Source organism: Streptococcus infantis, assembly GCF_047465525.1.
Taxonomy (GTDB): Bacteria; Bacillota; Bacilli; order Lactobacillales; family Streptococcaceae; genus Streptococcus; species Streptococcus infantis_R.
The window spans coordinates 1-44,009 of record NZ_JASGZS010000018.1; the positions used below are offsets into that span (position 1 = coordinate 1).

The 44,009-nt window shown below is 39.7% G+C and carries 41 protein-coding genes and 1 tRNA gene; 37 read left to right on the forward strand and 5 right to left on the reverse strand.

Annotation, left to right across the window (positions count from 1 at the left end):
• From QM374_RS07335 to QM374_RS07370, 8 genes are all read left to right on the forward strand, one after another.
• On the forward strand, nt 1-227 hold a 227-nt coding region (locus QM374_RS07335; RefSeq protein ID WP_414311324.1), incomplete at its 5' end, for a transposase.
• Nucleotides 228-589: 362 nt separating this feature from the next.
• A complete protein-coding gene (locus tag QM374_RS07340; RefSeq protein WP_414311325.1) occupies nt 590-1,990 on the forward strand; it encodes a bifunctional Cof-type HAD-IIB family hydrolase/peptidylprolyl isomerase in 1,401 nt (466 codons plus the stop codon).
• 1 nt (nt 1,991) lies between these two features.
• Nucleotides 1,992-2,354, forward strand: coding sequence for a S1 RNA-binding domain-containing protein (locus QM374_RS07345; protein ID WP_000689622.1), 363 nt, complete (start codon nt 1,992-1,994; stop codon nt 2,352-2,354).
• Nucleotides 2,355-2,403: 49 nt separating this feature from the next.
• Entirely contained in the window at nt 2,404-3,150 is a 747-nt protein-coding gene (locus QM374_RS07350) for a tRNA1(Val) (adenine(37)-N6)-methyltransferase (protein WP_049528547.1), read from the forward strand.
• Nucleotides 3,140-3,424 (forward strand): GIY-YIG nuclease family protein, encoded by a 285-nt coding sequence (locus QM374_RS07355; RefSeq protein WP_414289725.1) that lies wholly within the window; start codon nt 3,140-3,142, stop codon nt 3,422-3,424. Before QM374_RS07350 ends, QM374_RS07355 begins: the two co-directional genes overlap by 11 nt.
• 84 nt (nt 3,425-3,508) lie before the next feature.
• Complete coding sequence (locus QM374_RS07360; RefSeq protein ID WP_000036039.1) at nt 3,509-4,444, forward strand: manganese-dependent inorganic pyrophosphatase; 936 nt, start codon at nt 3,509-3,511, stop codon at nt 4,442-4,444.
• Between the two features lie 63 nt (nt 4,445-4,507).
• Nucleotides 4,508-5,020: a YiiX/YebB-like N1pC/P60 family cysteine hydrolase gene (locus QM374_RS07365; RefSeq protein WP_414311326.1), complete on the forward strand. Its 513-nt coding sequence runs from the start codon at nt 4,508-4,510 to the stop codon at nt 5,018-5,020.
• Nucleotides 5,004-5,660, forward strand: a complete 657-nt coding sequence (locus tag QM374_RS07370) for a DUF1803 domain-containing protein (RefSeq protein WP_414311327.1) — start codon at nt 5,004-5,006, stop codon at nt 5,658-5,660. Before QM374_RS07365 ends, QM374_RS07370 begins: the two co-directional genes overlap by 17 nt.
• Nucleotides 5,661-5,687: 27 nt before the next feature.
• Here QM374_RS07370 and QM374_RS07375 read toward each other — a convergent pair whose 3' ends face one another.
• Nucleotides 5,688-7,133 carry a UDP-N-acetylmuramoyl-L-alanyl-D-glutamate--L-lysine ligase gene (locus tag QM374_RS07375; protein WP_414311328.1) on the reverse strand — a complete coding sequence of 482 codons (1,446 nt, stop codon included), beginning with the start codon at nt 7,131-7,133 and terminating at the stop codon, nt 5,688-5,690.
• A 103-nt stretch (nt 7,134-7,236) separates the two neighbouring features.
• On the opposite strand from QM374_RS07375, the gene QM374_RS07380 reads away from it, so the two are divergent.
• The 19 genes from QM374_RS07380 to QM374_RS07470 all read left to right on the forward strand — a co-directional run bounded on the left by QM374_RS07380 (nt 7,237) and on the right by QM374_RS07470 (nt 28,786).
• Nucleotides 7,237-8,859 carry a putative polysaccharide biosynthesis protein gene (locus QM374_RS07380; RefSeq protein ID WP_414311329.1) on the forward strand — a complete coding sequence of 541 codons (1,623 nt, stop codon included), beginning with the start codon at nt 7,237-7,239 and terminating at the stop codon, nt 8,857-8,859.
• 191 nt (nt 8,860-9,050) lie between these two features.
• Nucleotides 9,051-11,009 carry a peptide ABC transporter substrate-binding protein gene (locus QM374_RS07385; protein WP_414311330.1) on the forward strand — a complete coding sequence of 653 codons (1,959 nt, stop codon included), beginning with the start codon at nt 9,051-9,053 and terminating at the stop codon, nt 11,007-11,009.
• Nucleotides 11,010-11,154: 145 nt separating this feature from the next.
• Nucleotides 11,155-12,249, forward strand: coding sequence for a cystathionine gamma-synthase (locus QM374_RS07390; RefSeq protein WP_049503375.1), 1,095 nt, complete (start codon nt 11,155-11,157; stop codon nt 12,247-12,249).
• 4 nt (nt 12,250-12,253) lie between these two features.
• Complete coding sequence (locus QM374_RS07395) at nt 12,254-13,420, forward strand: MalY/PatB family protein (RefSeq protein ID WP_414311331.1); 1,167 nt, start codon at nt 12,254-12,256, stop codon at nt 13,418-13,420.
• Nucleotides 13,421-13,512: 92 nt separating this feature from the next.
• The gene (locus QM374_RS07400) at nt 13,513-16,599 is read left to right on the forward strand and encodes a DEAD/DEAH box helicase (RefSeq protein WP_414311332.1); all 3,087 of its coding nucleotides are present in this window, start codon (nt 13,513-13,515) and stop codon (nt 16,597-16,599) included.
• A 58-nt stretch (nt 16,600-16,657) separates the two neighbouring features.
• Nucleotides 16,658-17,254 carry a cystathionine gamma-synthase gene (locus QM374_RS07405; protein ID WP_414311333.1) on the forward strand — a complete coding sequence of 199 codons (597 nt, stop codon included), beginning with the start codon at nt 16,658-16,660 and terminating at the stop codon, nt 17,252-17,254.
• 11 nt (nt 17,255-17,265) lie between these two features.
• A complete protein-coding gene (gene murC, locus QM374_RS07410) occupies nt 17,266-18,600 on the forward strand; it encodes a UDP-N-acetylmuramate--L-alanine ligase (protein WP_414311334.1) in 1,335 nt (444 codons plus the stop codon).
• 8 nt (nt 18,601-18,608) lie between these two features.
• Nucleotides 18,609-19,124 carry a GNAT family N-acetyltransferase gene (locus tag QM374_RS07415; RefSeq protein WP_414311335.1) on the forward strand — a complete coding sequence of 172 codons (516 nt, stop codon included), beginning with the start codon at nt 18,609-18,611 and terminating at the stop codon, nt 19,122-19,124.
• Complete coding sequence (locus tag QM374_RS07420) at nt 19,121-19,615, forward strand: GNAT family N-acetyltransferase (RefSeq protein WP_414311336.1); 495 nt, start codon at nt 19,121-19,123, stop codon at nt 19,613-19,615. Before QM374_RS07415 ends, QM374_RS07420 begins: the two co-directional genes overlap by 4 nt.
• A 75-nt stretch (nt 19,616-19,690) precedes the next feature.
• Nucleotides 19,691-21,508, forward strand: coding sequence for an endolytic transglycosylase MltG (mltG, locus tag QM374_RS07425; RefSeq protein ID WP_414311355.1), 1,818 nt, complete (start codon nt 19,691-19,693; stop codon nt 21,506-21,508).
• A gap of 353 nt (nt 21,509-21,861) precedes the next feature.
• Nucleotides 21,862-22,344: a transcription elongation factor GreA gene (gene greA, locus QM374_RS07430; RefSeq protein ID WP_000818756.1), complete on the forward strand. Its 483-nt coding sequence runs from the start codon at nt 21,862-21,864 to the stop codon at nt 22,342-22,344.
• 82 nt (nt 22,345-22,426) lie between these two features.
• Nucleotides 22,427-23,800 (forward strand): amino acid permease, encoded by a 1,374-nt coding sequence (locus QM374_RS07435; protein WP_414311337.1) that lies wholly within the window; start codon nt 22,427-22,429, stop codon nt 23,798-23,800.
• Between the two features lie 100 nt (nt 23,801-23,900).
• Nucleotides 23,901-24,311 (forward strand): GNAT family N-acetyltransferase, encoded by a 411-nt coding sequence (locus QM374_RS07440; protein WP_414311338.1) that lies wholly within the window; start codon nt 23,901-23,903, stop codon nt 24,309-24,311.
• A 52-nt stretch (nt 24,312-24,363) separates the two neighbouring features.
• Nucleotides 24,364-24,960, forward strand: coding sequence for an HAD family hydrolase (locus tag QM374_RS07445; RefSeq protein ID WP_414311339.1), 597 nt, complete (start codon nt 24,364-24,366; stop codon nt 24,958-24,960).
• Nucleotides 24,961-25,109: 149 nt separating this feature from the next.
• Entirely contained in the window at nt 25,110-25,319 is a 210-nt protein-coding gene (locus QM374_RS07450) for a helix-turn-helix transcriptional regulator (protein WP_001107501.1), read from the forward strand.
• Nucleotides 25,309-25,797: a DUF6773 family protein gene (locus QM374_RS07455; protein ID WP_414311340.1), complete on the forward strand. Its 489-nt coding sequence runs from the start codon at nt 25,309-25,311 to the stop codon at nt 25,795-25,797. Before QM374_RS07450 ends, QM374_RS07455 begins: the two co-directional genes overlap by 11 nt.
• A 107-nt stretch (nt 25,798-25,904) precedes the next feature.
• Nucleotides 25,905-27,365, forward strand: coding sequence for a nicotinate phosphoribosyltransferase (locus tag QM374_RS07460; RefSeq protein WP_414311341.1), 1,461 nt, complete (start codon nt 25,905-25,907; stop codon nt 27,363-27,365).
• A complete protein-coding gene (gene nadE / locus QM374_RS07465; protein ID WP_414311342.1) occupies nt 27,362-28,186 on the forward strand; it encodes an ammonia-dependent NAD(+) synthetase in 825 nt (274 codons plus the stop codon). The genes QM374_RS07460 and nadE overlap by 4 nt, the downstream gene beginning before the upstream one ends.
• A 57-nt stretch (nt 28,187-28,243) precedes the next feature.
• Nucleotides 28,244-28,786 carry a GNAT family N-acetyltransferase gene (locus QM374_RS07470; RefSeq protein ID WP_414311343.1) on the forward strand — a complete coding sequence of 181 codons (543 nt, stop codon included), beginning with the start codon at nt 28,244-28,246 and terminating at the stop codon, nt 28,784-28,786.
• 46 nt (nt 28,787-28,832) lie between these two features.
• Here the strand turns inward: QM374_RS07470 and QM374_RS07475 are convergent, their stop codons facing one another.
• The 4 genes from QM374_RS07475 to QM374_RS07490 form a co-directional block, all read right to left on the reverse strand.
• Nucleotides 28,833-29,915 (reverse strand): M24 family metallopeptidase, encoded by a 1,083-nt coding sequence (locus QM374_RS07475; protein WP_414311344.1) that lies wholly within the window; start codon nt 29,913-29,915, stop codon nt 28,833-28,835.
• Nucleotides 29,916-30,030: 115 nt separating this feature from the next.
• The gene (gatD, locus tag QM374_RS07480) at nt 30,031-30,813 is read right to left on the reverse strand and encodes a lipid II isoglutaminyl synthase subunit GatD (RefSeq protein WP_414311345.1); all 783 of its coding nucleotides are present in this window, start codon (nt 30,811-30,813) and stop codon (nt 30,031-30,033) included.
• Nucleotides 30,813-32,156 (reverse strand): lipid II isoglutaminyl synthase subunit MurT, encoded by a 1,344-nt coding sequence (gene murT, locus QM374_RS07485; RefSeq protein ID WP_414311346.1) that lies wholly within the window; start codon nt 32,154-32,156, stop codon nt 30,813-30,815. The genes gatD and murT overlap by 1 nt, the downstream gene beginning before the upstream one ends.
• Nucleotides 32,157-32,241: 85 nt before the next feature.
• Entirely contained in the window at nt 32,242-33,558 is a 1,317-nt protein-coding gene (locus tag QM374_RS07490) for an FAD-containing oxidoreductase (RefSeq protein WP_414311347.1), read from the reverse strand.
• Nucleotides 33,559-33,899: 341 nt separating this feature from the next.
• Here QM374_RS07490 and QM374_RS07495 point away from each other — a divergent pair, with 341 nt between their 5' ends.
• The 10 genes from QM374_RS07495 to QM374_RS07540 all read left to right on the forward strand — a co-directional run bounded on the left by QM374_RS07495 (nt 33,900) and on the right by QM374_RS07540 (nt 43,832).
• Nucleotides 33,900-35,474 (forward strand): DEAD/DEAH box helicase, encoded by a 1,575-nt coding sequence (locus QM374_RS07495; protein WP_414311348.1) that lies wholly within the window; start codon nt 33,900-33,902, stop codon nt 35,472-35,474.
• A gap of 256 nt (nt 35,475-35,730) precedes the next feature.
• Complete coding sequence (gene codY, locus QM374_RS07500) at nt 35,731-36,519, forward strand: GTP-sensing pleiotropic transcriptional regulator CodY (RefSeq protein ID WP_000940738.1); 789 nt, start codon at nt 35,731-35,733, stop codon at nt 36,517-36,519.
• On the forward strand, nt 36,519-37,094 hold the full coding sequence (locus QM374_RS07505; protein ID WP_414311349.1) for a cysteine hydrolase family protein: 576 nt from the start codon (nt 36,519-36,521) through the stop codon (nt 37,092-37,094). Before codY ends, QM374_RS07505 begins: the two co-directional genes overlap by 1 nt.
• 81 nt (nt 37,095-37,175) lie before the next feature.
• Nucleotides 37,176-37,261 (forward strand) — tRNA-Leu (locus QM374_RS07510).
• 133 nt (nt 37,262-37,394) lie between these two features.
• A complete protein-coding gene (locus QM374_RS07515; RefSeq protein WP_414311350.1) occupies nt 37,395-38,672 on the forward strand; it encodes an ABC transporter permease in 1,278 nt (425 codons plus the stop codon).
• Nucleotides 38,673-38,685: 13 nt separating this feature from the next.
• Nucleotides 38,686-39,333, forward strand: a complete 648-nt coding sequence (gene vex2 / locus QM374_RS07520; RefSeq protein ID WP_414311351.1) for an ABC transporter ATP-binding subunit Vex2 — start codon at nt 38,686-38,688, stop codon at nt 39,331-39,333.
• A 47-nt stretch (nt 39,334-39,380) separates the two neighbouring features.
• A complete protein-coding gene (vex3, locus tag QM374_RS07525) occupies nt 39,381-40,760 on the forward strand; it encodes an ABC transporter permease subunit Vex3 (RefSeq protein ID WP_414311352.1) in 1,380 nt (459 codons plus the stop codon).
• 70 nt (nt 40,761-40,830) lie between these two features.
• The gene (gene vncR / locus QM374_RS07530) at nt 40,831-41,487 is read left to right on the forward strand and encodes a response regulator transcription factor VncR (RefSeq protein WP_414311353.1); all 657 of its coding nucleotides are present in this window, start codon (nt 40,831-40,833) and stop codon (nt 41,485-41,487) included.
• Complete coding sequence (vncS, locus tag QM374_RS07535; RefSeq protein WP_414311354.1) at nt 41,484-42,806, forward strand: sensor histidine kinase VncS; 1,323 nt, start codon at nt 41,484-41,486, stop codon at nt 42,804-42,806. The genes vncR and vncS overlap by 4 nt, the downstream gene beginning before the upstream one ends.
• A gap of 144 nt (nt 42,807-42,950) precedes the next feature.
• Nucleotides 42,951-43,832, forward strand: coding sequence for a class II fructose-bisphosphate aldolase (locus tag QM374_RS07540; RefSeq protein WP_001019005.1), 882 nt, complete (start codon nt 42,951-42,953; stop codon nt 43,830-43,832).
• Nucleotides 43,833-44,009 lie beyond the last annotated feature (177 nt).

Consider the following 44,009-nt stretch of genomic DNA (forward strand, 5'->3'; position numbering starts at 1 on the left):
TTAAGAGTAACGACCATCTTTTCCAGAAGAAATTTCAGGAAACACCTTATTTTAAAGAAATGGCCAGACATCGCTATAAAATCGAAGCGAAGAATGCCGAACTAAAACAGAGACATGGCTTTGATGTTGCAAGGGCATCGGGTCTTTTCAACATGGAGTTACAGGCAGCCACAAGCATCTTTGTGGTCAATATGAAACGAATTATGACCCTAATAAACACAAAATAACCGAGGAATTCGCTCAAATTGATGAGTGGTTCCTCGGTTTTCATTTTATTAAAAGTAAGAGAGTTACTTTTTCAGTGGGCTCAAGACCCCGACGGGTCTTTTTTTCACGAGCATGGAAAAGGGAGAGCGAGTTGGGATCTGGGTGGACTTCTTTTTCACGAACTTGACAACGAGAGAGGGAGAAAGACCCTGTCGTATCTTTTATAAGTCCAACGTATCTCTTTTTCTGATTTCAATATTTTTTTCGTAGAAATTGTTTCGTACTTCTCCTAGGAATTGGGATTATAGTTAGCTTTTTTGACAATAGGGTATTTGACTAGTTTATGGTATAATGGAAAGAGTGAATTGAAGGAGGAAAGGTGATGGATGCGAAATTAAGATATAAGGCAAAAAAGATAAAGGTTATTTTTTTTGATATTGATGATACGTTGAGAAACTCAAAGACTGGTTTTATCCCCACCTCAATTTCAACTGTTTTTAAACAATTGCGTGAAAAAGGTATTTTGACTGGGATTGCGACTGGTCGTGGGATTTTCGGTGTCGTGCCAGAGATTCGCGAACTTAAACCTGACTTTTTTGTTACTCTGAATGGTGCCTATATTGAGGATAAAAAAGGCAATGTGATTGATAATAACAAAATTTCTAAAGATAAGGTTGAAAGCTATATTGCTTGGAGCAAGGAAGTTGGGATTGACTATGGTTTAGTTGGTAGTCATACTGCTAAACTCTCTACTAGAACTGAGTTGATTAGTGAGGCCATCGATCCAATTTATCCTGACTTGGATGTTGATCCTGATTTTTATGAAAAAGAAGACATCTATCAGATGTGGACTTTTGAGGATCAGGGAGATGACCTGACTTTGCCTGAAAGTTTAGCATCGACTTTGCGTATGGTACGCTGGCATGAACATTCGTCAGATGTAGTACCAATTTCAGGTTCAAAAGCAGCTGGTGTAGCAAAAGTTGTAGAACATTTAGGTCTTAAACCTGAGAACGTCATGGTCTTTGGAGACGGTCTTAACGATTTAGAGCTCTTTGATTATGCAGGTATTAGTGTTGCTATGGGGATTTCTCATGATAAAATCAAAGAAAAAGCAGATTATATTACAAAAACATTAGAAGAAGATGGCATTTTTGATGCCTTAGAAGGATTTGGTATGGTAGAAAAAGAATTACAGTTTCCACAAGTAGACATTGAAGCAGTAGAAGGTCCGATTGCGACTATTAAAACAAATCATGGAGATATGCGTATTAAGCTTTTCCCTGAACATGCACCAAAAACAGTAGCCAACTTTATCGCTCTGTCAAAAGCTGGTTACTATGACGGGATCATTTTCCACCGTATTATCAAAGACTTTATGATTCAAGGTGGAGACCCAACTGGTACTGGTATGGGTGGCGAATCAATCTATGGTGAGTCATTTGAGGACGAGTTTTCAGAAGAACTTTACAATATCCGCGGAGCCCTTTCTATGGCTAATGCTGGACCAAATACAAACGGTAGCCAGTTCTTTATCGTGCAAAATCAACACTTGCCATACTCTAAGAAAGAAATTGCTCGTGGTGGTTGGCCAGAACCAATTGCGGAAATTTATGCGGAACAAGGTGGAACTCCTCACCTTGATCGTCGTCACACAGTTTTTGGACAGCTTGCAGATGAAACTTCTTATGAAGTTCTGGATGCAATTGCAGGTGTAGAAACAGGTGCAATGGACAAGCCAGTTGAAGATGTCGTCATCGAAACGATTGAAATCGAGGACTAAGATGAAAATAGGTGATAAGCTAACAGGGCGAATTACAGGGATTCAGTCTTATGGAGCCTTTGTAGAGCTAGAGACTGGTATCACAGGTTTGATTCATATTTCTGAAATTCGTACAGGATTTATTGAGAATATCTATGATGTACTGAAAATCGGTGAAGAAGTTCAAGTCCAAGTTGTCGATTTGGACGAATATACAGGGAAAGCAAGCCTTTCTATTCGGACTTTGGAAGAAGAGAAACATCAGTTACCGAGACGGAGACGTTTTTCAAGTGACCGTGTCAAATACGGCTTTGCTCCTTTGGCTCGTATGATGCCTATCTGGACCAAGGAAGCTATTTCTAATCTAAATAAGAAAAAGTCTTAATTGATTTTTTCTCTCTTGAAATGTTAATATAGTTTGTTATAATAGAAGTATGGTAGAAGAATTATTAAAATCAGGAGAGAGAATCAATCAGCTCTTTTCTACAGATATCAAGATTATTCAAAATAGAGAGGTTTTCAGCTATTCGGTGGATAGTGTACTTTTGTCACGCTTTCCTCGTTTTCCTAAAAATGGCTTGATAGTGGATTTTTGTGCTGGGAATGGAGCTGTTGGACTTTTTGCCAGTAGCAGGACTAAGGCGAAAATTCTGTCTGTTGAAATCCAGGAACGCCTAGCAGATATGGCAGAACGGTCAGTCCGATTAAATGGCTTAGAAGAACAGATGCAAGTCATTTGTGATGATTTGAAGAATATGCCTACTTATATTCAGGGGAGCAAGGTTGATTTGATTTTGTGCAATCCTCCCTATTTTAAGGTGGACCCAAATTCTAATCTGAACGAGAGTGAGCATTACTTGTTGGCTCGGCACGAAATTACGACCAATCTCAAGGAAATCTGCCGTAGTGCCCAAAGTATTCTCAAATCCAATGGGCGTTTAGCCATGGTCCATCGTCCTGATCGATTGTTAGATATTTTAGACACGCTTCAACAACACAATTTAGCTCCAAAGCGTCTGCAATTTGTCTACCCTAAACGGGAGAAGGAAGCCAATATGCTTTTGATCGAGGCTATTAAGGACGGCTCCACTAGTGGTTTTAAGGTTCTGCCACCACTCATTGTTCATAATGATGATGGTTCCTATACTCCAGAAATTCAAGAAATCTATTATGGATCATAAAGCTTATATGTATGTAGTTGAGTGTCGGGATGGTTCCTACTATACTGGTTATACAACGGATGTCAAGAAACGTGTGGCTGTCCACAATAGTGGGAAAGGTGCCAAGTACACACGAGCTCGGTTGCCAGTAAAACTCATCTATGTTCAAGGTTTCGATAGTAAGGAAGAAGCCATGTCTGCTGAAGCCCTTCTCAAACGTAAGAAGAGAGTGCAAAAGGAAAGATTTTTATCTGAAAACCAAGAAAAAAATTTACTCAGTCATTTAGAAGAGTAGTGGGGAGTTCTTTGACTCCTCTTACTTTTGTCAAAAATTAAAAAAAATGCTACAATAAAGAGAATAAAGAAACGAGGTATTATCATGTCTAAGATTCTAGTATTTGGTCACCAAAATCCAGATTCAGATGCTATCGGTTCATCTGTAGCCTTTGCTTATCTTGCAAAAGAAGCTTATGGTTTGGATACAGAAGCGGTGGCTCTTGGAACTCCAAATGAAGAAACAGCTTTCGTATTGAACTATTTTGGTGTTGAAGCACCACGCGTTATCACTTCAGCTAAGGCAGAAGGTGCAGAACAAGTTATCTTGACTGACCACAATGAATTCCAACAATCAGTTTCAGATATCGCTGAAGTAGAAGTATACGGTGTGGTGGATCACCACCGTGTAGCTAACTTTGAAACTGCAAGTCCACTTTACATGCGCTTGGAGCCAGTTGGGTCAGCATCTTCTATCGTATACCGTATGTTCAAAGAACACGGTGTAGCTGTTCCAAAAGAAATTGCAGGTTTGATGCTTTCAGGTTTGATTTCAGATACCCTTCTTTTGAAATCTCCAACAACTCACCCATCTGATAAGGTGATTGCGCCTGAATTGGCTGAATTGGCTGGAGTTAACTTGGAAGAATACGGTCTTGCAATGCTCAAAGCAGGTACCAACTTGGCAAGCAAATCAGCAGAAGAATTGATCGACATTGATGCCAAGACTTTTGAACTCAACGGAAATAACGTCCGTGTTGCTCAAGTTAACACAGTTGATATCGCTGAAGTCTTGGAACGCCAAGCTGAAATCGAAGCAGCTATCCAAGCTGCAAATACAGCTAACGGTTACTCTGACTTCGTTTTGATGATTACAGACATCGTCAACTCAAACTCAGAAATTTTGGCTCTTGGTGCTAATATGGATAAGGTAGAAGCAGCTTTCAACTTCAAACTTGAAAACAACCACGCTTTCCTTCCAGGTGCTGTTTCACGTAAGAAACAAGTAGTACCACAATTGACAGAAAGCTTTAATGCTTAATGATTGATGGGGAAAACCATTATTAAAAAGGAGTTTCGACTCCTTTTTTGCTAGGAGGAGACCATGTTAGAATCTGGTGATTTGATTTTTGTGAAGGACCTTTCAGATATGGGGCAGGCCATCCAGGAATCTACTGGTAACTATAGCCATGTGGCCATCTTTTTGGACGGACAGGTCTATCATGCAACTACGGAAGGAGGTGTCATTGCCCAGTCCCCTGAAGATTTCTTTGAAGATGAGAAAGTCTATGACCTTTATCGCTATGCGGAGATTCATTGCCCAGAGGTTAAAAAGCAGGCAGAGAGCCTTTTGGGTTCACCCTACAATGATTCCTTTTACCCGGATGGAGATGGTTATTACTGTTCCCAGTTCATTGCTGAACTACTTCCTATTTTTGAGACCATTCCCATGAAATTTGGGAATGATACACAGGAAATTAGTGATTTCTGGAGTGAATATTATAGAGAACTAGGGCTTCCTGTACCTCTGAATCAGCCTGGCACTAACCCTAGTCAATTAGCAGCATCACCACTTTTAGTTTGTAAAGAAAGGAATCTTCATGATTCAGATTTTTAATCCATCTCGCTTGACGCGTCAACCATTCTTTAGAGATTTGGGAAACTATCTTGATCAGCATGATGATGTTATCCTCCGTGAAATCAAGGCTCAGTTTCCAGAGGTTCCAGTTGACAAGCATTTGGAGGAATATATTAAAGCGGGTTTGATTTTGAGAGAAAATAAACGCTATTATCTCAATCTCCCATTTCTAGAATCTACAGAATCTCTTGAACTAGACCAAGAAGTCTTTGTGAGAGATGATAGTCCCATCTATCTAGAAATCCTGGAGAAAAGATTTCAGACTGAATTACGTAACCAAACCAATGCAGCTATCCTAGAAGAGTATACGGATTTTGCTAGGGAAAAGATGACCTTGTCTAATTATTTTTATAAGGTTAAGCACCAGTATCCTTTGACAGAAAAACAGCAGGCTCTTTATGCTGTTTTGGGTGATGTCAACCCTGAGTATGCTCTCAAGTATATGACAACCTTTTTGCTTAAATTTCTCAAAAAAGACCAGCTCATGCAGAAGCGTCGAGATATCTTTGTTGATAGTTTAGTCTTATTAGGTTACATCCTTCAAAATGAAGATGGGAAATATGAGTTAGCTGTCGAATTTGATAAAGAAAGATTCATCTTTATAAAAAATAAAGGCTAGGGATTTTCCTAGCCTTCTTTAAATATACTATAGATAACGTTCTGCAACAGCAGCATCTCCAGGATAGTCTTCTTTCTGCCCTTGGATGATTTGGTAGCAGTCGGCTCCTTTACCAGCGATAATCACAGCGTCCAGTTCTTGACTTGTAACAGACATGGCGGCCTTGATGGCTTGCTCACGGTCGACAATCTTTTCAACAGGATGATGGATATAGCTACTGATTTCATCTGCAATGGCCATCGGATCTTCATAGTTTGGATCATCAGCTGTTAGAAAGACTTGAATTTCAGGATGTTGATCGAGGAGAAGTCCAAAGTCCTTACGACGGCTTTCTCCCTTGTTTCCAGTTGAACCAAGTACTAAAGCAATCTTTCCAGTTTGATGAGTTTCCACGACAGAGATTAGTTTTTTAAGACTGTCACCATTGTGGGCGTAGTCAATGAAAACTTTAGCACCATTTTTCTGAGTGAGAACCTCCATGCGTCCAGGAACGCGAGTAGTCGCAATCCCTTTTTTGATGTCTTCAAGACTAGCACCTAGACGAAGACAAGCAAGTCCAGCAGCGACAGCATTCTCTTGATTGAAGTGTCCAATTAGCTGGATATCATAATCTCCAGCTAATTTGCCAGTAGCTGAGAAGCTAAAGGCTTTAGAGTTCTCGATTCGGTTACTTGACTGGCTACCATAGAAGTCATGTTTTTGATTTTCTACTTGTTCTTTTAAGACAGAGAAGTGGTCCATATCGCTATTGATGACAACTGCGCGACTATTTTTCATCAAGAGACGCTTGTGATAGAAGTAGTCTTCAAAGGTTGGATGCTCAATAGGACCAATATGGTCAGGACTGATATTGAGGAAAACTCCTACATCGAAAGTGAGACCGTAGACTCGCTTAACCAAGTAGGCTTGACTAGATACTTCCATGATAAGATGGGTTCTTCCATTATCAACTGCCTGCGCCATCATCTCAAAGAGATCAATACTCTCAGGAGTTGTTAGAGCAGATTTAAAGAAAGTCTTACCGTCCAAAGTAGTGTTCATGGTTGACAACATAGCTGGACGATGTTCTTGATTTAAGATGTTGTAAGCAAAGTAAGCCGCTGTTGTTTTTCCTTTAGTGCCAGTGAAGGCAAGGATTTTAAGTTTTTCCTGAGGGTTGCCATAAAATTCCATGGCAATCAAACTCATAGCCTTTTTGATATTGTTAACAACAATAACAGGAATACCAACTTCATAGTCCTGCTCAGCTACGTACCAACCAAGCCCTTGTGCGATAGCTGAAAACAGATATTCTTTTTTAAAGGCAGCTCCTTTTGCAAAAAATAGAGTATTTTCTTTGGTTGTTCGGCTATCGTAACTGATGCTGTCAAAAACAACATCGCTGTAGTTGTAGTGGTAATGTCCTTGGTCGATGATCTCACGGAAGAGACCATCTTTCTTTAAAATATCTAATACGGTTTCAATCTTTATCATACTTTCTATTGTAAACCGAAAGTCTGAATTTTACAAGTAACAAGGAAAAGTTTATAATGGAAGATAAGGAACATTTCCGTTATTAAAATTGAATGAGGAAGTTATGTCTAACGAAAATAATCATCAGCAGGCCCAGATGTTACGAGGGACTGCCTGGCTAACGGCTAGTAACTTTATCAGTCGCCTGCTCGGGGCCATTTACATCATCCCTTGGTATATTTGGATGGGGACTTATGCCGCTAAGGCAAATGGACTTTTCACCATGGGCTATAATATCTACGCTTGGTTCTTGTTGATTTCGACAGCGGGTATCCCGGTGGCAGTCGCAAAGCAAGTTGCCAAGTATAACACCATGCAAGAAGAAGAGCATAGTTTTGCCCTGATTCGGAGTTTCCTGGGCTTTATGACTGGACTCGGTCTTGTCTTTGCTTTGGTTTTATATCTCTTTGCGCCTTGGTTGGCTGATCTATCTGGTGTCGGTAAGGACTTGATTCCAATTATGCAGAGTCTGGCTTGGGCGGTCTTGATTTTCCCGTCTATGAGTGTTATCCGTGGATTTTTCCAAGGAATGAATAATCTCAAGCCTTATGCCATGAGCCAAATCGCCGAGCAGGTTATCCGTGTTATTTGGATGCTCTTAGCAACCTTTATCATCATGAAACTTGGTTCGGGAGACTATCTAGCAGCAGTCACCCAGTCTACCTTTGCGGCCTTTGTGGGAATGGTAGCTAGCTTTGCTGTCTTACTTTATTTCCTTTCTAAAGAAGGGATGCTTCAAAAAGTTTTTGAAACGCGAGATAAGATTGATAGCAAACACCTGTTAATTGATACGATTAAGGAAGCTATTCCTTTTATCATAACAGGGTCAGCTATTCAGCTCTTCCAAATCTTGGACCAAATGACCTTTATCAATAGCATGAAGTGGTTTACCAACTACAGTAATGAAGACTTGGTTGTCATATTTTCTTACTTCTCTGCCAATCCTAATAAAATCACCATGATTTTGATTTCGGTAGGAGTTTCGATTGGTAGCGTTGGGCTACCTCTCTTGACAGAGAACTATGTAAAGGGAGATTTACCAGCAGCTTCTCGTCTCGTTCAAGATAGTATCACCATGCTTTTTCTATTCCTCTTACCTGCAACGGTTGGAGTAGTCATGGTAGGAGAACCTCTCTATACAGTCTTTTACGGTAAGCCAGATAGTTTGGCTATGGGCTTGTTTGTCTTTGCAGTCTTACAGTCAACAATTTTAGGTTTGTACATGGTCTTGTCACCTATGCTTCAAGCAATGTTCCGAAATCGCAAGGCAATCCTTTACTTTTTCTATGGTTCCATTGCCAAGCTCGTCTTACAAATACCATCAATAGCGATTTTCCATAGCTATGGTCCTCTCATTTCAACGACCATCGGTCTTATCGTTCCAATTGTTTTAATGTATCGCGAGATCTGTCAGATTACAGGAGTTCATCGAAAAATTATCCTTAAACGAACCATCCTAGTGACTATTTTAACTCTTGTCATGTTTATCCTGGTAGGCTTCTTACAATGGATTCTTGGATTTGTTTTCCATCCAACTGGACGTTTCTGGAGCTTCATCTATGTCGCCCTAATCGGAACAATCGGTGGTGGTCTCTACGGAGTCATGTGTCTCTATACTCGTCTCTTGGATAAGGTTATTGGACAGGCAAAAGCGGACCAGTTGCGAGAACGCTTGAAAATATCATAATAGTTTATAAATAAAATGAACAATTTGAACTTTCAACTCTAAAAAAGTTTAAATTGTTCATTTTTTATTTAAAAAAGAGAGAAAAAAATAAAAATTGTAGAAAAAAAGATTAATTTATGTCTATAATCGCTTGACTAAAAAAAACAATAGCTGTATAATGATACAAATATTTAAATTTGGAGGTTCTGGAAATGAAAAAGGCTAAGGCAAAATATCTGACGCTGGCAGGCCTTGCCCTAAGTGCCGGTCTACTATTGGCGGCTTGTAGCAACTCAGCTAGTTCAACTAAAACATACAACTATGTCTATTCTAGCGATCCGTCTAGTTTGAACTATCTTGCAGAAAACCGTGCAACAACTAATGACATCGTTACCAATTTGGTAGATGGGTTGATGGAAAATGACCAATACGGTAACTACGTTCCATCCTTAGCAGAGGATTGGAGTGTTTCTCAGGACGGTTTGACATACACTTATAAACTTCGTAAAGATGCTAAGTGGTATACCTCTGAAGGTGAAGAATATGCTCCAGTAACTGCCCAAGATTTTGTAACTGGTTTGAAATATGCTGCAGATAAAAAATCCGAGGCTTTGTATCTGGTTCAAGATTCTGTAGCAGGTTTGGATGACTATATCAACGGGAAAACAACTGACTTTTCAACTGTCGGTGTTAAGGCGATTGACGACCAAACAGTTCAGTACACTTTGACACGACCAGAATCTTATTGGAATTCTAAAACAACATCAACCATTCTCTTCCCTGTCAATGCAGACTTCCTGAAATCAAAAGGGGATGATTTTGGTAAGGTGGATCCTTCTAGTATTTTGTACAATGGACCTTTCTTGATGAAATCCTTTGTTTCAAAATCTGTCATCGAATTCAAGAAAAATCCCAACTACTGGGATGAAAAAAATGTCTTTGTGGATGATGTGAAATTGGCCTATTATGATGGTAGTGACCAAGATGCACTAGCTCGTAACTTTGTAGAAGGAGTCTACAGCTACGCACGTCTCTATCCAAATAGCTCAAGCTTTGAAGGAATTAAAGAGAAGAACAAAGATAACATCATTTATAGTATGCAAACCGCAACTTCTTATTACTTGAACTTCAACTTGGACAGAAAATCTTATAACTTCACATCTAAATCCTCAGATATCGAAAAGAAATCAACTCAAGAAGCAGTTCTGAATAAAAACTTCCGTCAAGCCTTCAACTATGCTTATAACCGTACAGCCTATGGAGCTCAATCTCAAGGGGAAGACGGAGCAACGAAGATTATTCGTAACCTAGTTGTACCTCCAACATTTGTAAGTATCAACGGAAAAGACTTTGGCGATGTTGTTTCAGAAAAGATGGTCAACTATGGCCAAGAATGGCAAGGAATCAACTTTGCAGATGCACAAGACCCATACTACAATCCTGACAAGGCTAAGGCTAAGTTTGCAGAAGCTAAGAAAGAATTGGAAGCTAAGGGTGTGCAGTTCCCAATCCACTTGGATGTATCAGTTGACCAATCAGCTAAAAAAGGTGTACTTGAAGCAAGTTCTTTGAAACAATCCATCGAATCTGTCTTAGGGGCTGAGAATGTGGTTATCGATATCCAACAATTATCAACAGATGACTACGATAATTCTAGCTACCTAGCTCAAACCGCAGCTCAAAAGGATTTTGATATTTATAATGGTGGTTGGAGTGCTGACTACTTGGATCCATCAAGTTATCTTGATATCCTAAATGTTAATAATGGGGGTATGTTGCAAAACATTGGTCTAGAACCAGGTGAGGTAAATGACAAGGCTAAGGCAGTTGGACTCGATACTTACACTCAAATGCTAGAAGAAGCGAACAAGGAGCAAGAACCAGCAAAACGTTATGAAAAATATGCTGAAGTTCAAGCTTGGCTCGTTGATAGCGCCCTTGCAATTCCAAACGTTTCTCTTGGTGGAACACCGACCTTGAGAAAGACAGTTCCATTCTCATCGCCATTCTCACAAGCAGGAAATAAGGGTGTCGAATCATACAAATATCTCAAGTTGCAAGATAAGACTGTAACGGCTGATGAGTATGAAAAAGCTAAAGAAAAATGGCTAAAAGAAAAAGAAGAATCTAACAAAAAAGCCCAAGAAGAATTAGCAAAACACGTTAAATAATCAGTCAGTGCAACAGGAAAAACGATAGTTTCTCAGGAAGCTATCGTTTTTGTATAGTTTGAAACTATAACTAGCTCTTGAAAACAAGAAAACGAAGGATCCCAAATAAGTGGTACAATAGTTACTATAGATTTGGAGGTATTGTATGAGTAAATCATTTCACATCAACACAATTTTAGCACAAGCAGGGATCAAGTCTGATGAGGCAACAGGTGCTTTGGTTACACCAATTCACTTTTCAACGACTTATCAGCACCCAGAATTTGGTCAATCAACTGGATTTGACTATACCCGCACTAAAAACCCAACTCGTAGCAAGGCAGAGGAAGTCTTAGCAGCTATTGAATCAGCCCACTATGCTCTAGCAACTAGTTCAGGTATGTCTGCGATTGTGTTGGCCTTTAGTGTCTTCCCAGTAGGAAGCAAGGTTTTGGCTGTCCGTGATCTTTACGGTGGTTCTTTCCGCTGGTTCAATCAAGTGGAACAAGAAGGACGTTTCCACTTTACTTATGCAAACACAGAAGAAGAGCTGATTGCCGAGCTAGAAAAGGATGTGGATGTACTTTATATCGAAACACCAACCAACCCTTTGATGTTGGAATTTGATATTGAAAAATTGTCAACATTAGCTCATGCTAAAGGTGCTAAAGTTGTCGTGGACAATACCTTCTACAGTCCAATCTATCAACGTCCAATTGAAGACGGGGCAGATATCGTCCTTCATTCAGCGACAAAATACCTTGCAGGACATAATGATGTTCTAGCTGGTGTAGTTGTGACAGATAGTGCTGATTTATACGAAAAACTCTTTTACAATCTCAACACGACAGGGGCTGTTTTGTCACCATTTGATAGTTATCAATTGATTCGTGGTCTTAAAACCTTGTCACTTCGTATGGAGCGCTCAACAGCTAATGCTCAAGAAATCGTAGCCTTTTTGGAACAATCACCTGCAGTCAAAGAAGTCTTGTATACAGGACGCGGGGGAATGATTTCCTTTAAAGTAGCAGATGAGAAGCGTATCCCTCATATCTTAAATACCTTGAAAGTGTTCTCTTTTGCTGAAAGCCTGGGTGGTGTAGAAAGTCTGATTACCTACCCAACTACTCAAACCCATGCAGACATTCCTGCAGAGGTTCGTCATTCTTATGGTCTAACAGACGATCTCTTGCGCTTGTCTATTGGTATTGAGGATGCAAGGGACTTGATTGAAGATTTAAGACAGGCATTGGAAGGATAAGACTATGGGAAAATATGATTTTACGACCTTGCCCAATCGTTTTGGACATCATACCTATAAATGGAGAGAAGCAGAGACTGACCGAGAAGTATTGCCAGCCTGGATTGCTGATATGGACTTTGAAGTGTTACCTGAGATTCGTCAGACTGTCCATGACTATGCTGAGCAATTAGTCTATGGCTATACCTATGCTAGTGATGGGTTGATTGAAGCTGTTCAAAATTGGGAGGAAAAACAGCACGGTTATCGCTTTGATAAGGATGCTCTAGTCTTTATCGAAGGAGTAGTACCTGCCATTTCAACAGCTATTCAAGCCTTCACCAAGGAAGGCCAAGCAGTCCTCATTAACGCGCCGGTTTATCCTCCTTTTGCTCGCAGCATTAAGCTCAATAATCGTAGACTAATCACCAACTCTCTAGTAGAAAAAGACGGACTTTTTGAGATTGATTTTGATCAATTGGAGAAAGACTTTGTTGAAGAGGATGTAAAACTTTACGTTCTTTGCAATCCTCATAATCCTGGTGGACGTGTTTGGGAAAAAGAGGTTTTGGAGAAGATTGGACAACTTTGTCAAAAACATGGGGTCTTGTTGGTGTCTGATGAGATCCACCAAGACTTAGCCTTGTTTGGAAACAAGCACCAGTCATTCAACACGGTAGATGAAGATTTTAAAGAATTTTCACTGATTTTAAGCAGTGCTACCAAGACCTTCAACATTGCTGGAACAAAGAATTCCTATGCTATCATCGAGAATCCTAAGTTGAGACTTGCTTTCCAAAAGCGCCAGCTGGCTAATAATCAACATGAAATCTCAGGGTTGGGATATTTGGCAACAGAAGCAGCCTATCGCTCTGGTGAAGATTGGTTAACAGAACTCAAAGAACTGATTGAGAAACACATCAATTATGTAGTTGATTTGTTTGGGAAAGAAACTAAAATTAAGGTTATGAAACCTCAAGGGACCTATCTCATTTGGCTTGATTTTTCAGCCTACGATATTAGTGATGAAGAATTAAGAAGCCTTTTAAGAGACGAAGCCAAGGTTATCCTGAACAGAGGCTTGGACTTTGGTGAAGAAGGAGCCCTTCACGCTCGCTTAAATGTAGCCATGCCGACATCTGTCTTGGAAGAAGTTTGCCAGCGAATCATTGCTACTTTCGCTAAATTTTAAGAAGCTAGCCTTTTAGGAGAAAAGTACTCCTAGAAGGCTATTTTCGTAAGAAGAAATGTGGTATAATTAAGAGATAAAGTAAAGGGGAAAATATGGCTAAATTGATTCCAGGGAAGCTTCGAATGGAGGGAGCTCAACTCTACGAAACTAGTCAGATTGAAATTATCAAAGAGAAAGACCATCGCCTCTATGCGCGTGTAGCAGATGAAGAAATTCGCTATAGCCTGGATGATGATTTGGTTTTTTGTACTTGTGATTTTTTCCAAAAAAGAGGGTTTTGTGTGCATTTGGCAGCACTAGAGCATTACCTGAAAAATGATCCGATTGGTCAGGAACTCTTGGGAAATCTGGAAAATGTGCACGAACAGAAAGAAGAAGTTGAAACTCAGGTTACTTTTGGAGGAAAGTTTTTAGAATCCATTCAAATTCCTAGCCTTTCTGAAATCTATCAGTTGTCTGCTCAGGGGCAGATTGAAGCAGGGACTAATCGCATTATTTGGACTTTGAGAGTCAGTCTTATCCAGACGCAGAAATTTTATGTAATCCGAGATATCCCCCTTTTTCTGAAGGTGTTAGAAACTAGTAAACCCTATATGATTGGAAAGTTATATGAAACTTCCTTGAATATTCGTCAGTTTGATGAAAGTAGCCAATTTGTTCTGAATTTCCTTCAGGGAATTGTAGAAGATGAGGTTGAAAATGCCCTCTTTTTCCAAAATCAAGGTCGTCATCTCTATTTCCCGCTGTCTTTTTTTGAGCAGGGTGTTAGTCTGCTGATGGGATTAGATGAATTCCAATTTGACCATCAGATTTCAAGCTACTCTCATCTTGTATTTCAAGATTTTGATGGTCAAGCAGGCTTATTTACCTTTCAAATTGAAGAAAAATCCAACTATTATGAGATGGAAATTTTTCAACAGGTAGGACTTAATTCGTTTTATAAGGGACAAGTCTTGTTTACTAAAGGTACATTTTATCTTCTGTCTAAAGAACAAGCTAGACTTATAGAAAAATTAAAAAAAGTCCCTATTGATAAAAGTGGTAGAAAGATTTTACAATTTGATACTAGTGATCGAGATCTTTTAGCTTCGACCTTGTCGCAGTTTAAAGACATAGGAGAGGTAAAAGCTCCTGATACGCTTCAAATTCAGACTTTCCGTCCTTCGTTCTACATGGAAGGAGAAGAGGACGGTTCTATCCGTTTGGATATGCAGTTTCAGTATGAAACTTGCTTAGTAACGAATCGCAATGAACTAGAGAGTCTTCCTTTTGCTAGTGATATTCAACTGGAGAAGCAAATCTTTCAGTTGGCTCTATCTGCTGGATTTGAAGCAGATTTTCGTTCATGGCGTCAAAGTTTGAAAGCTGATGCAGTTCATGCCTTCTTTCAGGAAGTTTTGCCATCCTTTGAAGCGCTTGGAGAATTAAGGATTTCTGAGAGCTTGCAAGACCTTTATCAGGTTCAGAAGCCTCAAGTTCACATCTCATCCAAGGGAAGCCTATTAGAAATTCAATTTGATTTTCAAAATATAGATCAAGAAGAAATCGATCGAGCGATGAAAGCTCTAGTTGAGAAGCAGGATTATTATATCAGCTCTTCGAATCAGGTTTACTATTTCGATGATCAGACCAAGCGTATCCGTCAGGATTTAGAAGAATTAGGGATAGAGGACCTACAAGATGGAGCTTTTCGAGCTCGTAAATCCCTAGCTTATACCCTATCTCATCTATTTAAGAATCAGGATCAAATTTCTTTCACCGAAGAATTTCGCAATCTGGCCCATGATTTGACGCATCCAGAAGATTTTCCGATGAAAGAGCTGAATATCCAAGCAGAACTTAGAGACTATCAGAAAAAGGGAATTCAGTGGCTTCAAATGCTTTACCATTATGGCTTTGGTGGGATTTTAGCAGATGATATGGGACTTGGGAAGACCTTGCAAACTATCGCCTTTTTAAGTAGTCAGGTTCAAGCAGATACTAGTGTCCTAATTCTTGCTCCGTCTGGCTTAATCTATAACTGGGCTGATGAATTTCAAAAGTTTGCTCCAGATTTGGATGTCGTGGTCGTGCATGGCTTAAAATCTCATCGAGAGTCAATTTTGGCAGAAAATCATCAGATTTATGTGACAAGCTATGCTACTTTCCGTCAAGATAGTGAAATTTATCGAGACCTATCTTTTGATTTTCTTTTTCTAGATGAAGCTCAAGTCATGAAAAATGCACAAACGAAGATTGCTCAAAGTTTGCGACGATTTGTGGTTCCATCTGTCTTTGCACTATCAGGAACACCGATTGAAAACCATCTGGGAGAACTATGGTCGATTTTTCAGATTGTCTTACCAGGTCTCTTACCTGCTAAGAAGGAGTTTATGAAACTATCAACTGAGAGAGTGGCTCAATTTATCAAACCCTTTGTCATGAGACGTAAGAAAGAAGAGGTTTTGACAGAGTTGCCTGACTTGATTGAAGTTGTCTATAAGAATGAACTGGAGGATCAACAAAAAGCTATTTATCTTGCTCAACTGCAACAGATGCAGGAACGTTTGGAACAGGTAAGCGATTCGGAATTTCAACGAAATCGCGTCGAAATTTTGACTGGACTCATGCGTCTGCGTCAGATTTGTGATACGCCTGCGCTCTTTATGGAGGACTACCAAGGAGAGAGCGGGAAACTGGATAGTTTACGAGATTTGCTGGTTCAGATTGCTGAAGGTGGGCATCGTGTACTTATTTTCTCACAATTTAGAGGTATGCTGGATCAGATTGAGCAAGAGCTGCCTGACTTAGGCTTGAATTCCTTTAAAATTACAGGTTCAACACCTTCACAAGAACGTCAGGAAATGACCAAGGCCTTTAACCAAGGAGAGCGCGATGTATTTTTAATTTCTCTAAAGGCTGGCGGGGTCGGTCTCAATCTCACTGGTGCCGATACAGTCATTTTAGTAGACTTATGGTGGAATCCTGCAGTTGAATCGCAGGCTATCGGTCGCGCACATCGTATGGGGCAAGAGCAAGCTGTTGAAGTTTATCGTCTTGTGACTCGAGGTACAATTGAAGAAAAGATTCAAGAATTACAAGAGAAAAAGAAAAATCTTGTTTCTGAAATCTTGGATGGAACAGAGTCTCGTGGCAGTCTGAGTCTAGCTGAAATACGAGAAATTTTAGGGATTTCATGAGCCTATACTTGAAAAATCAAGACATTACGCTATAATGGAGTATTGAAAGGAAATAAATATGACACAAAAACGATTTCCAATAGTGGCAGATGATGAAGTCATGTTGACAGAAATGCCAGTTATGAATCTCTACGATGAGTCTGATTTCATCAGTAATATAAAAGGTGATTACCAAGACAAAAACTACTTGGAATGGTCTCCAATCACTGAAGACAAAAAGCAAGAGGAAGTCAAACCTCTTGTAAAACCGGTTGAGAAAAAAGAAAAATCCTATGCTGAATTAGCGCGTGAAGAAGCGCGCGCGGATTTGAAAAAGAAGCGCTCGGCTCGATATTTGACTCAGGATGTAAGTCATACGAGACGTCAACCGAAGACAAGCCATGTGCGTCCAGCAAATCAACCGACAGCACCTTTTCAAAAGGAAAATCCAGGAGAATTTGCGAAATATAGTCAGAAGTTAGGTCAATCTCACTATGTTTTAGCAGAAACCGTTTCTCAAGTGGAACATCCAATTTCAGATGGTGAAACAAGTCATTCCAAGAAAAACAATTATGACTTTTTAAAGAAAAGCCAAATTTATAACAAAAAAAGTAAACAAAAAGAACAAGAACGTCAAGTGGCCCAAGAGCTCAACTTGACTAGAATGAGCGAATAGAGGGGAAGAAAATGGCAAAAACCTATCATTTTATCGGAATCAAAGGATCAGGTATGAGTGCCTTGGCTTTGATGTTGCATCAAATGGGGCATAAAGTTCAAGGTTCTGACGTTGAAAAGTACTACTTTACACAACGTGGACTAGAGCAAGCAGGGATTACAATTTTACCGTTTGATGAAAAAAATCTTCAAGGAGATTTAGAAATTATCGCGGGTAATGCCTTCCGTCCGGATAACAATGTTGAAATTGCTTATGCGGACCAAAATGGTATCAGCTATAAACGTTATCATGAGTTTCTTGGTAGCTTTATGCGTGACTTTATTAGCATGGGAGTTGCTGGTGCACACGGTAAGACGTCAACGACTGGGATGCTTTCTCACGTCTTGTCACATATTACTGACACTAGCTACTTGATCGGAGATGGTACAGGTCGTGGTTCTGAAAATGCCAAGTATTTTGTCTTTGAATCAGACGAGTATGAGCGCCATTTCATGCCATATCACCCAGAATACTCTATCATTACTAACATCGATTTTGACCACCCTGACTATTTCACAAGCTTGGAAGATGTCTTCAACGCCTTCAATGATTATGCCAAACAAATTACCAAAGGCTTGTTCGTTTACGGTGAAGATGCTGAGTTGCGTAAGATTACGGCTAATGCTCCGATTTACTACTATGGTTTTGAAGCAGAAGGTAATGACTTCGTAGCAAGTGACTTGCTTCGTTCTACAACAGGTTCAACCTTTACCGTTCACTTCCGTGGTCAAGAGTTGGGCCAATTCCATATTCCAACTTTCGGTCGCCACAACATCATGAATGCCACAGCAGTGATTGGTTTGCTTTATACTGCTGGCTTTGATTTGAATTTAGTGCGTGAACACTTGAAGACTTTTGGAGGAGTGAAACGTCGCTTTACAGAAAAGGTTGTTAATGATACGGTTATCATCGATGACTTTGCTCACCATCCAACTGAGATCATTGCGACGCTAGATGCTGCACGTCAAAAATACCCAAGCAAGGAAATCGTGGCTATTTTCCAACCACATACCTTTACTCGGACCATTGCCTTGTTGGATGATTTTGCCCAAGCCTTGAATCAGGCTGATGCAGTTTACCTCGCACAAATCTACGGTTCAGCTCGTGAGGTGGACCATGGTGATGTCAAGGTAGAAGACCTTGCCAATAAAATCAACAAGAAACATCAAGTTATCACTGTTGAAAATGTTTCTCCACTCCTTGATCATGACAATGCTGTCTATGTTTTCATGGGAGCTGGCGATATCCAAACTTATGAATACTCATTCGAACGTCTCTTATCTAATTTGACAAGTAATGTTCAGTAAGGAAGAACATGGAATTTCCAATTAAAATCAGGGAAGCACAGCAATCAGATATAAATCAGATTTGCTTGATACAAGAAAGTATTTCAAATTCCCTAGAAATATTGAATAGAGAAATAATAGAAGAACGTATCCGCAACCATGCGGGTACGTTTCTCTTAGCTAGCCTGGATGATCAAGGGATTGCTTATATCATTGCGGCGATACTTCCTATTCCCTCTTTAAGAAAATGGATGCTTGAGATCGGAGATGAGGAATTCATTAGTGAGAACTCAATCATCCTTGAAGATTTAGCTGTTCATCCAGATTACCAAGGGCAAGGCTTTGGAACCTTGTTGCTAGCAGCTTTGAAGGAAGTTACCCGTCAGCAAAATAGACCAGGTATTTATCTGCTTTGTGAGGATGAGTTGCTGGCCTACTTTGAAATGAATGGATTTGTGGAACAAGGGATCGTAGATGGAGAAAGGAGCAGTGAAGTTGCCTTTCTCATGCGTTGGCAGAATCCCTATTATCAGGAGGAAATATGATTATTAGACAAGCTAGATTGACAGATTTAGATCGTATCTTTGAAATTGAACTAGAAAATTTTTCAATTGAAGAAGCCATTCCTCGTCCTGTTTTTGAAGCTCATCTGAAGGAAATTAAGACCAGTTTTTTAGTGGCTGAAAAAGAGGGAGAAATACTAGGCTATATTGAGGGACCAGTAGTCCCTCATCGACATTTACAAGACCAGTCCTTTACAGAAGACATTAAAGATTATAGCCATCAAAAAGGTGGCTATATCTCTGTGACTTGTCTATCCATTGCTAAGAAAGCTCAGGTATTAGGTGTCGGACGAAAATTATTGACAGCTTTAAAAGATCTCGCTCTTGAGCATGAGCGTGAGGGAATCAATCTAACCTGCCATGACTATCTTATTGGATATTATGAAAAACATGGTTTTGTGAATGAAGGAAAATCCAAGTCGACTTTTGCTGGTGAAGAATGGTATGATATGGTCTGGGAAAACACGAATTAGGCATCAGAAAGGCATCTATGGTTGCTTTTCTTTAGTTTTTGAGATATAATATTATGGATTATCAACAAGGAGGTAATACCTTTGAGCGAAAATTCTCGAGAAGAAGAAAAGTTAAGTTTTAAAGAACAAATTTTACGAGACTTAGAAAGATTGAAAAGAGAAGAAGAGGTTAACGCTACCGAGAGTGGTAAGGATGAGCTTTTCTCTGATTTCAGTAATCTTTCAAAGACAGATGAATTAGTGAAAGAGCCGTCTGTAGAAGATTTGATGGAAGATTCAGTTTCACTAGTGGATGAACTATTTGCTAATGCTCCAACAGTTCCACCACGTCCATCTTTATCATCAGAAGAACCTGTTGAACCAGCTGTAGTTCCAGAAAAAGTTACACCTGCAGAACCAGCTGTGGCTCCAGAAAAAGTTACACCTGCAGAACCAGCTGTAGTTCCAGCAGAAGTTACACCTGCAGAATCTACAGTAGCTACAGAACCAGTAGTACCTACTGTAGATCCAGTTGAATCTCATGTACCTGCTCAGCCGGTTCAAGAAGAGAAAGAGTTCAATGCAAATTCGACAAGGATTCCAGTTTCTTATCGTACGAATCAGGCCAAACCAAGTCCTACTCGAAAGAATATTAAACCTCAACCGAAACCAACAGTTCTTGCCAAAGAAACTCCAAGTCAAGAACCAGTTGCTCCAGTTGAAACTAGAACGGAGCTTCCTAGAAGAAGTCGTAAAGAATCAGTGAAACCAATCAAGAAAAAGAAAAAATCACGCTTGAAAGGATTTTTCGTAACAGTATTTGTTTTATTGATTTTACTAGGTGTGGGTGGATTCTTTGGTTACCGTTATGTCGAATCTGCACTCCAACCGGTTGATGCTAATTCAAAACAGTATGTTACGGTTCAGATTCCAGAAGGGGCCAATCTTCAGCAAATTGGTGATACCTTAGAAAAATCTGAATTGGTAAAACACGGTTTTATCTTTAGCCTTTATGCTAAGTATAAAGACTACAATGATTTGAAATCTGGTTACTATAATTTGCAAAAGAGCATGAGTACAGATGATATCATCAAAGAATTGCAAAAGGGTGGAACGCCTCAACCTCAAGAAGTTGCACTTGCAAATCTTACAATCCCTGAAGGATATACCCTTGATCAAATCGCACAAACAGTTGGTCAGCTTCAAGGAGACTTTAAAGAACCTTTGACTGCTGATGCCTTCTTGGCAAAAGTGCAAGATGAAACCTTCATCTCTCAATTAGTTGCTAAGTACCCAACCCTTCTCGGAAGTCTACCAACTAAAGAAAGTGGTGTTCGTTATCGTTTAGAAGGGTACCTATTCCCAGCAACTTATGCTATCAAAGAAAGCACAACTATTGAAAGCTTGATTGATGAAATGGTGGCAACTATGGACAAAAACTTGTCAGCACATTACACTGCAATCAAAGAAAAGAACTTGACAGTGAATGAACTCCTTACCATCGCATCACTTGTGGAAAAAGAAGGATTGAAAACTGACGATCGCAAACTGATCGCTGGAGTCTTCTATAATCGTTTGAACCTTGGTATGCCACTTCAAAGTAACATTGCTATTCTCTATGCAGAAGGTAAGCTAGGACAAAATATTAGCTTGGCAGATGATGCAGCAATTGATACAACAATCAATTCACCGTATAATGATTATATGAACCTTGGCTTAATGCCTGGCCCAGTAGACAGTCCAAGTCTGGATGCAATTGAAGCAAGTATCAATCAAACTAAGAGCGACTATCTCTACTTTGTAGCCAACGTACAAGATGGTAAGGTTTACTTTGCAACGACACGAGAAGAACATGATCGAAACGTTGCAGAGCATGTCAACAGTAAACTGACACAATCAAGCAGTTCAAACTAACTCTTAGAACAAGATTTGCTATTAAATCCGTGAGTGTAGAAGAGAAACTCTCTTTTTACGGGAATAGCAAGTCACACCAGTCTTTCCGCTATGATTAGAAACGCCTGAAATTCACAAGTTTTAGGCGTTCGGAAATTACGAAAGTAAAAACTTACCTCTTATTTGAACCTGAGTCTAGAAGTGATAGAATCATTAGGTTTAGGCACAGATTTTAAAAGGTCGATACTGACTAAAATCATTCAAGGAAAGCTTTAAAAAGACTTTGTCTTCATTGTAAAATTATGTGGTTTACCACATAATTTTGCTTTACTACCTAAAGAAATTTAAATTTAATCAAAAGAAAGTTGAGAAAAATGGCAGAAAAAACATATCCAATGACCCTTGAAGAAAAGGAAAAACTCGAAAAAGAATTAGAAGAGTTGAAACTAGTTCGTCGTCCAGAAGTTGTAGAACGCATCAAGATTGCGCGTTCATACGGTGACTTGTCAGAAAATAGTGAGTATGAAGCAGCTAAGGACGAGCAAGCCTTCGTTGAAGGACAAATCTCTAGCTTGGAAACAAAAATCCGTTATGCTGAGATTGTCAATAGCGATGCGGTTGCTCAAGATGAAGTTGCTATCGGGAAAACAGTAACTATCCAAGAAATTGGTGAAGACGACGAAGAAGTATATATCATCGTGGGATCAGCGGGTGCAGATGCCTTTGCAGGTAAAGTATCAAATGAAAGCCCAATTGGGCAAGCCTTGATTGGTAAGAAAACAGGTGATACTGCTACGATTGAAACACCTGTAGGAAGCTATGATGTTAAAATCTTAAAAGTAGAAAAAACAGTTTAATAGGAATGAAAAGAAGGAGTAGATATAGGGAAAGCGCTTCCTATCACTCCTTTTCTTAATTCTAAAAACTAGAGGAGACTATATGAATTCAGAAAATAAGCACAAAAAGAAAAATAAAATGGAACGTGGGTTAACCAATCGCCATGTTCAGGTTATGGCGATTGCAGGAACAATTGGAACAGGACTGTTTCTAGGAGCTGGACGTTCTATTAGTTTGACAGGTCCGTCAATCGTCTTGGTCTATATGATTACGGGTGGTTTTATGTATCTTATGATGCGTGCTATCGGGGAAATGTTGTACCAAGATCCGGAGCAACATACCTTTATCAACTTTATTACCCGTTATCTAGGTCAGGGTTGGGGTTACTTCTCAGTCTGGTCTTACTGGCTCTCAGTAGTCTTTATCGGTATGGCTGAGATTACAGCTATTGCTCACTATGTTCAGTTTTGGTTTCCATCCTGGCCATCTTGGTTGATTCAGGTTGTATTTCTGACAATACTCGGCTTGGTGAACTTGATTGCCGTTAAAATCTTTGGTGAAGTAGAATTTTGGTTTGCTATGATCAAAATTGTGGCTATTCTTGCCATGATTGCGACAGGGGTCTTTCTTGTCTTGACTGGCTTTGAAACGCCTTATGGTTCAGCAAGTCTTGCTAATATCAGTGATCAATTCTCACTTTTCCCAAATGGTGCTATGAACTTTGTCATGGCCTTCCAGATGGTTTTCTTTGCTTACTTGATGATTGAATTTATTGGTGTTACCACATCTGAAACTAAGGATCCAAGAAAAGTCTTGCCTAAGGCTGTTAAGGAAATTCCCTTGCGAATTATCTTTTTCTACGGTGGAGCTCTCTTAGCCATCATGTCTATTATTCCTTGGCGTGAGCTTTCTGCAGCAGATTCACCATTTGTAACGGTATTTGAACTTGTTGGTCTTAAGTGGGCAGCGGCCTTGATTAACTTTGTAGTTTTGACTTCAGCTGCATCAGCCTTGAATTCAACCCTTTACTCAACAGGTCGTCATTTGTACCAAATTGCCCATGATTCACCAAATCATTTCTTGAAAGCTATTAAGGCAGACACACTCTCACGCCACAACGTTCCTCAGAATGCTATCATTGCTTCTGCCGTATTGATTGGTTTTGCAGCCTTCATCAATGTCCTTCCAGGAGTATCAGATGCCTTTGCTTTGATTACAGCTTCTTCATCAGGTGTTTACATCGCCATCTACATCTTGATCATGGTAGCCCATCTCAAATATCGTAAGTCTAAGGACTTTATGGCAGATGGTTATCTCATGCCTCAATATCGTTTGCTAAATCCTCTGACTATGCTCTTCTTTATCTTTGTATTTGGAACACTCTTCTTACAAGAATCAACTGTAATGGGAGCTAGAGGTTCAGCTATCTGGATTGTTGCATTTGGTATTTATAGCCAATGGAAATTTAGAAAATAAGGTATACTCTCATCAACTCAGGTTGGTGAGTTTTTTTAAATTTGACAGTTTTTCAAAATAGGAATATAATCAAGGCATAAGTGTCTTGGAGGAGGTTTTGATGCACATTAGATTGGAGAATACAGAGTCTCAGAAAGCGCAAGAAATAGGCGATTTGATTCGCTCTTATAATCGTTCTAAAAGGGAAGCAGCTGAAAGTGAGCCACTTAATCTGTATATCGAAGATGAACAAGGTGAACTCATGGCTGGTTTAGTAGCAGAGACCTTTGGAAATTGGTTAGAAATTGAGTATTTATTTGTGAAAGAGGAGTTTCGAGGACAAGGAATCGGCTCCCAACTATTGCAGCAAGCAGAGAGTGAAGCTAAAAAGAGAAACTGTCGCTTTGCTTTTGTAAATACTTATCAATTTCAAGCGCCAGCCTTTTATCAGAAGTATGGCTACAAGGAAGTTTTTACATTGAAGGATTATCCATACACTGGAAAAAGACATTATTATCAAAAAGATTTATAAACAGACATTGGACACTTAAAGAGATTGTTCACATAATGATGGAGGTAGGTTGATGGATATCATACTGGATATGGGTAATGTTCTACTGGAATGGAACAAGGATAAGATTTTACGAGGTGTGGTAAAAACAGAGAAGGATTATCTAATTTTAGACAAGGCTATTTTCCAGTCGGGGCTCTGGGAACGATTGGACTTGGGGACCTTGACTCGAGAAGAATTGGTTGATAAGGTTCTTTCCCTATTAGGAGATTGCTATCAGAAAAAGGTTGAAGAAGTCATTTGGAACTGGCCTGCCTATATCGATATTTACACGGAAGTCTTTCCGCTTCTTGCACGTTTAAAGGAAAAAGGCCATCGTATTTTTGTCCTATCTAATACCTCACCAGTTTTTTATGAATTATTGAAAAATCAACTAGCACCTCTTGAAAAGATTTTAGATGGGTTCGTTCTTTCCTGTGATATCAAGGCTATCAAACCTGATCAAAAAATGTTTGAAGAAATTCTCCGTAAATATCAGCTGGACCCAGCAAATTGTGTCTTTCTTGATGATATAGCAGACAACACTAAGATAGCTGAAAGCCTAGGCATCAAAGCCTATCAAGTCAAACAGAGAAGTGACGTTGTAGATATTTTGAAAAAATTTGAATAAGCAGAAAACTCTCTATCATTTAGCTGATAGAGAGTTTTTTGTTAAAAAAATCGCGCAAAATGACAGATATATATTGCATAATGTAAAATATATGATATAATGAACTTAGAAAGAAGCGCAACTTTTTAAAATTATAAAGGAGGTAAGAAGTGGCTAAGAATTTAAAATTAAAACTTGCTCGAGTAGAGCTTGATATGACACAAGGTGACTTGGCAGAAGCTGTAGGTGTGACTAGACAGACTATCGGCTTGATAGAAGCTGGGAAATATAATCCTAGTCTCTCCCTTTGCCAGTCCATTTGCAGATGCTTAGGCAAAACTTTAGACCAATTATTTTGGGAGGAAGAAGATGAAAAATAAATTTTATTATTATCAATTATTAGATGAAAGAGAAGAGCAACAACTTCATAAAGCTGGTGCAGAGAGTTTTCATATTTCTATCGGATTATTGTTTCTAGTTTGTTTCATATCAGTGTTAGCACCAAGCATTTTTAATCCTAGCATGCTTCTCGCTATTATTATAATAGGGAATTTTTACTTTATCAATCGTGCTCGAAGTCTAGGTGTGACCTACTATAGTCGTTTTCATTTTACAATTTTAGGTTGCCTATTATTAACTCTAGTGATTACAGCTACCTTGATGCTACAGAACTACCAGTTCAATATCGAAATTTATCAGCACAACTCTCTACATATTAAGTATATTTATGCATGGGTCATTACATATCTCCTTTATTTTTCTTGGGTCTTTATTGGAAACTTAGGTTTGAAAAGTTATGGTGCATGGGCTCAGAAAAAATTTGAGCAAGACATGGATGAACTGGAGAGTGGAGAATAGCTTGTTACTCTTTTCTCAATCCAGCTAAAATGTGATATAATAGTACTAATTTATGAGAAAAGAAGAAACATTTTCATCTTTTTACAAATAGGGAAGAAGGACAGTATATGTACCCAGATGATAGTTTAACTTTGCACACAGATTTGTATCAGATTAACATGATGCAGGTTTACTTCGACCAAGGCATTCATAACAAGAAAGCGGTTTTTGAAGTTTATTTCCGCCAACAACCTTTCAAAAACGGTTATGCTGTTTTTGCAGGTTTGGAACGAATTGTGAAATACCTTGAAAATTTGCGTTTTTCGGATAGCGATATTGCTTATTTGGAGTCACTTGGTTATCATGGTGCCTTCTTGAAATATCTCCGTAATCTCAAGTTGGAATTGACTGTACGTTCTGCTCAAGAAGGGGATTTGGTCTTTGCTAATGAACCAATCGTTCAAGTGGAAGGTCCTTTGGCTCAGTGTCAATTGGTTGAAACAGCTCTCTTGAACATCGTCAACTTTCAAACCTTGATTGCGACCAAGGCAGCTCGTATTCGTTCGGTCATCGATGATGAACCGTTGATGGAGTTTGGTACACGTCGTGCGCAAGAAATGGATGCAGCTATCTGGGGAACTCGTGCTGCTGTCATTGGTGGTGCCAATGGAACTAGTAATGTACGTGCTGGTAAGCTCTTCGGTATTCCTGTTCTAGGGACTCATGCTCACGCCTTGGTACAAGTCTATGGCAATGATTATCAGGCTTTCAAGGCTTATGCCTCAACTCACAAAAACTGTGTATTCCTAGTGGATACCTATGATACTCTTCGTATCGGTGTTCCAGCAGCGATTCAGGTTGCGCGTGAACTTGGTGACAAGATTAATTTCCTTGGTGTCCGTATTGACTCTGGAGATATCGCCTATATTTCTAAAAAAGTTCGTCAACAACTGGACGAGGCAGGATTTACTGATGCTAAGATTTATGCATCAAATGACCTTGATGAGAATACCATCCTTAACCTCAAGATGCAAAAAGCTAAGATAGACGTCTGGGGTGTAGGAACTAAGCTCATTACAGCCTATGACCAACCAGCACTTGGAGCAGTTTACAAGGTTGTTGCCATCGAAGATGAGAATGGTCATATGCGCAATACCATTAAACTTTCAAACAATGCAGAGAAGGTTTCAACACCAGGTAAGAAACAAGTTTGGCGCATCACCAGTCGTGAAAAAGGCAAGTCAGAAGGTGATTACATTACTTATGATGGTGTAGATGTTGCTAGCATGACTGAAATCAAAATGTTCCATCCAACCTATACTTACATCAAGAAAACCGTCCGTAATTTTGATGCTGTTCCTCTCTTGGTAGACATTTTCAAGGAAGGTAAACTGGTTTATGACTTGCCAAGTCTGCCTGAAATTCAAACCTATGCTCGTAAGGAATTTGATAAGCTTTGGGATGAATACAAACGTGTACTAAATCCACAACATTACCCTGTCGACTTGGCTCGTGATGTATGGCAAGACAAGATGGACTTGATTGATAAAATGCGTAAGGAAGCTCTGGGTGAAGGAGAAGAAGAATGAGTTTGCAAGAGGACATTATCCAGCAACTAGGTGTAAAACCAGTGATTGATGCCCAGGAAGAAATCCGTCGTTCGATTGACTTTTTGAAAAGATACTTGAAAAAACATCCTTTTTTAAAAACATTTGTCTTAGGAATTTCTGGAGGTCAAGACTCGACCTTAGCAGGACGCTTGGCACAATTAGCCATGGAAGAAATGCGAGCAGAAACAGGTGATGATAGTTATAAATTTATCGCTGTTCGCCTCCCTTATGGAGTGCAAGCTGACGAGGATGATGCTCAAAAAGCCCTAGCATTTATTCAGCCAGATGTGAGTTTGGTCGTTAATATCAAGGAGTCTGCTGATGCTATGACAGTAGCAGTAGAAGCAACAGGCAGTCCTGTTTCCGATTTTAACAAAGGAAATATCAAGGCTCGTAGTCGTATGATTGCCCAATATGCTCTTGCAGGTGCTCATAGCGGAGCTGTTATCGGGACAGACCATGCTGCGGAAAATATCACAGGTTTCTTTACTAAATTTGGTGACGGTGGTGCAGATATTCTCCCACTTTATCGCCTCAATAAACGCCAAGGAAAACAACTTTTGAAGGAGCTTGGAGCTGATCCAGCCCTCTATGAAAAAGTTCCAACGGCAGATTTGGAAGAAGAAAAACCAGGTATTGCAGACGAAGTAGCCTTGGGAGTCACTTACAATGAAATTGATGATTACCTCGAAGGCAAACAAGTAAGCCCAGAAGCCCAAACAACCATTGAAAAATGGTGGTACAAAGGCCAACACAAACGCCACCTACCAATCACAGTGTTTGATACGTTTTGGGAGTAAAAAAGTCCGGGGGACTTTTTTAGCCCGAGCCTGAAAATAAAAAAGCGAGGTTGAATTATGAAATCCATAGGTACAAAGACATTACATACTGAACGGTTGCTATTGCGACGCTTTTGTGAAACTGATGCTCAAGCCATGTTTGATAATTGGGCTTCACGCTCAGAAAATCTGACCTATGTGACTTGGGATCCACATCTGAATGTTGAACAGACTCAAAATTCTATTGGCAATTGGGTAAAATCCTATGACGATCCAGATTATTACAAATGGGCTATTTGTCTCAAAGAAAATCTAGACCACGTCATTGGAGATATTAGTCTTGTCAGTGTGGATGAAGAAAACTCTAGCTGTGAGATCGGATATATCTTAGGGATGGACTACTGGGGACGAGGACTCATGACAGAAGCTTTAAAAGCTGTCTTATCATACTGTTTAGATGAGATTGGATTTGAAGAGGTTGATGCTTGCTATGTAAGTCTAAACCCAGCATCTGGTCGTGTTATGGAAAAGGTGGGTATGACTTTTTGGAAGACGATCCCAAATGCAGTTGAACGAAAAGGTTATAGAGCTGATAAAATTTATTATCAAATCAAAAAATAAGATGGAAAAGAATAACTTTTCCATCTTATTTTTTATAATTTACTTTTTAATCAAAATAAAGCAAATCTTTGCTGGTGCTTGTAAAGAGGTCGAAACCATCCTTCGTTACAACACCGCAGTCTTCGATGCGGACACCGACTTTACCAGGGATATAGATACCAGGTTCAACTGAGAAGCACATACCTTCTTCGATAATCATGTCGTTTCCTTCCATGATTGAAGGGAATTCGTGGACATCCATACCGATACCATGACCGAGACGGTGGTTGAAGTACTCACCATAACCTGCTTTTTCGATAACTTCACGGGCAGCACGGTCTATTTCATGCGCAGTGACACCAGGTTTGATAAAGTCAAGGGCAGCTTGTTGAGCTTCAAGAGTCAAGTTATAAATATCTTTCTTGAATTGGTCAGGTTTACCGACAGCAACTGTACGAGTCATATCTGATGCATAACCATTCACTATGACACCGAGGTCAAAGAGGAGAAGGGCATCATTTTCAACCTTGTTAGCTCCAGGAATACCATGAGGATTTGCGGCGTTATCACCTGTTAAGACCATGGTATCAAAGCTCATTTCATAGCCTTCACGTTTCATAGCGAAGTCGATTTGCGCAATGATATCTGTTTCGGTATTGTCAAGAGAAATATTATCAAAACCAACTTTGACAGACTTGTCGGCGTAAACACCTGCAACCATCATCTTTTGCACTTCGTCTGCTGACTTGATCAAGCGCATGCGTTGGATCAATGGAGTCAAGTTTTCAAATTCCGCAGTTTCAAAGACAGATCTTAAACCGTGGTATTTAGTCAAGATGAGATTATCAAACTCAACTGCGACACGTTTGAAATCAAGCTGTGGTAAGGCATTTTGGATTTTCTTCCAAGGGTTTTCAGAGTCCACATAACCAACAACTGGAAAAGAGACAGTGCTTGTTGCGCGCTCAACCTCAAGGGCTGGAACAAAGAGAAGTGGTTCCTGGTCTGCAAGGACAAAGAGGAACATTTGGCGTTCGTGTGGATCACTGTAAAAACCAGTGAGGTAATTGATAGTGACGGGGTCAGATACGACTGCGACGTCTAGCTTTTCTGATTCAAGATATGTTAGGATTTGTTGTAATTTAGACATAAGCTACCTTCTTTCTACCCCTCTATTTTTGCAAAAAACAGCAGAAAATGCAAGGGAGAAGGGGAAAAGAGCCTAAAAAAATTCCAACAGCTAATAGCATGTTGGAATCTAAATATTAGTTAAAATCTGCCTTGCTTTTAACATCACCATATTCTTCCGCAACTTCTTGGCTGAGAATATCTTCGTAAGCTGGAAGGACAAGGTCCTGACCGTATTTCTTTTTGAGGGCAAGAGTTACTAAGCGATAAGCGAGATTAGCATTGCGGGAGAGGATAGGTCCGTGGAAGTAAGAACCGAAAACATTTTTATAGTGAACACCTTCACCGACCTTTTCTTCGTTGTTTCCATTTCCATAGACAACCTGTCCCAGCGGTTTTTGGTCATCTGAGAGGAAGGTACGGCCTTGATGATTTTCAAATCCATAGTAGGTTTCATCGAATTCTTCATTATGAATTTTAATATCACCGATGAAGCGGTTGTTGGTTTGGTTGAGTGTATAGTGTCCCATAACACCCAAGCCTTCGATGCGTCTTCCTGAAGCTTCGATATAGTATTGACCCAATAGTTGGAAGCCACCGCAGATAGCCAGGACAACACCATCATTTTGGATAAAGTTGTCGATATTTTCTTTTTTAGCAGGCAAATCACCAGCAATGATACTTTGTTCAAAGTCTTGGCCACCACCGAAAAAAGCGATATCGTAATGATTTTCATCGAAATCATCGTGGAGAGAAACGATGTCAACTGTTACGTGAGCACCCAGCTTTTCAGCCACATACTTGAGCATGAGGATATTTCCATTATCCCCGTAGGTATTCATGAGATTGCCATAGAGGTGGGCAATATTTAGCTGGTAAGGATAGTTGCCGTCTTTTGAGGAAAGTGAAGTATAAACCATTAGTTCATCTCCTTTCTAACAAGTTGACGATTGGCTAGTAGTTCTCGGAATTCCAGCATAGCAGTGTAGGTCGCAAGGATGTAAGCATGTTTACAATCTTGGGCTTCAATCGTTTTAAGAACTTGTTCCAGACTACTTGTTTCAGTGATTTTATCAGCTGGGTAGCCAGTCACTCGAAGACGACGAGCAATTTCAGAATGACGAACGCCACCGGCGTTTATTTCTGGGATATCCATGTCAGTAACTTGTTCAAAATCAGCATCCCAAATCCAGCTGGTATCAATCCCGTCAGCATAGTTGGCATTGAGGAGAACAGAAAGACTAAATGGATAAGGAGCGAGTTTAATCATTTCAATGGCTTGTGTTGCACCGACAGGATTTTTGATGAGAACCAGTGTACATTCCTTATCACCGATATGGAACGTTTCTTGGCGCCCAAAAACTGCACGACTCTTGTCAAATCCTTGTTTAATCAGTTGAGAATCAGCTCCGAGGTAACGGGCGATAGCAACTGCAGCCAGAGCATTATAGATGTTGTAGAGTCCACCGATTTGAATACCATATTCCTGTCCGTCGATAACAAATCGCGAACGATTATTGGTCAACTCAACCAATTCCGTCAAACGGTAGTCCAAGTCAGGTCGTTTACATCCACAGTTTTCGCAGATATAAGCTCCTAAGTTGGCATAAGTATTAAGCTCATATTTCAAAATACTTTGACAGTCAGGACAGAGAATACCTTCAGTATTGTAGTGAGCAAGCTTTGCTGGACCTTTTTCCGTATCAAAGCCAAAATACTGAACAGGATTTGGAATTGCAGGCTTGTAGAAAAGCGGACTATCACCGTTCAGCAGAACAGTAGCAGTAGGAACTTTTCGAATAGCGTCCAAAATCATCTTGTAGGTCGTATAAATCTCACCGTAGCGATCCATTTGATCGCGGAAAATATTGGTGATAACGAAAAGACTAGGCTGGATGTAGTCACAGATACGTGAGAGACTAGCTTCGTCGATTTCAAGAACTGCAATATTTTTTCCCGTTTTTGAAGATTTGGCTGTCAAGAAGGTAGTTGTAATCCCTGTGATCATGTTGGCACCACTTGGATTGGTCAGAACTTGACCATAAATTTCTTTAAGGATACCGACCGTGAGAGCGGTCGTCAAGGTTTTCCCATTGGTACCAGTTACTACAACAATTTCGTAGTTCTTCGCTAAATGTTGTAAAATATCTTTATCAAATTGAAGGGCAAGTTTTCCAGGCAGCGTACTTCCACGTCCAAGACGACTCAAAATAAAGTGAGAAGAACGCCCAGCAAGAAGGCCCAAAGCAGTTTTTAATTTCATGTTTCTATTATATCATAAAAGCTGAAAAAGACAGATTTGAGATTTTAGAAAAAGAAAAACAGCCCAAGGAGGCTGCTTGATAAAACTAAATCGCAAACAAGTCATTCAAGTTTTCAGCCAAGGTTGGGTGAGTGAAGATTTGTTTTGTGAAGTAAGTGTATGGAATCTTGTTGTCCATTGCAACAGTGATGATGTTGATGATTTCTTGTGAACCTTCAGAGAAGATAGTTGCGCCAAGAATTTCTTTTGTTTCAGTATTGACAACAGCTTTGAAGGCACCACGAAGGTCTCCATTTACATGACCACGAGGCATTGCTGCAACAGGGATTTCCTTGACAGCGTATGGAAGTTTCAAATCAGCTGCTTGGCTTTCAGTCAGACCAACTTGTGAAAGTGCAGGTGTGATGAACATAGTGTTTGGTACATTGAGACGGTCTTCAAGTGTGTAGCTGCCATCGCCAGCAAGGTAGCTATAAACAACACGGAAGTCATCGAGTGAAATGTAAGTGAATTGAAGGCCGCCGTTGACATCTCCAACTGCAAAGACACCAGGAACGTTTGTTTGACAATGTTTGTCTACTTTAATGGCACCACGCTCAGTTAGTTTAATATCTGTATTTTCAAGTTGAAGTGGTTCTACATTTGGTTTACGTCCAGTTGCGTAGAGAAGGGCATCGAAACGGTAGGTTTCATTCTCTGTCACGACAAGAACTTGGTCACCATCGTTTTTGATTTCAGTAGTATGGATATTTTGAAGGAGTTCAATGCCGTCTTCTTCCATGTATTGTTTAGCAAGAGCAGCAATAGAAGGTTCTGCGCGAGGTAGGAAAGTATCTAGAGCATCTAGGACTGTTACCTTGCTTCCAAGTTTATTGTAGAGACCAGCAAATTCAAGACCGATATTTCCACCACCAAGGATTCCGAGTTTTTCTGGTAATTGTTCCAAGTTTTGGATACCAGTTGAATCAAAGACATTCTTGCCAGTAGATAGTCCTGGAATAGGCAAAACGTTTGAAACAGCACCAGTGTTGATGACGATTGTTTCAGCAGTCAGTTCTTGTTTTTCGTCACCAGCTTGGATTTCGATGACTTTATTAGAAACAAAGTGAGCTTCAGCATCAAAGATATCTACGCCTGTACCTGCTACAGTAGCATAGTTTTTACCATTGAGGCGTGTAGTAACCGTATTTTTAGTAGCCATGACTTGATCAAATGACAAGTCTTTTTCAGCAGCAACTAACAAGGTTTTAGTTGGGATACAACCGATATTGATACAAGTACCGCCGTACATCGCCTTACTACGTTCGATAAGGGCAACTTTTTTACCAGCTGAAGCTAGTTTTCCAGCAAGCGTCTTGCCTGCCTTACCAAATCCTATTACAATTAAATCGTATGTTAACATTTTTATTCCTCCTATTCGATTTTCATTCTAGCACAAGAAAAAAACTTTTGCACAAATCTGCTACGGAAAATAATTTCAGAAATCAAAAACTCAAACGAGTTCTTTTCAGAGTTAATTCTGATCGAAAGAAAATCGTTTACATGATTTAATCAAGTGGTTAGACTATCTTTTGGCCCTCTCTTGTGTTATACTAGATAAGTTGCAAAGAAAGCTGTACTTTTCTTTAGTGGAAAAGAAGCAACACGATCTTTCATAAAAGCAATGAAAGTACGTCATGACAAGAAAAGTATAAACTAAGCGCTATAGGATGGCTTCGCACCATCTTTAGAAAGAAGAATAACGTGAAATTTAATGAATTTAATCTTTCTGCCGATTTGTTAGCAGAAATCGAAAAAGCAGGATTTGTAGAAGCAAGTCCTATCCAAGAGCAAACCATTCCCTTGGCCCTTGAAGGCAAGGATGTTATCGGTCAAGCTCAGACTGGTACAGGAAAAACTGCAGCCTTTGGCTTGCCAACCCTTGAAAAAATTCGTACAGAAGAAGGGACCATTCAAGCCTTGGTCATCGCTCCAACTCGTGAACTAGCTGTCCAAAGTCAAGAGGAACTCTTCCGCTTTGGTCGTAGTAAGGGAGTCAAAGTCCGCTCAGTATATGGCGGCTCAAGCATTGAAAAACAAATTAAGGCTCTTAAATCTGGTGCCCATATCGTGGTGGGAACTCCAGGTCGTCTCTTAGATTTGATCAAACGCAAGGCCTTGAAATTACAAGATATTGAAACACTTATCCTTGACGAAGCGGATGAAATGCTCAACATGGGATTCCTTGAAGATATCGAAGCGATTATTTCTCGTGTCCCTGAAAACCGTCAAACTTTGCTTTTTTCAGCAACTATGCCAGATGCCATCAAACGTATCGGTGTTCAGTTTATGAAAGAACCTGAGCATGTCAAGATTGCTGCCAAGGAATTGACAACAGAATTGGTTGACCAATACTATCTCCGTGTTAAGGAGCAAGAAAAATTTGATACCATGACTCGTCTCATGGATGTGGAGCAACCAGAACTTGCTATCGTATTTGGTCGTACCAAACGTCGTGTTGATGAATTGACTCGTGGTCTTAAAATCCGTGGTTTCCGTGCAGAAGGAATTCATGGTGACCTAGACCAAAATAAACGTCTTCGTGTCCTTCGTGACTTTAAAAATGGCAATCTTGATGTTTTGGTTGCGACAGACGTTGCTGCGCGTGGTTTGGATATTTCAGGTGTGACCCATGTCTATAATTACGATATTCCACAAGATCCTGAAAGTTATGTTCACCGTATCGGTCGTACAGGTCGTGCTGGTAAGTCAGGTCAATCTATTACTTTTGTTGCTCCAAATGAAATGGGCTACCTTCAAATTATTGAAAACTTGACTAAGAAACGCATGAAAGGTCTTAAACCTGCAAGTGCAGAAGAAGCCTTCCAAGCTAAAAAACAGGTAGCTCTCAAGAAAATCGAACGTGATTTTGCAGATGAAACCATTCGTGGCAACTTTGAGAAATTTGGCAAGGATGCTCGTCAATTGGCCTCAGAATTCAGTCCAGAAGAATTGGCAATGTATATCTTGAGTCTGACTGTTCAAGATCCAGATAGCCTTCCAGAAGTGGAGATTGCGCGTGAAAAACCACTACCATTTAAACCATCAGGTAATGGCTTCGGTGGTAAAGCTAAGGGAGGTCGTGGAGGCCGTCGTGGGGACGACCGTCGAGACCGTGATCGCCGTGGCAATGGTCGCCGTGATGATTTCAAAAAAGGAAGTCGTGGCAATGATCGTTTTGATAAGGAAAAACGTTATCGTAAGGATAATAAAAAACCACGCAATACTTCAAGTGAAAAGCAAACAGGCTTTGTTATTCGTAACAAGGGCGATAAATAAGAAAAAGCGGTTCAAAATGAATCGCTTTTTTTATATAAGGAGACCGAATGGAAAAGAAAGATAAATAAAATAGATATATTATCTTCTTGTAATATTATAATACACAAAAATAGGGAGCTTGTCAATAGAAAATAAGAAATTTAATTAAAAATATTCTTGTTTTTTCAAATTGCAATTAAATAAGCAATTTTCAGATAATAATTGAAAATTCAAGCTGTTTATGTTATAATGAGAGCGATTAAATTCGAGGTGAAAAATGGCACATTTATTAGAAAAGACTAGAAAAATTACTTCTATCCTGAAGCGCTCGGAGGAGCAGTTGCAGGAAGAACTTCCCTACAATGCGATTACACGTCAATTAGCAGATATTATTGATTGTAATGCTTGTATTGTCAATAGTAAGGGACGTCTCCTTGGCTATTTTATGCGTTACAAAACCAATACAGATCGTGTAGAGCAATTCTTCCAAACTAAGATTTTCCCTGATGACTACATTCAAGGTGCGAACATGATCTACGATACAGAAGCCAATCTGACAGTTGATCATGATTTGAGTATTTTCCCTGTAGAAAGTCGTGCCGACTTTCCAGATGGTTTGACGACTATTGCACCGATTCATGTATCAGGGATTCGACTAGGTTCTTTGATTATTTGGCGCAATGATAAAAAATTCGAAGATGAGGACTTGATCCTTGTTGAGATTGCGAGTACCGTTGTTGGGATTCAACTCCTCAACTTCCAGCGCGAAGAAGATGAGAAAAATATCCGTCGCCGTACTGCTGTCACCATGGCGGTTAATACCCTTTCTTATTCCGAACTTCGTGCTGTTTCAGCCATTTTAGGGGAATTAAATGGAAATGAAGGGCAGTTGACTGCGTCTGTGATTGCAGACCGTATCGGAATCACCCGTTCTGTGATTGTCAATGCCCTTCGTAAACTTGAATCTGCGGGGATTATTGAAAGTCGCTCACTTGGAATGAAGGGAACCTATCTTAAGGTCTTGATTTCAGATATTTTTGAAGAAGTGAAGAAAAGAGATTACTAATGACTAAGGCTTTGATTTCGATTGATTATACAGAAGATTTTGTTGCTGATAGTGGAAAATTGACAGCAGGCGCTCCAGCTCAAGCTATTTCGGATGCAATTGGCAAGGTGACTCGACTAGCTTTTGAACGAGGGGATTACATCTTCTTTACCATCGATGCTCACGAAGAAAATGATTGTTTCCATCCAGAAAGTAAGCTATTTCCTCCTCACAATTTGATTGGGACTAGTGGACGGAATTTATACGGAGATTTGGGGACCTTTTATCAAGAGCATGGTTCAGACAATCGTGTCTTTTGGATGGATAAACGCCATTACTCAGCTTTTTCAGGGACTGACCTGGATATTCGTTTGAGAGAGCGTCGCGTATCTACAGTTATCTTAACAGGAGTCTTGACGGATATCTGTGTCTTACATACAGCTATAGATGCCTATAATCTAGGTTATGACATCGAGATTGTTAAACCAGCTGTTGCTTCCATCTGGCCTGAAAATCACCAGTTTGCACTTGGACATTTTAAGAATACATTAGGAGCGAAACTCCTTGATGAAAACCTAGTTGAAATCAAAGAATAATGTATTCAAAAAATCTGAAAAAAATCTGAAAAAAGTGTTGACAAAGTTATTGAAAGTTGATATACTAGTAAAGTAATCGACGCGGGGATGGCGGAATTGGCAGACGCGCAGGACTAAGGATCCTGTGACCGCTTTAGGTCGTGAGGGTTCAAGTCCCTCTCTCCGCATAGGAAAAGAGTTAGCTTCGGCTAGCTCTTTATTTTTATATAAACAAGGGCAAAGATTTTGCTCTTTTTTTGTGATTTCATAAACATTTCATATTTGAATATTATAATGGTTTTACAAATATGGAGGTGCTATATGAATCCCACTCAAAGAGCTTGGGCTTACGTCAGCAGAAAACGACTGAGAAGTCTCATTTTATTCTTGATTCTATTTGTCTTATTGGCTGGAATATCGGCTTGTTTGACGCTCATGAAGTCCAACAAAACAGTAGAAAATAATCTCTATCGCTCACTGAATACGTCTTTTTCTATTAAAAGAATAGAAGCAGATCAGACCTTTCAACTGTCTCAACTAGATGACCTTAAAAAGATAAAGGATCTTGAGGAGATTTCTCCAGAGCTTGAGACAATAGCTAAGTTGACTGACAAAGAAGTCGTCACTGGAGAGCAAAGTATCCAAAGGGATGATTTGACAGAGGCTGAAAAAAATCTTATCAGTTTGATTGCATTAGAAGACTCTTCCAAGGATGTTTCTTTTACAAGTTCCGCCTTTACCCTTAAAGAAGGAAGACATATCGAAAAAGGGGATAGTAAAAAAATCTTAATCCACGAAGATTTAGCCAAGAAAAACAATCTAAAAGTAGGAGATCAGATAAGCTTAAATCCTAGTCAAGTTGAAGGAAATAGTGGACAAAGGCTAAACTATGAAATCGTAGGTATTTTCTCAGGTAAGAAGCAAGAGAAATTTACCGGTCTTTCGTCAGATTTTAGTGAAAACACGGTCTATACAGACTACGAAAGTAGCCAAACTCTTCTTGGAAATAAGGAAGCTCAAGTTACTGCCGCTCGTTTCTATCTAGAAAATCCAAAAGATATGGACAGCATCATTCAAGAGGTTGAAAAGTTATCCCTAGAAACTAAAGGTTACCAAGTTGAAAAGGAAAATAAGGCTTTTGAACAAATCAAGGATTCAGTTTCGACCTTCCAAACCTTCTTACAAATTTTCCTCTATGGCATTATGATTGCTGGTGTAGGAGCGCTGATCTTGGTCTTGTCACTTTGGTTACGAGAGCGAGTCTACGAGGTTGGTATTTTATTGGCACTAGGTAAGGGAAAAGGAGCAATCTTTAGCCAATTCTGCCTGGAAGTCATCATAGTTTCATTGGCATCTATTCTGCCGGCATTTGTGGCTGGGAATGCCATTACTTCCTATCTCTTGAAGACTGTACTAGCAAGTGGTGACCAAGCTGCACTACAAGATACGCTAGCAAAAGCAACGAACCTTTCAACAAGTCTTCTATCATTTGGAGAATCTTATATCTTCCTACTTATCATCAGCTGCTTGTCAGTTGCACTTTGTTTCCTATTTTTATTTAGAAAATCACCGAAAGAAATTTTATCATCCATCAGTTAATAAAGGAGAAATCATGACTTTACTACAATTACAAGATCTTACTTATCGTTACAAGAACACTGCAGAAGCTGTATTATATAAAATCAATTACGATTTTGAACCAGGCAAGTTTTATAGTATTATCGGAGAATCAGGAGCTGGGAAGTCAACACTCTTGTCTCTCTTAGCAGGACTTGATAGCCCAGTCGAAGGAGCTATCCTATTCGAAGGCAAGGATATTCGTGAACAAGAATATTCTTATCATCGCATGCACCATATCTCGCTAGTTTTTCAAAACTATAACCTCATTGATTATCTTTCTCCATTGGAAAATATCCGTTTGGTTAATAAAAAAGCTAGCAAGGATACCCTTCTTGAACTTGGTTTAGATGAAAGTCAGATCAAGCGAAATGTTCTTCAATTATCAGGTGGGCAGCAACAACGTGTGGCCATTGCTCGTAGCCTTGTATCTGAAGCACCAGTGATTTTAGCCGATGAACCAACAGGAAATCTGGATCCTAAGACTGCTGGAGATATCATCGAACTCCTCAAATCTCTTGCTGAGAAAACAGGCAAGTGTGTGATTGTTGTGACCCACAGTAAGGAAGTAGCACAGGCGTCAGATATTACACTGGAATTGAAGGATAAAAAGCTGACTGAAACAAGAAAAAATAGTAACTAAAACTTTTAAACATATTAAAAAGCGAAGTAAGTCTAGAAAGGAATCTTATGTTACACAACGCATTTGCCTATGTCACAAGAAAATTTTTTAAGTCGCTTGTGATCTTTCTTATCATTCTCTTGATGGCTAGTTTGAGTTTGGTCGGCTTATCAATCAAGGGTGCGACAGCCAAGGCTTCTCAAGAAACCTTTAAAAATATCACCAATAGTTTCTCCATGCAAATCAATCGTAGAGTTAACCAAGGAACTCCACGTGGTGCAGGGAATATCAAGGGTGAAGATATCAAAAAAATTACCGAGAATAAGGCCATTGAATCCTACATCAAACGGATCAACGCTATCGGTGATTTGACAGGCTATGAATTGATTGAGACACCTGAAACCAAGAAAAATCTAACGGCAGATCGAGCTCAACGTTTTGGAAGTAGCTTGATGATAACAGGTGTCAATGACTCTTCTAAGGAAGATAAGTTTGTATCAGGCTCTTACAAACTGGTCGAAGGCGAGCATTTAACAAACGACGACAAATACCAAATTCTTATGCACAAAGACTTGGCTGCTAAACACGGTTGGAAGGTAGGAGACAAGGTCAAACTGAACTCCAATATCTACGATGCCGATAATGAAAAAGGAGCCAAGGAAACAGTAGAAGTAACGATCAAAGGACTTTTTGATGGACATAACAAATCTGCTGTAACCTACTCACAAGAACTTTATGAGAATACAGCTATCACAGATATTCACACAGCTGCCCAGCTCTATGGTTATACAGAAGATACAGCTATCTATGGAGATGCTACATTCTTTGTAGCTGGGGATAAGAACCTCGATACAGTCATGCAAGAATTAGGTTCTATCAATGGTATCAACTGGAAGATGTATAGCTTAATCAAGAGTTCATCTAACTATCCTGCCCTTGAACAATCCATCTCAGGCATGTACAAGATGGCTAATCTGCTCTTCTGGGGTAGTTTAGGCTTCGCAGTTCTCCTACTTGGTCTATTACTGACACTTTGGATTAATGCTCGTCGTAAAGAAGTGGGAATTCTCCTTTCCATTGGTCTTAAACAAGCAAGCATTCTGGGTCAATTTATTACAGAAGCAGTAATGATTGCTATTCCAGCTCTCATTTCAGCCTATTTCCTAGCTAATTACACAGCTCGTGCTATTGGGAACACAGTTCTTGCAAATGTCACATCAGATGTGGCTAAGCAGGCAAGTAAGGCAGCCCAAGCTTCCAATCTTGGTGGTGGTGCAGAAGTTGACGGCTTTAGCAAGACACTTTCAAGTCTGGATATTTCTATTCAACCTTCGGACTTTGCCATCATCTTTGTACTTGGATTAGTTCTAGTGGTACTAGTTATGGCACTTGCTTCAAGCAATCTCCTCTTTAAACAACCAAAAGAACTCTTGTTGGATGGTGAATAAAAAACCTGCTACCTATTCTCACTCAAATGAGATATAATATAGGTAGCATTTTTGATAGAAAAGGATTTATATGAAAATTCTAATTGTAGAAGATGAAGACATGATCCGTGAGGGAATTAGTGATTATTTGGCGGAGTGTGGCTATGAAACCATTCAGGCTGCAGATGGTCAAGAAGCCTTAGAACAATTTTCAAATCACCAAGTAGCTCTGGTTCTCTTAGATATCCAAATGCCGAAACTCAATGGTTTAGAGGTCTTGTCAGAAATTCGTAAGACCAGCCAAGTTCCGGTCTTGATGTTGACAGCTTTTCAGGATGAAGAGTATAAGATGAGTGCCTTTGCTGCATTAGCAGATGGTTATTTGGAAAAGCCTTTTTCTCTATCTTTGTTAAAAGTACGAGTGGATGCCATCTTTAAACGTTATTATGATACTGGTCGTATTTTTACCTATAGAGACACTCAGGTAGACTTTGACAGTTATAGCGCCAAAGTAGCTGGACAAGAAGTTGCAGTGAATGCAAAAGAACTGGAAATTTTAGACTATCTGGTCAAAAATGAAGGACGTGCCTTGACTCGGTCGCAGATTATCGATGCTGTATGGAAGATGACAGATGAGGTTCCTTTTGACAGAGTGATCGATGTCTATATCAAGGAACTACGGAAAAAATTAGATTTAGACTGTATTCTTACCGTGCGCAATGTTGGTTATAAATTGGAGAGAAAATGAGACGTTCAGGTTTATTTAAAAAAATTTTTATCTATACCTTCTCGGTATTTTCTACCTTGGTCATTTGTTTGCATTTGGCCATCTACTTCCTCTTTCCATCAACTTATCTCAGTCACCGTCAGGAAAGTATCGGACAGAGGGCAACAGAAATTGCCCAGTCTCTCCAAGGCAAAGATAGTCAAGCTATTCAGGAAGTCCTTGAACTTTATTCTAAAAGCAGTGATATTAAGGGAGCTGTTAAGGGAGAAATGACTCAGGATAAGTTGGAAGTCAATGATAATCTTCCCATTGATAAACAACGACAAACGGCCTCCTTGGTTATTGAGGAAAGAGAAGTTCAAACCAAGGATGGTCAGACGATGACCTTGCAGTTTTTAGCATCTATGGATTTGCAGAAAGAAGCAGAAAACATCAGTCTACAATTTCTACCCTATACTCTATTAGCTTCCTTTCTGATTTCACTCCTGATTGCTTATATCTATGCGAGAACAATCGTAGCTCCGATATTGGAAATCAAACGAGTGACTCGACGGATGATGGATTTGGATGCAGAAGTGAGGTTGCGCGTGGATTCTAAGGATGAAATTGGCGATCTTAAAGAACAAATCAACAGCCTTTATCAGCATCTCTTGACTGTGATTGCAGATTTGCATGAGAAGAATGAAGCTATTCTCCAGCTGGAAAAGATGAAGGTTGAGTTTTTACGAGGAGCTTCCCACGAACTGAAAACACCTCTAGCTAGTCTAAAGATTCTTCTGGAGAATATGCAAGCCAATATCGGACGTTATAAAGATCGTGACCATTATCTGGGAGTTTCTTTGGGTATTGTGGATGATTTAAGTCACCATGTCCAGCAAATCCTATCTCTTTCTTCGGTACAGGAATTGCGAGATAAGAAGGAAGAAATCAATCTTCTAGATATGACCAATCTCCTATTGAAGGACTATGATTTGTTAGCCAAGGAGAGAAAAGTCTCAGTAGAGAACCAGCTAACTGATCAGCACGTTTATCTAAATCCTTCAGTACTCAAGCTGATTCTTTCCAATCTTATCAGTAATGCTGTGAAACACTCTGTTCAAGGAGGCTATCTAAAAATTGGAGCAAAAGATGGTTGGGTTTTCATTGAGAACGCCTGTACACCTGAGGAGCAAGATAAGTTTGAACAATCCTTTACGGTTTCTGGTCGACAAAGTAAGGGAGCTGGATTGGGACTTTTCGTAGTTAAAAGTTTATTGGAAAACGAAGAAATTGACTATCGCTTTGAAAGACATGCTGATCACTTGGTATTTTACATGAACCTGCCTGAGAACAAGGATTAGACAAAGAGGGAAAAGGTTTACATATCTGAAAATAGAAGAAATTCAATCGAAACTACGGGAAAAACTAGCTTTTTTTGCTAAAAAGTGATAAAATGAACAATGTAAATGGGATGTCCCATAAAAATATACAGGAGGCCTGATAAAATGGCAATCGTTTCAGCAGAAAAATTTGTCCAAGCAGCTCGTGACAACGGTTATGCAGTTGGTGGATTTAACACAAACAACCTTGAGTGGACTCAAGCAATCTTGCGCGCAGCAGAAGCTAAAAAAGCTCCAGTTTTGATCCAAACTTCAATGGGTGCTGCTAAATACATGGGTGGTTACAAAGTTGCTCGCAACTTGATCGCTAACCTTGTTGAATCAATGGGTATCACTGTACCAGTAGCTATCCACCTTGACCACGGTCACTATGAAGATGCACTTGAGTGTATTCAAGTTGGTTATACTTCAGTTATGTTTGACGGTTCACACCTTCCAGTTGAAGAAAACCTTGAAAAAGCTCGTAAAGTTGTAGAATTTGCTCACGCAAATGGTGTATCAGTAGAAGCTGAAGTTGGAACTATCGGTGGTGAAGAAGACGGAATCATCGGTGATGGTGAATTGGCTCCAATTGAAGACGCTAAAGCAATGGTTGCAACTGGTATCGACTTCTTGGCAGCTGGTATCGGTAACATCCACGGTCCTTACCCAGCAAACTGGAAAGGTCTTCACCTTGACCACTTGCAAAAATTGACTGAAGCTGTACCAGGATTCCCAATCGTATTGCACGGTGGATCAGGTATTCCTGATGACCAAATCCAAGCAGCTATCAAACTTGGTGTTGCTAAAGTTAACGTTAACACTGAATGCCAAATCGCATTCGCTAACGCAACTCGTAAATTTGCTCGTGACTACGAAGCAAACGAAGCAGAATACGATAAGAAGAAACTCTTCGACCCACGTAAATTCTTGGCTGACGGTGTAAAAGCTATCCAAGCATCAGTTGAAGAACGTATCGACGTATTCGGTTCAGAAGGTAAAGCTTAATTTAGCTGAATAATATAGATGAAACCTGCCTGTGAAGGTGGGTTTTTTTGTTATGTGACTTTCAGTCCGTCTCGCTCCGTTAGGTGCGAGACAAAAAAACCACCCGCTATGCGGGTGCGCATCGAAGGTTATACCAAAAAACTCCAAACGCGATACAATTAAGGTGTTCAAGCCAAT

Excerpts from the sequence above, each read along its gene's own strand:
- QM374_RS07340 (WP_414311325.1), top strand. The coding sequence starts at position 590 with ATGGATGCGAAATTAAGATATAAGGCAAAAAAGATAAAGGTTATTTTT.
- QM374_RS07345 (WP_000689622.1), top strand. The coding sequence starts at position 1,992 with ATGAAAATAGGTGATAAGCTAACAGGGCGAATTACAGGGATTCAGTCT.
- QM374_RS07350 (WP_049528547.1), top strand. The coding sequence starts at position 2,404 with ATGGTAGAAGAATTATTAAAATCAGGAGAGAGAATCAATCAGCTCTTT.
- QM374_RS07355 (WP_414289725.1), top strand. The coding sequence starts at position 3,140 with ATGGATCATAAAGCTTATATGTATGTAGTTGAGTGTCGGGATGGTTCC.
- QM374_RS07360 (WP_000036039.1), top strand. The coding sequence starts at position 3,509 with ATGTCTAAGATTCTAGTATTTGGTCACCAAAATCCAGATTCAGATGCT.
- QM374_RS07365 (WP_414311326.1), top strand. The coding sequence starts at position 4,508 with ATGTTAGAATCTGGTGATTTGATTTTTGTGAAGGACCTTTCAGATATG.
- QM374_RS07370 (WP_414311327.1), top strand. The coding sequence starts at position 5,004 with ATGATTCAGATTTTTAATCCATCTCGCTTGACGCGTCAACCATTCTTT.
- QM374_RS07375 (WP_414311328.1), bottom strand. The coding sequence starts at position 7,133 with ATGATAAAGATTGAAACCGTATTAGATATTTTAAAGAAAGATGGTCTC.
- QM374_RS07380 (WP_414311329.1), top strand. The coding sequence starts at position 7,237 with ATGTCTAACGAAAATAATCATCAGCAGGCCCAGATGTTACGAGGGACT.
- QM374_RS07385 (WP_414311330.1), top strand. The coding sequence starts at position 9,051 with ATGAAAAAGGCTAAGGCAAAATATCTGACGCTGGCAGGCCTTGCCCTA.
- QM374_RS07390 (WP_049503375.1), top strand. The coding sequence starts at position 11,155 with ATGAGTAAATCATTTCACATCAACACAATTTTAGCACAAGCAGGGATC.
- QM374_RS07395 (WP_414311331.1), top strand. The coding sequence starts at position 12,254 with ATGGGAAAATATGATTTTACGACCTTGCCCAATCGTTTTGGACATCAT.
- QM374_RS07400 (WP_414311332.1), top strand. The coding sequence starts at position 13,513 with ATGGCTAAATTGATTCCAGGGAAGCTTCGAATGGAGGGAGCTCAACTC.
- QM374_RS07405 (WP_414311333.1), top strand. The coding sequence starts at position 16,658 with ATGACACAAAAACGATTTCCAATAGTGGCAGATGATGAAGTCATGTTG.
- murC (WP_414311334.1), top strand. The coding sequence starts at position 17,266 with ATGGCAAAAACCTATCATTTTATCGGAATCAAAGGATCAGGTATGAGT.
- QM374_RS07415 (WP_414311335.1), top strand. The coding sequence starts at position 18,609 with ATGGAATTTCCAATTAAAATCAGGGAAGCACAGCAATCAGATATAAAT.
- QM374_RS07420 (WP_414311336.1), top strand. The coding sequence starts at position 19,121 with ATGATTATTAGACAAGCTAGATTGACAGATTTAGATCGTATCTTTGAA.
- greA (WP_000818756.1), top strand. The coding sequence starts at position 21,862 with ATGGCAGAAAAAACATATCCAATGACCCTTGAAGAAAAGGAAAAACTC.
- QM374_RS07435 (WP_414311337.1), top strand. The coding sequence starts at position 22,427 with ATGAATTCAGAAAATAAGCACAAAAAGAAAAATAAAATGGAACGTGGG.
- QM374_RS07440 (WP_414311338.1), top strand. The coding sequence starts at position 23,901 with ATGCACATTAGATTGGAGAATACAGAGTCTCAGAAAGCGCAAGAAATA.
- QM374_RS07445 (WP_414311339.1), top strand. The coding sequence starts at position 24,364 with ATGGATATCATACTGGATATGGGTAATGTTCTACTGGAATGGAACAAG.
- QM374_RS07455 (WP_414311340.1), top strand. The coding sequence starts at position 25,309 with ATGAAAAATAAATTTTATTATTATCAATTATTAGATGAAAGAGAAGAG.
- QM374_RS07460 (WP_414311341.1), top strand. The coding sequence starts at position 25,905 with ATGTACCCAGATGATAGTTTAACTTTGCACACAGATTTGTATCAGATT.
- nadE (WP_414311342.1), top strand. The coding sequence starts at position 27,362 with ATGAGTTTGCAAGAGGACATTATCCAGCAACTAGGTGTAAAACCAGTG.
- QM374_RS07470 (WP_414311343.1), top strand. The coding sequence starts at position 28,244 with ATGAAATCCATAGGTACAAAGACATTACATACTGAACGGTTGCTATTG.
- QM374_RS07475 (WP_414311344.1), bottom strand. The coding sequence starts at position 29,915 with ATGTCTAAATTACAACAAATCCTAACATATCTTGAATCAGAAAAGCTA.
- gatD (WP_414311345.1), bottom strand. The coding sequence starts at position 30,813 with ATGGTTTATACTTCACTTTCCTCAAAAGACGGCAACTATCCTTACCAG.
- murT (WP_414311346.1), bottom strand. The coding sequence starts at position 32,156 with ATGAAATTAAAAACTGCTTTGGGCCTTCTTGCTGGGCGTTCTTCTCAC.
- QM374_RS07490 (WP_414311347.1), bottom strand. The coding sequence starts at position 33,558 with ATGTTAACATACGATTTAATTGTAATAGGATTTGGTAAGGCAGGCAAG.
- codY (WP_000940738.1), top strand. The coding sequence starts at position 35,731 with ATGGCACATTTATTAGAAAAGACTAGAAAAATTACTTCTATCCTGAAG.
- QM374_RS07505 (WP_414311349.1), top strand. The coding sequence starts at position 36,519 with ATGACTAAGGCTTTGATTTCGATTGATTATACAGAAGATTTTGTTGCT.
- QM374_RS07515 (WP_414311350.1), top strand. The coding sequence starts at position 37,395 with ATGAATCCCACTCAAAGAGCTTGGGCTTACGTCAGCAGAAAACGACTG.
- vex2 (WP_414311351.1), top strand. The coding sequence starts at position 38,686 with ATGACTTTACTACAATTACAAGATCTTACTTATCGTTACAAGAACACT.
- vex3 (WP_414311352.1), top strand. The coding sequence starts at position 39,381 with ATGTTACACAACGCATTTGCCTATGTCACAAGAAAATTTTTTAAGTCG.
- vncR (WP_414311353.1), top strand. The coding sequence starts at position 40,831 with ATGAAAATTCTAATTGTAGAAGATGAAGACATGATCCGTGAGGGAATT.
- vncS (WP_414311354.1), top strand. The coding sequence starts at position 41,484 with ATGAGACGTTCAGGTTTATTTAAAAAAATTTTTATCTATACCTTCTCG.
- QM374_RS07540 (WP_001019005.1), top strand. The coding sequence starts at position 42,951 with ATGGCAATCGTTTCAGCAGAAAAATTTGTCCAAGCAGCTCGTGACAAC.